The sequence below is a fragment of the Leifsonia sp. RCC_180 genome (assembly GCF_058138205.1).
This window is the reverse complement of record NZ_CP200340.1, coordinates 2303174-2356892: the sequence shown is the minus strand read 5'-3', so window position 1 is coordinate 2356892 and position 53719 is coordinate 2303174. Positions and strand designations below refer to the sequence as shown.

The window sequence follows — 53719 nt, the reverse complement described above, 5'->3', positions numbered from 1 at the left end:
TTTCGCCCCCGGCCAGAACGTCACGTGCACCGCGGCCTATGCCCTGACCCAGGCTGACGCAGATGCTGGGACCGTGACCAACACGGCTACCGCCACGGCGACCGCGGCGTTGGGCACGAACCCCGTGTCCGCTGCGTCCACGGCCACCGTGACGATCCCCGCCGAGGCGGCCCTCGATTTGGTCAAGACCGCTACCCAGGGCACGCTCTCCGCGGTCGGAGACACCGTCACCTACACCTTCCAGGTCACCAACACCGGCAACATCACCGTGGCGGACCCGGTCATCGACGAGACGGCCTTCTCCGGTACCGGCACCGCACCCGCAGCGACGTGCCCCCCTGGGCCGCTCGCCCCGGCCGCCACGATCCAGTGCTCCGCTACCTACCGGATCACCCAAGCCGACCTGGATGCCGGAACGGTCACGAACACTGCGACCGCCACGGCCACGCCGGTCAGAGGAACCGCTCCCGTCTCCAACGCGTCGAGTGCAACAGTGACCACGACGGCGACTCCTGCTCTGACCATCCAGAAGTCCTCCACCCTGTCGGGTGCGGCCGCGGCGGGCAGCACGGTGACCTACCACTTCCTGGTCACCAACACGGGCAACGTCACCCTGTCGGGTCTGGTGGTGAACGACACCGCCTTCTCCGGCACCGGCACGCTGGGCGCCATCCAGTGCCCGAGCACCACCCTCGCGCCGACCCAGGCCGTGACCTGCACGGCCTCTTACACGCTGACGCAGCCGGATGTTGACGCGGGAGAGCTGACCAACAGAGCCACGGCGACCGGAATCGGTCCCGGCGGTGTCCCGGTCACCTCAGCGCCGTCGGATGACATGCGACCGCTTCCCGCTGCGCCGGCCCTCACTCTGGTGAAGTCCGCCTCACCGGTGGCGCCGGCGAGCTTCCAGGCCGGCGAGGCGATCACCTACTCGTTCGTGGTCACCAACAGCGGCAACGTGACCATGGCGGATGTGGCGATCGATGAGGGAGCCTTCAGTGGGTCCGGCACCCTGCCGGCACCGACTTGCCCCGCTGGCGCCGCCTCCCTGGCACCGGGTGCGCAGGTGGTCTGCACCACGACCTACACGGTGACTCAGGCCGATATCGACGCCGGCACGATCACCAACTCCGCCACCGCCCTCGGCACGCCCCCGCGGTCGATCGTCACGGTCGCCTCCGACCCGTCCACGGCGACCGTACCCGAGCCCGCCGCCCCAGCGGCCGCGCTGGTGAAGACCTCGGACACGACCAAGATCACGCAGGCCGGTCAGGTCATCCACTACTCCTTTGCCGTCACCAACACGGGCAACACCAGCCTGAGCGACCCGAAGGTCGTGGAGGGCCCGTTCACCGGCCACGGAAAGGTCACGGTCCCGGTGTGCCCGGCCAGCCCGGCGACGCTGCTGCCCGGACAGAGCATCGTCTGCACGGCGAGCTACACGGTGATCGCTGCGGACCTCACCGGCCAAGCGCTGCGCAACACCGCCACCGTCAGTGCCATTGCACCGGGCGGTGACCCGATCACCTCCGACCCGTCCACCGCGCGGATCGCCGACGTGGCCGCAACCGCACCCGAGACGGGCCCGCTCGCGTCCACCGGATCGACGATCGGCTGGGGGATGGGCGCCACGGCCCTGGCACTGCTGGTCGCCGGTGGTGTGCTGCTCCTGATCCGTCGCCGCAGGGCGGCGGAGTAACGCCGGCAGTTGTGCAGGCGCCGCCGTTCTGTCGGGCGGCGCTGCGAGAATGGAACCACCATGACTGACACCGTCCGTGCATCCACGATCCGCATCCGCCCAGCCGCCCCGACCGAGTACGTCCGGATCGGCGAGCTGACGCACGCCGCCTACACGCACGACTACGACGACCTGCCCGCGCACTACCGCGAGGAGCTCAAGCACCCGGAGGCGCTGGTCGACGCCTTCGACGTGTTCGTGGCGGAGGACATCGACTCGGGCGAGCTCATCGGCACCATCATGTTGCTCAAGCCGGGTCAGGACTTCGACGGGCACATCCAGCCGGGTGAGCTCTACTTCCGGCTGCTGGCCACGCATCCGTCGGCTCGGGGGCGCGGCGTCGGGGCGGCGCTGACGCGTTTCGCGATGGAGGAGGCCGCGCGTCGGGGCGACCGGGCTGTGGTCCTGAACAGCGGTCCGGACATGCTCGGCGCCCACGCGCTCTACCGCAAGCTCGGGTTCAGCCGGCGGTCCGAGCGTGAAGGCGTCATCGTGCTGCCCGACGGACGGGAGCTCGAGCTGCAGACCTACGTCCTCGACCTCGCCGCGTAAGCGATCAGCCAGGGTCGATCCCGGTCACGCCACCCGTGGCATCGGTGCGGTACCGTCCGGCGGAGAGATCGACCAGCACCAGCCGGTTCCCGAACGGATCCAGCACGACGGCCAGCCGCCCGACGGGGATGTCGACGGAGCGGAAGAGGGGCTCATCCATGCGTCCGGTCTACACCGGTCTCCTCAGGTGGTATCGCCGCGGACCAGCTCCACCACGCGGTCGATGTCCAGATCGGCCATCGCCTGCCCTGTCGCTGGGCGCCGGGCGGTCAGAACGGCGAGGTCCTGGAGCATGGAATCGATGAGCATCGGCTGGTCGATGAAGACGGTGGTGAGTCGGGGAGAGATCAGCTGGCCGACCGCGGTCTTGTCGACCCCGATGATGGCGATGTCCTGGGGGACGCGGAGGTCGAGTGCCCGCGCAGCGGCAGTGACAGCGATCGCCACATCGTCGTTGTAGCAGCAGACGCCGAGCGCAGCGGGGCCGACGTGGGCGACCGCCGCTCGCAGGGCGGCCGTCGCCCCGTCGGCCTCGAGGGGGATGCGAACCGTCAGCGGGGAATCGAGGCCCTGCCGGTGTGCCTCCTGGCGGATGCCCGCGAGGCGGGGCGGCCCGAAGGGGTCGAGTCGCTTGTCCTCCAGCGCCGCATAGACCAGCCGCCGGGGCCCGTTGCGCACGAGTTCGCGCACCTGTATCCGCCCGATGTGGAGATCGATCGGATCAGGATGGGCATCGTCGGCGATGGGCGTGCGACGGGGGACGACGCGAGTCCCGGATGCTTCCATGCGTTCACGCTGTTCCGGGCTGAACACTCCGAAGTCAACGACCGCCGTCGGTCGCAGGTCGAGTACGGAGGTCAGTGTGGATTCGTCCCGCGTCGTTGCGAACCGGACCACCACGCTCATTCCCTCGGTGGCGGTTGCGGCGGTGATCCTGTCGACGGAGTCCTGGAGGTTGGGCCCGAACGTCGCGTTGGGCACAACAACGACGATGATGTCGCTCAGGCCGGTGACGAGCGCCCTTCCGGCTCGGGATGGGCGATAGTTCAGCGCTTCCGCTGCGGCCAGAACGCGTGCGCGCGTCTCTTCGGGGAATCGGTCGTCGCCGTTGAGGATCTGACTGACCGTCGATCGAGAGACGCCCGCTCTGACCGCGACGTCCTTGCTCGTAGGCCGTCGCGCTGGGCGGACATCAACCGTCATCACCCCAGTCTGCCATAGACGTGTTGACACGTGACACCTCGGGCGTTTACCGTAGTGTCGCGTGTCAGTGACACGTGACACTTGCCGGTCTAGCGCCGGCCCACGTGACAAGGGAGTCAACGCATGGCGAAGGATTCAACCCGGACGTCGGCAGAACAGCAGCGAGCAGCCGTCGCCGTGAGCGCCGAGGAGTCGATGACGGCCTCGCTCGCCGCGAGCGCAGTCGGCGAAGCGGTCGCCGACACGAGCGGCGAGAGGCTCACGATCCGCGAGCGGCTCGCGTACGGGGTCGGCGACATCGGCGGCAACCTGATCTTCGCGCCGATCTCAGCGTTCCTGTTGTTCTACTTCACCGACACGGTTGGCATCGGCGCCGCCATCGCGGGGACTCTGCTCCTCTTCGGCCGTGTGCTCGATGGCACGATGGACCTCATCCTCGGCACGCTCATCGACCGCACCTCGACCCGCTGGGGCAAAGCGCGCCCCTGGATCCTGTTCGCGACGCCGGTCGTGGTGATCTCGTTCATCCTGCTCTTCAACATCCCCGCGGGGCTCGGAACCGGTGCCAAAGAGCTCTACGCGTTCGTCATGTACTTCATCTGCCTCGGCATCGGATTCGTGGGGTCCAACCTCGCGTACCACACCCTCCTCTCGGTGATCACGAGCAATTCCAAAATGCGGGTCTCCCTTACCGTCATCCGCACCTTCTTCGCGCTCGTCACCACGCTCGTCGTGAACTTCGTGACCATCCCCGTGGTCACCGCCAACGGGGGCGGCCAGGCCGGCTGGACGCTGATCTCGATCATCTATGGGGTGATCTCGGCGGCGACGTTCCTCATCGTCTTCTTCGGCACGAAGGAGCGGGTGAAGGGCACGATCAAGCAGGACGACGGTCAGAAGCTTCCCCTGCGCAAGACCCTCGGCATCCTCTTCCGCAACCCGTACTTCTTCCTGGCGTTCGGCTTCTTCCTGCTCAACTACGTGCTCGTCGGCACGGCCGGCGTCGGCGTCTTCTACGCCAAGGACGTGCTGGGTGACCCGAACATCTACAGCTTCCTCGGCCTGGTGCAGCTGCTCCCGCTGATCATCGGTCTCTGGTTCATGCCGGCGATCATCGCCCGCTTCGGCAAGCGCAGGCTCATCCTCGCCGGGGTGGTCATCACCATCCTCGGCGTGGTGATCTCCCTCATCGACCCCACCAACCTCACCCTCCTCATCGTCGGCGGCCTCATCCGCTCGATCGGCGGCATCCCTGCCGCCGCCGGACTGTTCGCTCTCGTCGCCGACGTGGTCGACTACGGCGAGTGGAAGAGCGGTGTCCGCCTGGACGGCATGACGTATGCGGCCGCCACAGCCGGGCAGAACTTCGGCGCCGGTCTCGGCGTCGCCCTGGTGGGCTGGCTTCTCGCGGCCGGTGGCTACAACGGCCAGGCCGCCGAGCAGCCGGCCTCCGCGGTCACCATGGAGATCTTCCTGTTCCTGTGGCTCCCGCTGATCGTGGCCGTGCTCATGGGTGTCATCATGTGGTTCCTGAACATCGACAAGAACCTCTCGCAGATCCAGCGCGACCTTTCGGCTCGGCGGACCGCGCGGGCCGCCGAAGCCGGGACCGCCGCCTGAACGCCACGATGATGGAATCGCGCGCGGAGCTGAACTGGGCGGTGGTCGGCACGGGATACATCTCCCGGTCGATCTCCGGCGACCTGAGTCTCGTCCCGGGAGCGCGTCGCCACGCTGTGTCCTCCCGGGACCAGGGCCGAGCGCAGGCGTTCGCGGTCGAGCAGGGGTTCGCCGTCGCCTACGGAAGCCTGTCCTCACTGCTCGCCGATCCGGCCGTGGACGTCGTCTACATCGCGACGCCGCACGCCACCCACGTAAGCGTCGCGATCGAAGCCCTCGAAGCGGGCAAGCACGTTCTCATCGAGAAGCCGCTGGCGGTCGGCGCCCATGACGGTAGGCGCATCCTCGAGGCCGCCGCCGCCAGCGGTCGCTTCGCGATGGAGGCCATGTGGATGCGCTTCAACCCCACGTATCGCGCACTGATCACGTCAGCTCGAACCGGTGCCATCGGCGAGGTCAGCAGCGTCCGCGCCTCCTTCGGCCTTCCCTTCGGAATGCCCGACTCGACACGCTGGAGCGCTGAGCGGGCGAGCAGCACCCTTCTCGACCAGGGGATCTACCCCGTGACGCTCGCCCTGGACGCGCTCGGTCGGCCTTCGTGCATCCACGCCGCAGGTCGAATCCGGGAAGACGGCGTCGACCTCACGGAGCATGTCACCTTCGAGTACGAGAACGGCGCGTTCGCCCAGCTGAGCGCCTCGATGGTCGAGTTCATCGAGCCGACGGCATCCATCAGCGGCACTGACGGGTGGATGACCCTCCCGGCGCCTTTCTGGGCGGCGAACGAATTCGAGACCCGCTCCGGCGGAATCGCTCGGGCGCTGTCCGAGCCGCACGTCAGCCGACACGAGCGCCGCGGCAACGGCTACGTCCCCATGCTGGAGGCCGTCACCGAGGCGATCGCCGCGGGGCTGACCGAGCACCCCCTCCACCCTCTCGCGGACAGCATCAGCACCCTCGAACTGCTGGATGAGATCCGCGACATCCTGACCATGAACACCGCACCTCTTGAGGAGATCCGATGAAGCGCACGACATTCAACGACGGCTGGGAGTTCCGCCGCAAGGTGAATCCGTTCGCCGAACTCGGGGGCATCAGCGCACCGTACACGAACGTGGTGCTCCCGCACGACGCCCTGATCCACGAGCCACGCGACCCGAACGGCGAAGGCGCCGTCGCGTTCTTTCCTGCAGGCGCGTACCAGTACCGCAAGACGTTCACCGCCCCGGCGGATCTGGCGGGGGAGCGGGTGGTGCTCGAGTTCGAGGGCATCTACCGCGACGCGACCGTCCACATCAACGGCGCATACGCGGGCCAGCGGCCGTACGGCTACTCGGGCTTCACGGTGGACGCCGATCGGTTCCTCCTCCCGGGCGAAGAGAACGTCATCGAGGTGGAGAGCCGGCACGGAGAGGACTCGCGCTGGTACACCGGCGCGGGCATCTACCGGGACGTCTGGCTGCACGTCGGATCCGCCGTCCACATTCCGGTGAGCGGCGTCCGCGTCAGCGCAGACGACATCGAGGACGACGGCGCGATCGTCGAGGTGGATGTGACCGTGGCGAGCACCAGCATCCGCCGCGAGACCGTCGACGTGCTGGTCACCATCCGAGACGCCGACGGGGCGGCCGTGGCGACGGGATCGGTCCCCGTGACGATCGAAGCGAACGGGCGGTCGCGCAGCCGGCAGCGCCTGTACGTGCCCGCGCCCCAGCTGTGGAGCGCCGAAACGCCCACGCTCTATTCCGCGTCCGTCGAGCTGAGGAACGACGGGGAAGCGATCGACGATTCCGCTGTGAACTTCGGCATCCGGAAATTGCAGGTCGACCCCATCCACGGGCTGCGTGTCAACGGAAGGACCGTGAAACTGCGCGGGGCGTGTGTTCACCACGACAACGGAATTCTGGGTGCGGCGACCTACGCGGACGCCGAAGAGCGCCGCGTCCGCCTGCTCAAGGAGGCGGGATTCAACGCGATCCGCTCCGCCCACAACCCGATGAGCGTCGCCATGCTGGACGCGTGCGACCGGCTCGGCGTCTACGTCATGGACGAGACGTTCGACATGTGGACCTCGAACAAGATGCCCCACGACTACTCGCTGCATTTCGCCGAATGGTGGGAGCGGGACGTCGAGTCACTCGTCGCCAAGGACTTCAACCACCCGTCGGTGCTCATGTACTCCATCGGCAACGAGATCCCCGAGACCGGCTCCCCTGCTGGTGCGCTCACCGGGCGAGCCCTTGCCGAGAAGGTGCGGGAACTGGATGGGACGCGGTTCGTCACCAACGCCGTGAACGGGATGCTCGCAGTCATGGACGACATCAAGAAGCTGGCCGCCCAGGCTGGCAGCGGCACGGGCGACGGCGCGGGGATCAACACCCTCATGGCAGGTCCCGCCGAGTTCATGAACCAGATCGGTGCATCGGACATCGTGACCGAGAACACCGCCGAATCGTTCGGCCTGCTCGACATCGCCGGAATGAACTACCTCGACTCCCGCTACGTGATGGACAAGGAGCTCTTCCCGAACCGGGTCATCGTCGGAACCGAGACGTTCCCGACGCGCATCGACGGCAACTGGGCGCTGGTCACCGGGAACGACCATGTCATCGGCGACTTCACCTGGACCGGCTTCGACTACCTCGGCGAGGTCGGCATCGGCAGCGCCCAGTACCTCGCGGAGGGCCAGGCTCCCACGCTCAGCGGCCCGTATCCGTGGATCGCGGCCTGGTGCGGGGACCTCGACCTGGTCGGCACCCGCCGCCCCGCCTCGTACTACCGCGAGATCGTCTTCGGGCTCCGGAAGGACCCCTACATCGCCGTCTCCCGACCCAGAAGCGACGGCAAGACCTTCTATGCCGGACCGTGGACCTGGAGCGACAGCATCGGCAGCTGGACGTGGCCCGGGCACGAGGGCGCGCTGCTCGCGGTCGAGGTCTACAGCGACGCCGACGAGGTGGAGCTCGCCCTCGACGGAAAGGTGATCGGCAGAGCGCCGGCGGGGCCCGACAACCGCTACAAGGCTGAGTTCGCCGTGCCCTACCAGCCCGGAGAAGTGACGGCGACCGCCATTCGGGGCGGCGGGCGTGCCGAGACGTTCACGCTGACAAGCGCTGACGGGGTCGACCGCCTGGTCCTAAAGGCCGACGTCGGCAGCCGCCGGCAACTGGCGTTCGTCGAGGTCGCAGCAGTGGATGCGGACGGTCGCCTCAACATGAGTCTGGAGCAGAGCATCAGCGTCCGCATTGCGGGCGACGGAGTGCTGGCGGCAGTGGGCAGCGGCGAACCGGCTCCTTCCCTGACATATGAGGGCCCGGATCAGCGAACGTTCGACGGAATCGCCATGGTCGTCGTTCGCCGCACGGGTCCGGGCCCCGTGAGCGTGACCGTTTCCACCGCTGGGACGGTCGCCGGCGCGACCATAGAGCTGGGTGGCATCGACGGGCTTGGAGGGGCCTCCTCGCCGGAGCGTGAGATCCTGCGGGCATAACCGCTCGGGAGGCCACACGTGGGTCATTCCGCGAAGCGGTCCCAGCCGCTAGGTTTCAGCCATGACCACGCGATTCGCTCGAGTTGTGTTCGCCGTCACCGCCGCCACGGCGTTGACCTTCCTGGCCGGTTGCTCGTCGTCCGGCTCCTCCTTCACCGGTGACTGGGGTGAAGTCGCCACGGGCAAGCCTTCGCTGACCATCGAGTCGGACGGGACGTTTTCGGGCACCGACGGGTGCAACCCGCTCAAGGGCAAGGGCACCGTCTCGGGAGACACCTTCACGTTCGGGCCGTTCGCCTCAACGCTGAAGGCCTGCGAGGGTGTGACGCCCTGGCTCAACCTGGCCGACACGGCCAAGGTCGACGGGGACACCCTCGTCGTCTACCGGTCCGGGGGCACGAAGATCGGCACCCTCGACAAGCGCTGAGGGGCCGATTCTTCGTCCGATGCCCTATCCGGCGTGCCGTTGGATGAACTCCAGCGCCTCGTCGGCGACTTCCCGCCATCCCGAGTCGATGATCAGCGAATGGCCGCGGTTCGGGATGACCACAAGTTCGGTGACGCCCGGGTTCTTCAATTGGATGCGGTACTCGTTCTCGACGACAGCCTGCGGAACCGTGTGGTCGTCCGCCCCCGCGATCAGCAGCAGCGGCCCCCGGTCGTGATTGTCGGTGATCACCTTGGTCTCGGCGAACGGGTTGAAGTTGGCGGTGGCCGCCTGGAAGATCGGCACCCCGGAGGCCGGGACGTGGTACTTCTCGTAGAGGGCCCGGCCCTCCTCCTCCGGCAGCGCGTTGGTCCAGCCGTAGGCGAACTGCTCGTAGGTCAGGGTGACGCCGTGCTTGGCGTGGGTGAAGGTCAGCAGTGCGGGCGCCGCGGCCTTGAGAGCTGTCGCGGGCAACGCCGTCACGCCCTTGAACTGAGCGGGGTCGATGGCGACCGTCACCGCGTTCTTCGCCTCCCCGGCGAGCTTCTGGGCGATGAGGCCGCCGAAGCTGTGCCCGATCACCACGGGTGCCTGGTCGAGCGCGTCGATCGCCTCCGCGTAGTAGTCGGTCACCTGGCGCACCATCTTGCCGGCGAAGGCATCCGGATCCGCTTTGGCCTGCTCCACCGTCTCGGGATCGTCGGGCCAGCCGGGCGCCAGGGTCGCATAGCCCTGCTCTTCGAAGAGGGCACGCCACGGCTGCCAGCTGCTCGACAGCAGCCACAGTCCGTGGACGAACACCACGGGCGTGCGTCCGGAAGCGTTGGCGGCGTCGATCTCGTCACGTTCGGCGGTGGTCAGGGGCATGGTGCGACTCCTTCGGGTTGAGCGACCGGTCAGCTGACCGAATGCAGTGCTGGGCCGAAGTCTGCGGGTTCGGGTGTCTGAGGCACAAGGTCCGGCGCGGCGCAGACGTGAGCGCTCAGATGCCCCAGTCGTCGAAGTCGTCGAACGCAGGGAACGCGGGCGCTGCGCCGCTCGCCCCCGCCGCCGACGCATCGGCGAGTTCGTCGTCGGCCTGGGGTGCCGCATCGATGGTGACCGGCAGGCCTGGACTGATTAGCAGCTCCACATCGCCGTACGGCGAGGTGACGCTCACGAAGTCGCCCCCGGAGCGGACGGCCGCGACGATTCGCTCCTTCACCTCTCCGATCTCTTCTGCGATCGGGATGGGGCGCTGGCCGTTCACCCGCAACATGTATCGGGTCATGAAGGTTCCTGCCGTGATGTCGACGTGGGGATTCTCCTCAGTTCCGTCGATGGTACGCCTAGCTAGCGAACGCGTCCTCAGGATCGAAGCCGAGCCTACGCGACGAGGTGCGCGGTGATCCCGACCGAGACGAAGTCTGCGTACTTCTGCAGGTCCCAGCCGCTGCGGAGCACCAGCAGGTCGTAGAGCTGCGGGGAGCTGTAGGTCAGCAGGATGTCGGTGGCCGCTTCGATGTCGAGGCTCGTCGGCAGCTGGCCGGCGTCGGCGAGGCGGGCGGCGTTGGTGGCCATGCGCGATCGCCGATCGTGGTCCAGTTCGCGGGCCAGCGCCGCTAGTTCCGCGTCATGACCGGCCGCGGCTTCGAGCAGCAGCAGGATGGGCGCCACCCGGGGGGCGACCTCGGCGGTCAGCCGTCCCCATCCCCGGAGCAGCGCGGCCAGGTCGGCCGCGTCCAGCGCGTCGGAGCGCGTTTCCGCAGCGATGGGACCGATGCCCTCCAGGGCCCGTTGGACGACCGCGCGGACGAGGGCCGGCTTGCCGGGGAACCGCTTGTACACCGATTCGACCGAGACGCCGCAGGCCTTCGCGACGTTCGGAATGGTCAGGGATGCGTACCCGTCGGCGAGCAGCATCCCGCGAGCGGTCTCGACCAGCTCCTCCCGAATCTCCTCGGCACGGGCTCGGCGGCCGGATGCGTCGTAGTTCCTCTTGACGGCTGCCACTGCACGCTCCATACTCATTAATAGATACAGTGAAGTGTAATGAAATAGAGGACACCATGTCCACTTCGACACATCCCTTCCTCGACCGGCTTCGGCAAGCGACCGACGATCACGACCTCGATGCTCTCGTCGCGTGCTTCGCGCCCGGGTACCGCAATGAGACCCCCGCGCATCCCGGCCGATCGTTCGAGGGGACCGACCGTGTCCGTGCCAACTGGGAGCAGATCTTCGCCTTCGTCCCGGACGTCACCTCCCGAGTCACGGCTTACGCCGTCAGCGGGGCCGACGTGTGGTCGGAGTGGGAGCTGAGCGGCACCCGCGTCGACGGCACGCGGCACCTGATGCGCGGAGTGATCGTCTTCGGGCTGGACGGCGACCGCGCCGCCTGGGCGCGGTTCTACCTGGAACCGGTCGAGGACGACGGAACCGGTGTCGCTGACGCCGTCCGGGCCCAGGTGCATGCGGACGGTCCGCGATGATCGTCGTCGCCGGGGGAAGCGGTCTGCTCGGCCGGCTGCTCGTCGGCGATCTTGTGGCCGAGGGCCGTCAGGTGCGCGTCCTCGTCCGCGACCCCGCGCGGGCACGCGACCTCTTCGGAGACGCCGTGGAGGTCGTCGCCGCCGACGTGAGACAACCGGACGGCGTCCGCGAGGCGGTCGCCGGTGCCGAGTTGGTCGTCTCGGCGGTGCACGGCTTCCTCGGCGGACGCGGCGCCGGACCGGCAGACGTGGACGAGCGCGGAAACGGGAACCTGATCGACGCGGCGGCCGAGGTCGGCGCGGACGTCGTGCTGATGTCGGTGTCCGGCGCATCCCCGACCCACCCGGTGGATCTGTTCCGGGCGAAGTACGCCGCCGAGCAGCACCTGCGCGGCGCCGGCGTGCCGTGGACGATCGTGCGCGCGCCCGCGTACCGCGAGACCTGGCTCGGCATCCTGGCCGCGACCGCAGGCAGCGGGGAACGGCCCCTGATCTTCGGGGTCGGTGACCGCCCGATCCCCTTCGTCTCGGTCGCCGATGTCGCGGCCGTCGTCGTCGCCGCCATCGACGACCCGTCGGCCCGCGGCCGCCTGATCGAGGTGCCCGGCGCGCCGATCACCATGATCGAGTTGGCGCACGAGCTCCAGGCGGCCCGTGGCTGGCACGGTCGGCTGCGTCACGTGCCGCGGCCTGCCTTGCGCGTGCTCTCTGTCGTCGCGAGGCCGGTGAGTCCGGCGTTCGCCCGGCAGAACCGGGCCGCTCTCGCGATGGACACGGGCGTTCCGGCGGTCTCTCAGCCCCGTCCCGCCCAGTCCCGTCCGGCCCACGGGTCGTAGTCGGCGATCAGCGGTTCCTGCTCCGGCCGGTCGGGTTCCGGGATGTGCTGCAGGTTGATGCGGACGCGGTACCAGAGCGAGCTGGAGCCGCGCATCCCGTCGACCAGTTCGTCCGCGGGGTGCAGCTCGCGAGCCGCCGCCGGATGCGCCGCCTTCCACTGCTCGAGCGCTTCCACCGCTTCTGGCTTCGTCTTCGTGCGGGCGACCTCGATGAGCGGCATCTGCGAGACGCGGCGGCCGTCGCCGTCGCCGCCGCGCGGGGGCTTCTCGGCAGGCCCCAGCTCGCGGGCCAGCGCAAGCAGCCCGTCGAGGGAGCCGACGGCGTCGTCGATGCCCTCGTGCGGGTCGCCGCGTTCCGCGAAGCGGGTCAGCACGGTCGGAACCGTGAACTCCTCGGGGCGACGCGAACGCACCTCGTCCCAGTCGAGGGGCGTGGAGACACGGGCGTCGGGAAGGGGACGGATGGAGTAGGCGGAGGCGACCGTGCGATCCTTGGCGTTCTGGTTGAAGTCGACGAAGACGCTCTCGCCGCGCTCCTCCTTCCACCAGCGGGCGGTTGCCAGTCCCGGCGCACGGTTCTCGACCTCCCGCGCGAGAGTCTCGGCGGCGAGGCGCACGTCGGCGAAACTCCACTGGGGCGAGATGCGCACCAGGATGTGCAGGCCGCGCGATCCGCTCGTCTTCGGCCAGCCGACCAGGCCGTTGTCGTCGAGCACCTCGCGGGCGACGAAGGCGACATCCACGATCTGCGACCAGTCGACGCCCGGCATGGGGTCGAGGTCGACACGGAGCTCGTCGGGATGGTCCAGGTCCTCCGCCCGGACGGCGTGCGGGTTCAGGTCGAGGCAGCCGAGGTTGGAGACCCAAGCCAGGCCTGCAGCATCTCGGATCACCGCCTCCTCAGCCGAGGTGCCCCTGGCATAGTGCAGGGTCGCGGTGTCGATGTACGGCGGATGGCCCTCGGGCACTCGCTTCTGGAAGAACGGCTCCTGCGCCAGCCCCTTCACGAAGCGCTTCAGCACCATAGGTCGGCCTCCCGCGCCCCGGAGCGCGCCATCGGCCACGGCCAGGTAGTACCGCGCGAGGTCGAGCTTGGTCAGGCCGGGTTCGCGGAAGACCACCTTCTCGGGGCTGGAGATCCGCACCTCCTGGCCCGCAACCTCCAGGAACGTCTCGGACTTCGACGACGGGCTCATGCCCGCCACGCTAACCGCGGTCCGCCCGCTCGGCCAGGGCCGACCCTGCTAGCGTGCGGTCGGGGGGTGCGCGATGCGGCGGTGGATGTTCGCGAGTGCGATCGCGGTGGTGGCTGCTGTGGCGTTGTCCGGGTGCGTGAACCAGCCGTCACCGTTCGACGGGAAGCAGGCGACCGAAGACCGGCTGCCGGATGCGGTCGCGCAGTACGCGGAAGGCGCGGATCTGGCGACGTCGCGCTACCAGGGCCGTGCCGGAGCGTGGGACTTGTACCTGCTGCGCGGCGAGGAGCCCTACGGTGTCTGCATCGCCTACACGGACGGCACCCCGGAACACGCCGGGTCGGGATGTTCGGGCGGCACCTGGGTGCGCGTCTCCCTTTCCGACGGCTCCGAGTTCGAGGCGAACCTCAACGGTTTCCTGGACACACCCCGGAAGGGCGAGGTGCAGGTCTCTGCGTGGCTGCGAAAGATCCAGCGGGGCGAGGAGCGGTGACCCGCGGCGCACGGCAGGATGCGCGCATGCCACCAGAAACGTTCGACGCGCCGTCCGCCCCCGAGCCGGTCGGGCCGTATTCGCACGCGGCAGCGGGCGGGGGCCTGGTCTACCTGTCCGGCCAGACGCCGATCGACCCGGGCACCGGGCGGCTCGTCGAGGGCGGGGTCGACGTTCAGGCCCGCCGTTTCCGGCGCGCACAACGGTGGCGGTAGCGGGCCTGCCGCTGGGCGCGCGGGTAGAGATCGAGCTCCTGGCGTCGCGGGCCTGAGCGCAGCCGGCGATCGGGCGCCGATGATCAGGCGCGCGGCGCACCCGCCCGGCGTGAGTTGATGAGCGACAGCGCCGCCGCCAGGCAGTCGGTGTGTGCCGACTCGGTGAAGCCGGGGCGCAGCATGATCACGTCGAACCCCTCGGGGTCGCGCTCGATGTAGGCGAGCAGGCCGCCCGGGTCCGTCGGTCCGACGGTCGTGTCGCAGATGCGCCATGAGGTGTCTGTCAGAGCAATGATCTCGAGTGCGGGGTCGACCGGTATCCCTTCGAAGCTCGTCAGCATCGCCGTGCCTCCTGTTCGTGGTGCACAACGCACACAATCACCCGCCCGCGGTCGGCGTCAGGGCTTGACACTGCGGGTACATAGCGGGTCGCGGCCCAGCGGGGAAGCGCGGATGACGGCGTGTGACGCCGGCGAAACAGAAGGACACGCAGCCTCGACGGCACTTGCGGTCTCGGACATCCTGATGCGCAACCCAACGCCTCTAGGAGTCTGCATGCGTTCCCGTACTTCACGTTCACTCGGCACCGCAGCCGTCGTCCTGACCGGCGTGCTCGCCCTGTCGGCCTGCGCCGGCGGCTCCGACGCCGCGAGCGGTGGCGGCCAGAAGGTCACCGGCGGCACCATCGTCTACGCCCACCAGCAGGAGCCGGCGTGCGTGTTCGGCGGCTGGATCGAGCAGGCCTACCTCTCGTACCAGGTGCTCGACAATCTGACCTCGCTGGATGCGGACCACAAGGTGGTCCCGTGGCTGGCGACATCGTGGAAGCAGTCCAACGACGGCCTGACCTGGACCTTCGACCTGAAGAAGGGCGTGAAGTTCACCGACGGCACGCCGCTCACCGCTGAGGCCGTCGCCTACAACTTCGACTACTGGCTGAAGGGCGGCAACAGCACGGCCCTCGTCTGGCTAGACGGCTACTACAAGGACGCCAAGGCGATCGACGACACGACCGTGCAGATCGACCTCTCCCGGCCGTACCCGCGCCTCGCCGACAACCTGTCGCAGGGCTACTTCGGCATCCAGTCGCAGCACGCGCTTCAGACGCGCTCCAAGGAGCAGAACTGCGAGCAGCCGATCGGATCCGGAGCCTTCGTGGTCGACAAGTGGAACCGCGGCCAGGACATCATCCTGAAGAAGAACAAGAACTACACGTCGCCGCCCGCGAACGCGAAGCACTCGGGCCCCGCGTACGTCGACACCATCGACTGGAAGTTCGTGGCCGACCCGACCACCCGCGTCGCGGCGCTGCAGGGCGGCCAGGTGGATGCGATCTACGACGTCCCCGCAGTGCAGTGGAACACCCTGAAGAGCGGCGGCTACCAGCTCGAGAAGTACGTCACCCCTGGTCGCCCGCAGCAGATCGCATTCAACACCGAGCAGGGTCCGTTCACCGACGAGAAGGTGCGCCAGGCGTTCTCCTACAGCCTCGACCGCAAGCAGATCGTGGACACCATCGGGCGGGGCGTCATCCCGTTCGAGGGCAACGGCGGCGTGAGCCAGGCCACCCCCGGCTACAGCGAGAAGGCGGCCGGCTGGTACAGCCAGGACCTGAAGAAGGCGGATGCGCTGCTGGATGCGGCCGGATGGACCCGCAGCGGCAGCACAGGGGTGCGCGAGAAGGGCGGCACGAAGCTGACCGTCTCGCTGCCGTACGGCGCGGGCTCGATCATCAACGCGGACGGCGCCGCGATCCTGCAGGGCATCAAAGAGCAGGCGGACAAGGTGGGCTTCGACGTGAAGCTCGAGCCCGTTCCGCAGAGCGAGTTCTTCTCCGGCAAGTACTCCGGACCTGACACGCACGACCTGGCCGCCGGCTACTGGACGGCCGTCACCGCGGGCATCCTGTACATCAACTGGCGGCCCTCGACGCCCGACCACCCCAACTACGCGAACTCGGCGTTCTACAACGACCCGACGCTGGAGCAGTACATCCTCGACGGCAACTCGGCGTCGACCGTGGAGGCGCAGAACGCGGCCTACGAGAAGGCGCAGGACTACATCGCCGAGCACGCGCTCTCGATCGGCGTCTACGACCGGCTGAGCACGCTCGCCGTCTCGACGAAGCTCAAGGACGTCTGGCAGGAGCACGCGCAGGGAGGACCGACGTTCTATGACGCCTACTTCGTCAAGTGAGCTGACCGCCGCACCCGGTTCTCCGGCGGCTCCGGGGCCGATCGCGCAGAACGCGATCCGGCCCCGGCGGGCCCGCGCCGTCGGCTTCACCCTCCTCCGCAAGGTCGGCGCCGCGCTGGTCGTTCTGTGGGGAGCGGCGACGGTCGCGTTCTTCGCCCAGCTGGCACTGCCCGGCGACCGGGCGACGACCATCCTGAACATCCGGGCGGGCCAGGCGCAGGCGCGCACCCCGGAGGAGCTGGCGCAGATCAACCAGCAGTACGGGCTGACCAAGCCCGTCATCCTGCAGTACGTCGACTACCTGCGCGGACTCGTCTCCGGCGACTTCGGCACCTCGTACCAGCAGTACCGGCCGGTGACGGCGATCATCGGCGAGCAGCTGGGGAGCACGCTCACGCTGTCGCTCGTCGCGATCGCGTTCGCCTGGCTGATCATGGTCGTCTGGGTCACCCTGACGGCGGGACGCGGCCCGCGGCTGAACGGGGTCGGTTCGACGGTGGATGTGGTCACCGCCGGCCTCCCCGCCTACTGGCTGGGCATCATCCTGCTGCTCGTCTTCGGCCTCGGGCTGCACTGGTTCCCGATCATCAGCGGAACCTCTCCCGCCGGTATCGTGCTGCCCGCGCTGACGCTGGCCATCCCGCTGGCCGGGTTCATGGCACAGAGCGTCCGCACCGAGTTCGAGCGGTCGCTCGACCAGCCGTTCGTGCTGTCGGCGCGGATGCGCGGCATGGGCGAGTGGGGCGTCCGGCTGCGGCACGTGCTCCGGCACGCGGTCATCCCCGCGGTGACGCTGTCGGGATGGGCCCTCGGCGCGACCCTGTCCGGCGCCGTGATCGTCGAGTCGATCTTCTCCCGCCCCGGCATCGGTTCGGTGCTCGTCAGCGCGGTGAACTCGCAGGACCTCCCGGTGGTCACCGGGATCGTCACCCTGGTGGCGGTCGTGTATGTGGCCGCCAACCTCATCGTGGACGTCGTCTACACCGTCATCGACCCCCGCCTGGAGCTGACATGACCGCCCTCGGCACTCCTCCGGCCGCCACGGCATCCGCCCCCGCTCGCTCGGGTCTCGGGACGCGTCTCGCGCGAGCCCCGTGGGGCCTCTACCTCGCGGTGGCGTTCGCCGTGCTGCTCCTGGTGGCCGTCGTGGCGCCGCAGGTACTCACCACCCACCTCCCGACCGCGATCGACTACCAGGCGGCCCTGCAGCCGCCGAGCCTCGCGCATCCCTTCGGCACCGACGAGTCGGGCCGCGACCTGTACACGCGGGTCGTCTGGGGCGCCCGCGACTCGCTCACGATCGGGCTGGGCGCCGCGGCGGTGAGCATCGGTCTCGCGCTGATCCTGGGCACGCTGGCCGCGCTCGGCGTCAAGCCGATCGCCGTCGTGATCGACCGGTTCGTGGAGATCATGTTCGCCTTCCCGGCACTGCTGTTGGCGCTGCTCCTGATCGCCATCGCGGGCCCGAGCGCCGCGACGCAGGTCTTCGCGGTCGGGATCGGCACAGCGCCCGGCTACGCCCGTATGATCCGCGGGCAGATCCTCGGGGCGCGCGACTCCGGCTACGTCGAGGCGGCGACCGCCCTCGGGCACTCGCGCTGGCGCATCCTGCGCGCACACATCCTCCCCAACGCCCTGCGGCCGCTGGTCGCGGTGTTCGCGCTGTCGATCGGGCAGTCGATCGTGTGGGCGTCGAGCCTGTCGTTCCTCGGGCTCGGCGTCGCGCCGCCCGCCTCCGAGTGGGGCGCGCTGCTGGATGCGGGGCGTCAGTACCTGACGACGGCGTGGTGGCTCGTCGTCATCCCGGGCCTGGTGATCGTCTCGGTCGCGCTCGCCGCGACCACCATCGGGCGACACATCCAGGCCCGCCTGGAGAAGGGAGAGCGGTCATGAGCATCATCGAACGCGAGAACGAAGACGTCGTGGACGAGCTGGACTGGCCGGTGACGCGGCTGCGCGTCCGCAACCTGCGCACGGCGTTCCGGGTGGACGGCGTTCTCCGTCCCGTCGTCCGCGGCGTCAGCTTCGACCTGCGGCCGGGCGAGTGCGTCGCCATCGTCGGCGAGTCCGGTTCGGGGAAGTCGGTGACCGCCCGCTCGCTCGTCGGGCTCGCCGGACGCTCGGCGACCGTCGAAGCGGACGAGCTGAGCATCCACCACGAAGACGTCCGGAGCTTCACGCCGCGGCAGTGGCAGCGCATCCGGGGCCGCGACATCGGCTTCGTGCTGCAGGATGCGCTGGTCTCGCTCGACCCGCTCCGCCCGGTCGGGCGCGAGATCGACGAGGCGCTGCGACTGCACGGCTGGGGCGACCGGAAGGCCCGCCGCGAGCGGGTGCTCGACCTGCTGACCCGGGTGGGCGTCCCCGTCCCTGCGGTGCGGGCTAAGCAGCGTCCCGACCAGCTCTCCGGCGGCCTGCGCCAGCGTGCGCTGATCGCCTCCGCCATCGCCCTCGACCCGGACATCGTGATCGCCGACGAGCCGACGACCGCCCTCGACGTCACCGTGCAGGCCCAGGTGCTCGACCAGCTGGAGCGGATGAAGGAGCGCGGAGCGTCCGTCATCCTGATCAGCCACGACCTGTCGGTCGTCGCCCGGCTGGCCGACCACATCCTCGTCATGCGCGGCGGCGATGTGCTCGAACAGGGCGACGCCGCTCAGGTGCTCGGCGATCCGCAGCACGACTACACGCGTGCGCTGATCGCGGCCGTGCCAGGGGAGGCGACCCGGGGGCATGCGCTCACGCCGGGCGCCGACCCTGTGGCTGCCAAACCGCCGGTGGGGGAGGTCGTGCTGGAGGCGACGGATCTCGTGAAGCGGTTCCACACCTCCGACGGGACGGTGACCACGGCCGTCGACAGCGTCTCCTTCGCGCTGCGTGCGGGCGAGACCCTCGGCATCGTCGGCGAGTCCGGCTCCGGCAAGAGCACGACCGCGCGGCTCGCGCTCGGACTCGAGCCGGTGGACGGCGGCGAGGTGCGCCTTCTCGGTCAGCCGTGGGCGCCGCTCGCCGAGAGCCGCCGCCGCGGCCTGCGCAGCCGCATCGCGGTGGTGTACCAGGATCCGCTGAGCTCGTTCGATCCGCGCTGGAACGTCGAACGCATCCTGCTCGACGCCCTCCGCGGTGAATCGTTCGCCTCGGCCGACGACCGCCGAGCCCGCGTTCTGCAGCTGCTCGGCCAGGTCGGGCTCACGGAGGCCGTGCTCCCGCGGTTCCCGCTGAAGCTGTCCGGCGGCCAGCGGCAGCGCGTCGCGATCGCCCGTGCCCTCGCGCCGCGTCCCGACATCATCGTCCTCGACGAGGCGGTGTCAGCGCTCGATGTCACCATCCAGGCGCAGATCCTCGACCTCCTCGCCGCCCTGCAGCGGGAGTCGGGCGTCGCCTACCTCTTCATCTCGCACGACCTCGGCGTCATCAGCCACCTGAGCGATCGTGTCCTCGTGATGAAGGATGGGGTGGTGGTGGAGGAGGGGACGCCGGAGGATGTCTTCGAACGCCCCGCGCATCCCTATACTCGTGCCCTGATCGCTGCCATCCCCGAATTCGACCCGCAGGGCGCCAGAACCGTCACCACCCCCGAAAGCGAGACCGCCGCATGAGCGAGCCCAAGCAGCTCTTCGTCAACCTGTTCGAGATGGCCTGCGTGAGCCACATCACGCACGGCCTGTGGACGCTTCCGGGCAACAACCGCGAGCGGTTCGATGACCTGAGCTACTGGCTCGAGCTCGCCCAGCTGCTCGAGCACGGCGGGTTCGACGGGATCTTCCTCGCCGACGTGATCGGCGCGTACGACGTGTTCCGCGGCGGCCCCGAGACCGCGCTGCGCGAGGGCCTTCAGAGCCCGAACCTCGATCCGCTGCTGCTCGTCCCCGCGATGGCCGCGGTCACGGAGCGCCTCGGCTTCGGCGTCACCTTCTCCACGACCTACGAGCCGCCGTTCGCGTTCGCCCGGCGGATGTCGACGCTCGACCACCTCACCAAGGGGCGCATCGGCTGGAACATCGTCACGTCGTACCTCCCGAACGCCGCCCGCAACTTCGGGCTCGATGGCGAAATCCCGCACGACGAGCGCTACCGCTACGCGGACGAATACCTCGACGTGCTCTACAAGCTGTGGGAGGGCTCGTGGGACGACGACGCGGTGATCGCCGACCGTGAAGCCGGGGTGTTCACCGACCCGTCGAAGGTGCGGTACATCAATCACGTCGGCGAGCGGTTCCGCGTCGCAGGTCCGCACATCGTCCACCCGTCGCTGCAGCGCACGCCCACCCTGTTCCAGGCGACCGGGTCACCCGCGGGCATCGAGTTCGCCGGCCGGCACGCCGAGGTCGTCTTCACCGGGGGCCGCACGAGCGAGGAGTTCCGCAGCAACGCCGATGGGATGCGGGATGCGGCCGAGCGCCACGACCGGCAGCGCGACGACATCCGCTTCATCGCGATGGCCGGCGTGATCGTCGGCCGCACGCAGGAGGAGGCGGAGGACAAGTGGCGGCTCTACCGCGAGCGGTCGAGCCTCGACGGCATCCTGGCGCACAGCAGCCTGCCGATCGACCTGACCGCCTTCCCGCGCGACATCACCGTGCGCGAGGCGCTCGCCCGGGCCGACTTCCCCGCCTCGAAGGTGCCCTACCTGCCGCTCGACACGACGGTCGGTCAGGCGCTCGACTTCATCAAAGTCGGCCGCGACGAGCGGTTCCTGGTGGTCGGGGATCCGAAGACGGTCGCCGACGCGATCGAGCGCTGGCTCGACGAGGACGGGCTCGACGGCATCAACCTGCGCCAGTACCACTCCTTCGACACGGCCCGCGACTTCGCCGAGCTCGTCGTCCCGGAGCTGCGGCGCCGCGGCCGACTGCCCGAGGAGGGCGCCCGATTCGGCACCCTGCGGGAGCGGCTCTTCGGAGAGGGCCGCAGCCGCCTCCCCGAGCAGCACATCGGGACGCGCTACCGCGGCGGGGCGAACCTCGACGTGCCCGTCGAGCCCCTGCAGCTGCAGTTCGCCCACGCCGGGTCCTTCTGACCGATTTCGCGCGTCAGCGCCGGGCGGCGAGCTGCTCGCGCCAGTCGTCCGGCACCCGCTCGGCGGGCCCTGGTACGGTCTGGTCGACCGGGTGGGCCAGCGGCGGCGCGAGCTCGGGGCCGTTGGTGAAGGTCTGGGTGCGATAGTTCCAGAACCACGCCTCGCCCGGCTCGAAGCTGCGGATGATCGGGTGGCCGGTCGCCTCGGCGTGCTTGCTGGCGTGCGTGTTGAGGGAGTCGTCGCAGCAGCCGACGTGCCCGCATTCGGTGCACCGCCTCAGGTGTACCCACCAGCTGCCGGTCTCACCGCATTCGAGGCAGCCCGTGCCTGACGGCGGCACACTCGTGTCGATGCCGCTGTTGCCGTGGTCGCTCATTCCCGGTGTCCTTCCGATTCGTGCAGCTCGGCGGATTCGCCGGGCTGCAGCATCCTGAGCCGGTCGGTCAGCCCATGCGCCGCGAACGCCGCCCTGGCCTCGTCCTGCCCTTGCGTGAAGTGCGCCCAGCCCTCGCAGTGGACCGGGACGATGACCGCGCCGCCGAGGAGGGCGGCCGCCCGCGCCGCCTTGTCGGCGGTCAGCGTGAGGAACGCGTCGAGCCGTGCCGTCCGGGCAGCGCCGGCGAACAGCAGGGCGATGTCGATCGGCCCGAGGTTCTCCACGACCTCCTCGACGACGCGCAGGGACGCGTTGTCGCCGCTGACGTACACGGTCGGCAGGCCGTCGCCGGCGAGCACGAACCCGAGCACCGGACCCGAGGAGGCGTCCATGCCGTCCGGGCCGTGCTGCGCGGGGACGGCGTGGACCCGCAACTCCGAGCCGTCCGGCCGGGGCACGGTCAGGTGCGTCCAGGGCCCGAGGCCGCGCACTTCGCCCTCCACCCGCTCCGCTGCCGCCGTGGTGCTGACGGTGAGGGGCGCATCCCGAACGAACGCCCGCCCGCGGTCGTCGAGGTTGTCGGGATGCTGGTCGTGCGAAAGCAGCACCAGATCGACCGGCCCGACCTCCTCGGGCGAACGGCTCGGCCCGGCCGTCTTCACGAGCACCCGCTGACCGGACGCATGGTCGCCGGGCGGGTCGAAGGTTGGGTCGGTGAGGATGCGGAGGCCGCCGAGTTCGATCAGCGCGGTCGGGCCGCCGATCAGTTCGACGCGGACGCTCATGGGTTCTCCTTCGGCGAAGGGCACGACGCACCGGCCGCTCCCGAACGAAACGCTAGCCGATCCCGGCGGCCCAGGACCACGGCGCGTCCCCTCCGGATGCGGTTCGAGGGAGGGTGTCAATCCCTCCCTCGAACCCGCGCGCGGGCGGATGCTCGATTCACGTCATCCACGTAAGCCAGGAGCCCACCATGACCGCCGACCGCCACCTCCTCTTCTCCGGAGACGACACCGCCCGCGACAACCCGCTCGACGTCTGGGCACGCCGCTTCGCGACGGTGACCGCCATCCTCATCGGTGTTCCCCTGCTGGCGGCCGGGCTGCTGGCGCTGCTCTCCTAGCGGTTCGCGTCCTACCCGTTCCCGGCCGCAACCGCCGCGCGGCTCAGGTGCCGCGTGAAGAACCGCGCTGCATCCTCGCCGGCGAACGCCGGGACACCGGTGTGCCCGCCGAGGTTCGCCTGCAGGGTCTTCTCCTGCGAGCCGAACGCGTCGAACAGGTCGAGCGCTGCCTGACGGTCGTTGCCCTCGTCATCCCATTGCAGGAGGGCGTGGAGCGGGATGCTGACCCGGCGCGCCTCCTCGAACATCCGCCGGGGGACGTAGCTGCCGGCGAAGAGCCCGGCTGCCGCGATTCGCGGTTCGACCGTCGCGAGCCGGATCCCGATGGAGATGAAACCGCCGGAGAAGCCGACAGGGCCGTCGATGTCCGGAAGCGCCAGCAGCGCGTCGACAAGAGCCTGCCATTCGGGGACGGACGCCTCGACCAGTGGGAGGACCAGCCGGTCGACGAGCTCGTCGTCCACCGGCTCGCCTGCCGTGATCGTGCGGCGCAGGTCGGCGCGGGCCTCCTCGGCTTGCGCCGAGGGGGCCCGATCACCGCTGCCGGGCAGTTCGATCGTGGCCGTGGCGAAGCCGTCGGCGGCGGAGCGCAGCGCGCGGCCCGTCAGCCGGGATCGCATGTACTGCAGCCCGCCGGGATGACCCATCAGGATCAGCGGGGCCGGAGCGGAGGCGGAGGCGGATCCGGGCGTCCAGAGGATGCCGGGAATCTCGCCGAGGGTGAATTCGCGTTCGACGACACCGTCGTCGAGGAGTGTTTCTGAAGTGAAGTGCATGGTCGTGCCTTTCGGGAGTGCTCTGTCAGAGCGCCCCCGGACGACCTATCGCCCGACCGTGACCCCGAGAAGGGGCGCCCACGTGGATTCGTTCACGGGTACCACCTCCTCTGTCTTCCGTACGGTTCGTCGGACAGAGTAGCAGGCCGGGCGCTGCGTCGTCAGCGCAGTTCGAGTGCGCCGCGCGGAGACATGGACCTCGCGGGCGCGACGGCGTACCGTCGCCGGGACCGACCAGAACGGAAGCCATCAACGGAAGGATGACGCCATGAGCGACGAGAAGGACAGGCCTGACGCGGACGAGCTGCCCGACGGCTCCGGATCCGACGGCAGCGAGCCCGAACCCGGTGAGGACACCGTCTCGGGCGGCGGACCGGACGAGCACAAGTAGCCGCACCCGCGGCCAACCGCGACGTCGGGTCGCTCAGCGGCGGTGGAACGGCCGGACGCTGAGCGACTCGACGGTCCCCGCGGGCGGAAGATCGACGGCCGTCCGGACGGTGGCCGCCACCATCTCGGGAGTGATCGTGTACGTCGCGTCGTACGCGAGCCCTTCCCGGGCGACGAGTGCGCGCTGCATGTCGGTGTCGACCCGGCCCGGGTGGATACTGCTCACGCGCACCCCGTGCGGCCGCTCCTCCTCGCGGAGGGCGTCCGTGAGCGCGCGCAGGGCGAACTTCGACCCCGCGTAGACCCCTCCGCCGGCGCCGCTGGCGAACCCGGACCCGCTGTTGATCGCGACCACGAGCCCGCCCGCCGCCCGGAGTGCGGGCAGCGCGTGCCGGGTGAGCGCGGCGACGGCGAACACGTTCACCTCGAAGACGCGACGCCAGGTCTCCGCGTCCGTATCTTCTACGGTTCCGCCGTCCTCGACGCCCGCCGAGTGGACCACCACATCCAGTCGCCCGGGCAGGGCCGGCAGGGACGCGCCGCTGAGGTCGGCGACCAGGTCTGCCGTGTATGCCTCGGCCGACGGGAGGTCGGCGACGACCGCATCCACGGCATCCGCATCCCGTCCGCCGACCAGGATGTGGTGCGTGCGACCGAGTTCGACGGCGATCGCCCGTCCGATCCCGCGAGTGGCGCCGGTGACCAGGGCGACCGGCCGGTCCGTGTGCGCAACAGTGTTCTCGGGGGTCGGGGATGCATCCGTGTCAGCCATGCCTTCGACCCTACGGCGGTTCGCCCTGGCATCGCCGCTCCCCTAGGGTGTGGATGTGCCGGAGGTGTGGACGTGAGCGAGGGCGGGCGCCCGCCCGGCGTGCGGGAGGTCGCGGCCGCCGCCGGCGTCTCGCGACAGACCGTCTCGCGAGTGCTCAACGACCATCCGAGCATCCGCGCCGAGACGCGGGCGCGGGTGCTCGCGGCGATGGCGGACCTCGACTTCCGGCCGAACCGCGCCGCCCGGATGCTGACGACGGCGCGCTCGCGGACCATCGGGGTGCTGGCTGCCTCCGCATCCTCTCTGTTCGGCCCGGCCTCCAGCATCGACGCTGTCGAGAACGCCGGTCGCGACGCCGGGTACACGGTGACGGTCGCGCACGCCGCCTCCCTGGAGCCCGCCGACGTCAAAGCGGCTCTCGACCACTTGCGGGCGCAGGCGGTCGAGGGCGTGGTGGTGATCGCTCCCCAGCAGCGGGTGCAGGACGCCATGGCGCAGTTCTCGCTGTCCGTGCCGTCGGTGACGCTTCACGGCGCGGGCGCAGCCGGGGACGAGGGCGTCTTCGTGGATCAGGTGCTCGGCGCCCGGCTGGCCGCCCGCCACCTGCTCGACACCGGCCACCGGCGCATCGCCCACCTGAGCGGCCCCGGCGACTGGACGGAGGCGCGCGCCCGCCGCGACGGTTTCCTGGCCGAGCTGGATGCGGCGGGCGCCGACGCCGTCGTCTCGCGTGAGGGCGACTGGACGGCCGCATCCGGCGCGGCGATCGGCGCCGAGCTGCTGGTGGATCCGACGATCACTGCCGTGTTCGCCTCCAACGACCAGATGGCGCTCGGCGTGCTGCACGCGGCCAGGCGCGCCGGTCGCGCGGTTCCCGGCGACCTCGCGGTGGTCGGTTTCGACGACATCCCCGAGGCCGCCTTCTTTGCTCCGCCGCTGACCACCGTGCGGCAGGAGTTCGACGAGCTCGGGCGCCGCTGCGTCGCCCGCCTGATCGCGCTGCTGGAGGGCGGCGACCTGGCGTTCGAGGAGCCGGTCGCGCCGGTGCTGGTCGTGCGCGAGTCGGCCTGACGCCTACCACAACCGGCACGGGCTGAACCGCGGTCAGCGGATGCGCCGGTAGACGGTGACGAGGACCCCGTCGCCGTAGACCGTCGCCTCGTCGAGCGCCCAGCGCGTCTTGTCGGGGGTGTCGGCCCAGAGCCGGCGGCCGTAGCCCAGGACGAGGGGGAACGTCATGAGGTGGATCTCGTCCACGAGGTCCTCCGCGAGCAGAGTCTGTACGAGCTGGATGCTCCCGGCCACGGAGATTTCGCCGTCGATCCGCTCCTTCAGCCTCCGCACGCCCGCCACGAGGTCGCCCTCGAGCACCGTGGTGTTCTCCCACTCGGGGTCGGCGAGAGTGCGGGAGACGACGTACTTCGGCATCGTGTTGTACTTGTCGGCGAGCTCGCCCTCGTACTGCGGCCAGGCGGCGGCGAAGCCGTCGTAGGTCTTCCTTCCCAGCAGCAGCGCGGCCGCCAGGAGCGACTCCGTCTCCTTGAACCGCTCGCCCTCGGGGCCGCGGTCCACCTCGAAGCTCCAGTTCGGATACCGGAAGCCCTCTCCGCCGGGTGATTCCACCACACCGTCGAGGGATATGAATTCGGTGACGACGATGTTTCCCATCTCAGTTCTCCTTCGCGAAGGCGCGCAGCGCGGCGGCGAGCACGTCGGGGGTGGTGGTGTGGTTCTCGCCGGGGACCGCCTTCAGAGTGGAGGTCGGCAGCACGGAGGCGATCGCTTTCGCCCCGCCGGCGAGGGCGGGCCAGGTGTTCTCGCCGTACAGCACCAGCACCGGGACCTCGATCCGCGACCACCGGTCCGCGGCCAGCGGTGTGCCGGACATCGCGTCGCCCACCTGTCGTCCGTCGTAGGCGATGGTCGGCGCGATCGCCTCGAGCCCCGCCCAGACCTCCGGGTTCTGCCGCATCCCGGACACGAACTCCGCGGGCATCCCGACCGCGTCGGTGAGGAAGATCTCGGCGGCGTCGCCGGGACGGCCGGCGGCGATCGCTGCGTCGAGGCGGTCGACGTAGTCCGAAGGCAGTGGCGGGCGGGAGTCGTCCACCAGGGCGTTCGCTTCGAAGACGGCGACCCGGGCTGCCGGGATGGCGCCGGCATTCACGGCGTTCAGGGCGAGGTTGCCGCCGGAGGACCAGCCGAAGACCGTCGCCGGGCGGCCGCCGCCGGCCTGCTCGATGATCGCGGCCAGGTCCTCGAATTCGCGCTCCTTCGCGTAGGGGGCGCTGTCGCCGCTCTCGCCGCGGCCCCGTCGGTCGTAGTTGATGACGAGGAACTCGTCGGCGAGGAGTTCGGCCGTGGCCTCATTGTCCGGTGTGGTGGCGCGGTGGGCGGTAGCGCCGTCGATGATGACGATCGGGTCCCCGCTGCCCCAGGCCGTGTAGGCGATCGTGGTGCCGTCCGCGGAGACGACTGTTCCGTGCTGCATGTTCTGCCTTCCTCAAGGTCTCGCAGGGCTCGGGATCGAGCGCCTGGAAGCAGACTAGGAACCCGGGCAGCGGCGCGGCTTGTACAGGAACGACACTCCGTCTCGCACCTGCGAGCTACGCGAGCGCCTCCGGCTTGTACAGCAGGGACAACGGCTCGGCCGCACCATCCGGCCGCTGCAGCTGCGTGGCCGTGCGTCCGATGAACCGCTGCAGTGACCGGGCCAGATGCGGCTGGTCGAAATAGCCGCACTGATGCACGACGTCCAGGGCGGCGACCCCTTCTCGGAGCAGTGCGGCCGCGAGCCGGGCCCGTTCAATCTGGCGGATGGCGCCCTGGGTGAGCCCGGTGGTCGCTGCCACGCGCCGCTGGACTGATCTCTGGCCCACCCGGGCGATGCCGCCCCATACGACGTCCTCGACGATCGGGTCGCGGGCGAGCACACCGGCGCGGACGAGCCGGCCGACGAGCGCCTCAGCGTCGTCGATACCGGGGATCTCGAACTCCTCCCCGCCGAGGATGAATCCGCGGCCGGTGGAGCGAGGACTGTCCCACTGTGTGTCGGTGAGCGCAGAGGCGGGCAAGGGAGGAATCCAGGTGCCATGCGAGAGCGTGATTCCGAACGACTCCGAGTCGCCCACGATGTCCGCCGTCTGGGCTGCTGTCTCTGGTCCCCGCACGGACACGCGCGGGACGCCGCCCTCCGTCCAGAACACCAGCTCCGAGGTGGAGGAGGCGATGGACGTCATCTGCGCTGCACCCTCGACGCGCCCGGTCCACACACGGGACACGTACGGTGAATCCGACTCGCGGTGACTCGTCTCGATCGGCATTCGGCACATCCCCCTCTTCCCCACCCGCCCCGAGCCTAGGGATGCCGCTGGTCGCAGGCAACGGGGCCGCGCGCCTGGAGGGCACGCGGCCTCGCGTGGCTGCTTAGGCCGCCTTGCGGGCGCCCCGCTCGGCGAGCCGGCGTCCTTCGAGCTCGGCTGCGCGCACGGCCTCGACGCGCATGGCGTCGGCCATGTCGGTGAACCGGTCGAGGGCCGGGTTGACCCCGACCAGGGTGAACCGCCGCTCGACGGTGGTGAGGTCGAGCCCGAGCACGTCGACGAGGATGCGCTGCAGCCAGGGGCTGGAGTGGTCCCATCCCTCCTTCGGCGTTCCGGGCCCGTAGTTGCCGCCGGTGACGGTGACCAGCAGGGCGGGACGGTCGCGCAGTTCAGGGCCGCCCTCGCTGACGCGGGGGTCCGTGTACACGAGGTCGAACCAGGTCTTGATGTGCTGCGAGACGCCGTAGTTGTAGAGCGGCACCGCGAAGACCAGCGCGTCCGCCGCGATCAGCTCGTCAGCCAGCGTGGCCGCGAGTCCGACGGCGGCCTGCTGCGCCGGCGTGCGGGCATCCTCGGGGAGCTGCTGCCCCACGACGGCGTCGGCCCAGGCCGTCGACGAGATGGGGTTCGTGCCGAGGTGGCGGCGGATCGCGTGCTCGTCCGGGTGTTCGGCGGTCCATTCGGCTTCGACGATGTCGGCGAGCTCACGGCTCACGGATCGGTCGGGGAAGATGCTCGCGTCGAGGCGGAAGAGGGTCATGGGTTTTCCTTAAGTGTTCGGTTGTGCGTTTGGTCTGGGGGAAATCGGTCGCGGGCCGAAGCGTCAGATCACGGTCGCGCCGCCGTCCGCCACCAGTTCCAGGCCGTTCACATAGCTCGAGTCGTCGGAGGCCAGGAACAGCGCCACGGAGGCGATCTCCTCCGGGCGGCCCATCTCCCGGCGCGGGATCAGGGACTCGAAGGCCGTCTTCAACTCCGCATCCATCACGTCGAGCATCATGGGCGTGGCCACCTGGCCGGGGGTGAGGACGTTGACCCGGATCTTCCGGTCCCGCAGCTCGGACACCCACACCCGCGCGTAGGCGGGCAGCACGGCCTTGCTCGCCGCGTACACGCTCCAGTCGGGGAATCCCCGGAGCGACGCGTTCGACCCGGTGAGAAGGATCGAGCCGCCGTCGTTGAACAGAGGCAGCGCTTTCTGGACGGTGAACAGCGTGCCGCGCGCATTCAGCGAAAACGCGGCATCGAAGTGCTCCTCGGTGATCTCCCCGAGCGTGCCCTGTTCGCCACCGCCGGAACTCGCCCACAGCACGTCGATCGCGCCCTTCTCCCGGCGGACCGTCTCGAACAGCCGGTCCAGATCGTCCAGATCGGTCGAATCGGCCTGCACACCGGTGACGTTCCGGCCGATCAGCTTCACGGCCTCATCCAGCGCGTCCTGCCGTCTGCCGGTGATGAAGACGTGGGCGCCTTCCTCGACGAACAACCGGGCGCCGGCCAGCGCCATGCCGCTCGTCGCGCCGGTGATCACCGCGACCTTGCCCTCGAGCCTGCCTGCCATCACTTGGCCCCGAAGGCGATGCCGAAGCCGCCGCCGTTACGGGCGAGACCCATGAGCAGGATGCCCGCCCACTCGAGCGCGTGAGTCGTCTCGAGCCCTCCCGCGTCGAGGGGACGCATCCCCAGGCTGGTCAGGAATGCCGCGAAGCGTGCCCTTGCGTCCGCGTCGCCGCCGGCGAAGAAGACGTCCAACGGCCCCTCGGCAGCGAGCACGCCGCGGAAGACGGTGTTGAACGCCTTGAGAACCTGGGTCCCCGCGGGAGCCGCGGCCGCGAGCTGCTGGGTCACCGAGTTGCCCGGGGTGGTGACGACGCCGGTCGCGTCGGCGTTGAACGGGTTGGTGGTCTCGACCAGGATCTTGCCCGCCAGCGCGTCGCCGTACTGCTCGACGACGTCCACTGCGCCGGCGTACAGGACGGCGAGGAAGACGATGTCACCGTCGGGACGTGCGCCGAACGTGCCGACGGTCGTCCCGTGGCCGATCACGTCGGCGGCCGCCTGGGCTTTGGCCGTGTCGCGGCTCATGATCTCGACCGTGTGGCCGTGCTCGGCGGCCCGGGAACCGATGGCCGTGGCCATGTTCCCGGCGCCGATGATGGTGATGGTGCTCATGAAGTACTCCTTCGTGGTGTCGATGTCGGAGGAGAAGCGCCAAGGTGAGGCACCCCTCCGGTACCTGGTTCGAACCGGAGGGGTACCTCACCTATTCCGCGATCACGAAAAAATGAGCGGTAAGTTGGCTGGGTGAGTATCAGCGAAGTGGAACGGGCACCGAAGCCTCGTCGCCGCGACGCCGTGGAGCGCCACGACAGGCTGCTCGCCGCAGCGCGCAGCGAGTTCGCCGTCCGAGGCGTGGATGCGTCCCTCGAAAGGATCGCCCGCGACGCCGGAGTCGCCATCGGCACTCTCTACCGCCACTTCCCGACCCGTATGGACCTCCTCCTGGCCGCCCTGGAGCCGCGGCTCCAGGAGTTCGTCGACGGATCCGAGGAGGCCATGGCGATCGAAGACCCCTGGGACGGGTTCGTCGCCTACCTGGAGAACCTGTTCCGCGTGCAGGCCGGAGACCGGGGGTTCAACGACTTCCTCTCCCGCCGTTTCCCCGGCAGCCCCGCTACCGAGCGCATCCACGACCAGATGTGCCGGCAGATCGAGGATGTGCTCACCCGGGCCCAAAAGGCCGGCTCGGTACGGCCGGACGTCGCCCTGGCCGACATCGTCAACCTCATCTGGTCCAACGGCCGCATGATCGACGCCACGAGGACCACGGCCCCCAATTCGTGGCGACGGCAGCTCTCCCTCACGCTCGACGCCTACCGGGCCGCGGCGGCGCATCCCCTGCCCGAGCCGCCGATGACGGACGAGCAGCTCTACGACGCCATGGTCGAGCTCAACGCGGCCGACTGAACCCCGGAGGTCAGTCGCCTTCGCCGATGTACGCGGTCATGCGGATGGAGATCAGCACGTCCGGGATGACGGCGCCGAGTTTCGCGGCATAGCGGGCGGGCGGGTCGGTCGGGAACCACGCTCGGTACTCCTCGTTCATTCCGACGAAGTCGGACGGGTCACTGAGGAGGATTCCGACTTCGACGACGTCGTCCAGCGTGGCGCCCGCCGCCTCGAGCACGGCGCGACAGTTCGCGAGCGCCTGCCTCGTCTGCTCCTGGATGGTCGGGCCGGCCGGCTTTCCTGTGCGAACGTCGACGCCCACCAGGCCCGAGATGTGGATATGGTTCCCCGACTTGATGCCTTGGCTGTAGAAGGGCGAGCTGGGGGCGTCCGGGGTGCTGATGACTTCACGCATGCGCTCAATATGGCTCACTTCGCGGCCGGTGGCGACGGTCGATTCGGGGGGATCTCTGCGGCTCGGACTGGCGCGCACGCGGCACCGTGACGTATGCTCACAGCGTCAATGTGACCGGTCACAAAGGAGTGGATGCCCTCATGCTGCCAGCCCCCGCGGGCGACTCAGCCGCCGCCGAGCCAGCCGCCGCCGCACGCGATGCGATCGCCGGCGGCCGCACGGCGCTCGGCATCGAGTTCGGCTCGACCCGCATCAAAGCCTGCCTCGTCGACGCGGACGATCCATCGGTCGTGCTCGCCGTCGGCTCCCATGAGTGGGAGAACGCCTACGTCGACCGGCTCTGGACCTACGCCCTCGACGACGTCTGGAGCGGACTCCAGGCCGCCTACGCCGCCCTCGTCGCCGACGCCGAAGCCCGGCACGGCGTCACGCTCACGACCGTCGGGGCGCTCGGCGTCTCGGCGATGATGCACGGCTACCTCGCCTTCGACGAGACCGGCGAGCTCCTCGTCCCGTTCCGCACCTGGCGCAACACCAACACCGGTGCGGCCGCCCGCGAGCTGACCGAGCTGCTCGGGGTGAACATCCCGCTGCGGTGGTCGATCGCTCACCTGCACCAGGCCGTGATCGATGCAGAGCCGCACGTGCCGCGGGTCCGCTTCGTCACGACCCTCGCCGGCTACGTGCACTGGCGGCTGACCGGCCGGAAGGTCCTCGGCGTCGGGGATGCGTCGGGCATGTTCCCGATCGACCCGCAGACCGCCGACTACGACGCCGACCTCGTCGGCCGGTACGACGCGCTGGCCGCCGGCCGCATCCCGCCGCTCCGCGACCTACTGCCCCAGGTGCTTGTGGCCGGAGAACCGGCCGGCGAACTGACCGCCGAGGGAGCATCCCTGCTCGACCCATCCGGTGCGCTGCAGGCCGGCGCGCCGCTGTGCCCGCCAGAGGGCGACGCCGGCACCGGGATGGTCGCCACCGCCGCCGTGGCGCCCCGCACCGGAAACGTGAGCGCCGGAACCAGCATCTTCGCGATGGTCGTGCTGGAGCATCCCCTCGCCGAGGTGCACGACGAGCTCGACATCGTGACGACACCCGCAGGCGACCCGGTCGCGATGGTGCACTGCAACAACGGCGCCAGCGAGCTGGCCGAGTGGGCCGGGCTGTTCGGCCGGTTCGCCGCAGCCTCCGGAGCCGTGACCGATCCCGATGCGGTGTTCGACACCCTGCTCCGCGAAGCGCTGACGGGCGAGGACGACGCGGGCGGCCTGCTCGCCTACAACCACCTGGCCGGCGAGCCGATCGCCGGTCTCACCGAGGGGCGTCCGTTGCTGGTCCGCTCGCCGGGCAGCCGGTTCACCCTGGGCAACCTGATGCGCGCCGAGGTGTACGGGGTCTTCGCGACGCTGGCGCTCGGGATGCGCGTCCTCGACGACGAGGGCGTGGCCCTCGACCGGATGCTCGCCCACGGCGGCGTGTTCCGCACGGCCGGGGTCGCGCAGCGCTTCCTGGCCGGGGCGCTGGACGCGCCGGTGTCGGTCGCGGCGACGGCGTCCGAGGGCGGAGCCTGGGGGATCGCGGTGCTCGCCGCGTACCTCCGCTCGCGCGGTGCTGCAGAGCACGACCTCGACGCCTACCTGAGCGAGCGCGTCTTCCGTGACGTCGAGTTCGAGACCGCCGAGCCGGACCCCCGCGATGTGGCCGGCTTCGCCGCCTACCTCTCCCGCTACGACGCCGGGCTCGCTGTGGAGCGCGCGGCGGTCGAAGCCCTGCCCGAACCGGCCGCAGGCGCGGTCGACCCCTCCCCGGAAGGATCCGCCCAGTGACCACCGAATCCCCGGCCGTCCGCGCCGTCCGCGAGCGCGTCGCCGCCCTCCACGCCGAGCTCGTCCGCTACGGCCTCGTCGTCTGGACCGGCGGCAACGTCTCCGGCCGCGTCCCGGGCGAGGACCTCTTCGTCATCAAGCCCAGCGGCGTCGACTACGACGACCTGGCGCCCGACAACATGATCTTGTGCACCCTCGACGGCGACGTCGTTCCCGGCTCGCTCGGCTCCGAGCGGTCGCCCTCCTCCGACACGGCCGCACACGCTTTCGTGTACCGGAACATGCCGGAGGTCGGCGGCGTCGTGCACACGCACTCCACCTACGCCACGGCCTGGGCGGCGCGCGCCGAACCCATCCCGTGCGCCATCACGGCCATGGCGGACGAGTTCGGCGGCGACATCCCGGTCGGTCCGTTCGCGATCATCGGCGACGACTCCATCGGCCGAGGCATCGTTCAGACCCTGACCGGACACCGCAGCCGCGCCGTTCTCATGCAGAACCACGGCGTCTTCACCATCGGCAGTGACGCGCGCGACGCGGTGAAGGCCGCCGTCATGGCGGAGGACGTCGCCCGCACCATGCACATCGCACGCCAGGGCGGCGACGTCGTGCCTATTCCTCAGGAGGCCATCGACAGCCTCTTCGACCGCTACCAGAACGTCTACGGACAGAACCCGGAAGGAACCGACTCCTGATGCCGAAGCTCACCACCTCCCTCGACGGCTATGAGGTCTGGTTCCTCACCGGCAGCCAGCACCTGTACGGGCCGGAGACGCTCGCCCAGGTCGCCGACCAGTCGCGCGCCATCGCCGACGAGCTGGGCGCATCCCCCGATGTGCCGGTGCGGATCGTCTGGAAGCCGGTCCTGACCGACGCTGACGCCATCCGCCGCACCATGCTCGAGGCGAACGCCGACGACAACGTGATCGGCCTGATCGCGTGGATGCACACCTTCAGCCCGGCGAAGATGTGGATCGCGGGCCTCGACGCCCTGCAGAAGCCGCTGCTCCACCTCCACACGCAGGCGAACGTGGAACTGCCGTGGGCCGAGATCGACTTCGACTTCATGAACCTGAACCAGGCAGCGCACGGCGACCGCGAATTCGGGTACATCCTCACGCGCCTCGGCGTGCCGCGCACCACCGTTGCGGGCCACGTCTCCAACCCGGTCGTCGCCGCACGTGTGGGCACGTGGATGCGCGCCGCCGCCGGTCACGCCGCGACCCGCACCCTGAAGCTCGCCCGCTTCGGCGACAACATGCGCTTCGTCGCGGTGACGGAGGGCGATAAGACCGAGGCCGAGCACGTCTTCGGCGTCCAGGTGAACACGTGGGGCGTGAACGACCTGGCGGATGCGGTTGCCGCGGCCTCCGACGACGCAGTGGATGCGCTCGTCGCCGAGTACGAGGAACTGTACGACGTCGCGCCCGAGCTCCGCCGCGGCGGCGATCGCCACCAGTCCCTGCGCGACGGCGCCGCCATCGAGCTGGGCCTGCGTTCGTTCCTGGAGGAGGGCGGCTTCGGCGCCTTCACCACCAGCTTCGAAGACCTCGGCGCACTGAAGCAGCTGCCCGGGCTCGCCGTGCAGCGGCTCATGGCCGAGGGCTACGGATTCGGCGCGGAGGGTGACTGGAAGACCGCGATCCTGGTGCGCGCGGCCAACGTAATGGGCGCGGGGCTGCCGGGTGGCGCATCCCTCATGGAGGACTACACCTACGATCTGACGCCCGGCGACGAGCGCATCCTGGGTGCGCACATGCTGGAGGTGAGCCCATCCCTGTCGTCGGCCACGCCGACGCTCGAGGTGCACCCGCTCGGGATCGGCGGAAAGGATGACCCGGTCCGCCTGGTCTTCACCGCCGACCCCGGCCCTGCGGTCGTCGTCGCCCTCTCGGACGTGCGCGACCGGTTCCGCCTGGTCGCCAACGTGGTCGAGGTCGTGGAGCCGTCGGCGCCGCTGCCCCACCTCCCGGTCGGGCGCGCGGTGTGGAAGCCGGCTCCGGACTTCACCACCTCGGCGACGGCATGGCTGGAGGCCGGCGCCGCGCACCACACCGTCATGAGCACGGCTGTCGGGGTCGAGGTGTTCGAGGACTTCGCTCGCATGGCGCGCACCGAGCTCCTCATCATCGATGACGACACGACGCTGCGGCAGTTCCGTCGCGACCTCGAAGGCAACGCGGCGTACTACCGGCTCGCCCGCGGCCTCTGACGGAGTGAAGGAGAATCGGTCGCGATTCTCCTTCGGATGGCAGTAGTGAAGGAGATTCGACCGCGAGGCGGCCGGATCTCCTTCGCTGCGTAAGGCGGCGCGTCAGGCGCGCCGCAGCATCCCGAGCCCGGCCGGCACGGAGAGCACTGCGACGGCGGCGACGAAGACCACCAGCACCGGCACCAGCGGCCACAGGATGAGCGCGACCCCGACCAGCAGCACGGGGAGCGCGAGCCCGATGTATGCGATCAGGAAGATCGCCGCGAGCACCTCGCCGCGGCGCTCCGGGGCTGCGAGAGACGCGGTCACCGCGATGGCCGACCGGAACTGGAGGCCGACCCCGGCGCCCGCGATCACCCCGCTGACGATGAACGCGGGGAGCGACGCGACCAGCACGCTCGCGGCCAGCCCGCCGAGGCCGACGAGCATGAGCACGAGGGCCAGGATGAGCTGGGTCCGGGTTGCGAGCCGCGCGAACACGATCTGCGAGACGGCGGACGCGGCGAAGACCGCGAACGGGACGAAGCCGGCGAGCAGGTGCGAGCTCTGGTGCAGTGTCCCGGCGAGCACGCTCGGCGCGAGGGACGTGAACAGTCCGAACACCGCGAACCCGGCGAAGGCGGCGACGGCTGCGGCCGAGAAGGCGCCGCGCGACTCCGCGGGAAGCGAGATCCGCTGCGGCCGGTAGGCGGGTCGCTCCTCGGCGCGCTCGACCGTCTCCGGCACGAGTGCTACGGCCACGGCAGCGACCGCCAGGATCACGAGGAACACCACGTAGGGGAGCAGCAGCGGCTGCGGAAGGAACTGCGCGAATGCCCCGGCGATCAGCGGGCCGAGCGCGAGGCCGCCGGTGTTGACGACCGTGGACACGGTGCCGGCGAGGCGCGGTCCCTCGGCCGGCCGGGCGACGGCGCGCAGTTCGCTCAGGTGCGCCGTGGCGCTCGCCGTGAGCGCGCCCACGCCGATCCCGGACAGGGTGCGCGCGACGATGAGTCCGGCCACGTCGTTCCAGACCAGGAACAGGGCGGCCGCGACGATCTCGACCAGCACCGCGATGAGGACCATGCGGCGACGGCCGGCGACGTCGCTCAGATGACCGATGAGGAAGAGGCTCGCGATGACGCCGACGGCGTAGGCCGCGAAGATCACGGTAACCACCCAGGTCGGGAACCCGTCGCGCGCCTGGTAGAGCGCGTAGAGGGGTGTGGGGATGGTCGAGAAGGCCATCACGGCGAGGAACGCCGCCGCGATGACCCAGAAGCCGGCGCCGTGCCGGAAGCGGAACGGCCGGTCGGCGCGGGCATCGCGGATGCGACGGATCGAGCCGGTGGCGGAGTCGGAGTCGAGCGTGCTGGTCATGCTTCGATGATGCGCCGAGAAGCCCATCGAGTCCAACGGAAATAGACGATGCTGAGAATCGTTCCAATCGATAGTCGAGTACGCTGTCCCCGTGGACACCCGCCAACTCGAGTACTTCGTCGCCGTCGCCGACGAACGCAGCTTCACGCGGGCAGCCGAGCGCGTCTTCGCCGCACAATCCACCGTCTCTGCCGGCATCCAAAGCCTCGAACGAGAGCTCGGTGCCCCGCTGTTCGAGCGGGATGCGCACGGCGTGCGCCTGACCGACGTTGGCCAAGCGGCGCTCGCCGAAGCGCGGGCGGGCATCCAGGCGGTCGAGAGGATGCGCGAGCTGACCGACGAGCAGGGCCCGCTGCGCGGAACGGTGCGGGTCGGCATCTTCACGAACCTCCGGAGCGTCGACCTTCCCGGCATCATGGGCGAGTTCCACCGCCGCCACCCGCACGTCGACCTCCGCCTCGGCCCGTCGCCCGGCGGCTCGACCGGACTGGTGGAGGACGTGCGCCAGGGTCGGCTCGACATCGCGTTCCACGGCCTGCCCGACGCCGTTCCCGACCTGCTGACCCGGCACCTCGTCGACTCGCCGTTCCTGGCGGTGCTGCCGGAGGGGCATCCCCACGCTCGCGATCGGTCGGTGTCGCTGGCCGACCTTGCGGACGATCCGTGGGTGGACTCCCGGGCCGGCTTCGGCAACCGGGTGACTCTCGACCGCGCGTTCGCGGCGCTCGGGCTGACCCGCCGCATCCCGACCGAGCTGGCCGACCTGGGTGAGATCCCCCGATTCGTCGCGTCGGGGCTGGGCGTCGCCGCGCTGCCGGAACTCACCGTCATCCCTGCGGACGGCGCCGTCGTGCGTCCGCTCCGGGAGCCGGTGGACTGGCGGCTCAGCGCGATCGCCCGTCCGCGGCCGGGGCGCGCGGCCGAGGCGCTGCTGGCCCTGCTGGCCGACCGCATCCAAGACGTCTGACCGGTTGTCTGGGCCGCGCTGGATCAGTCGGTGCCGGGCCGCGCCTCGCCGACGGGGACGGCGCCCCCGGCTCGTGAATCGTGGCGGTCCTGGCCGCGCACCTTCAGCAGGCTGGCCGTCGCGGCGACCGCGATGGTCGCCCCGATGAAGACGAGCGAGAACCAGGTGGGGATCTCCGGAATCCACTCGACGTGCTTCCCGCCGTTGATGAAGGGCAGCTCATTGACGTGGAGCGCGTGGAAAACGAGCTTGACGCCGATGAAGCCGAGGATCACCGCCAGGCCCTGGGAGAGGTAGACGAGTCGCTCGAGCAGGCCGCCGATGAGGAAGAACAGCTGGCGGAGTCCCATCAGCGCGAACGCGTTCGCCGTGAACACGATGTACGCCTCGCTGGTCAGACCGTAGATCGCCGGGATGGAGTCCACCGCGAAGACCACGTCGATCAGGCTGATCGCGATGATCGTCAGGAGCATGGGAGTGACGAAGCGCCGGCCGTCCTTCTTCACCGTCAGGCGGTCGCGGTTGTACTCGTCGGTCACCGGCAGATGCCGGTGGATGAACCGCATGAAACGGTTGTCGGCCGGGTTCGAGTCGTGCGTGCCGAAGGCCTGGCGCCAGGCAAGGAACAGCAGGAGCGCGCCGAACAGGTAGAACACCCACGAGTAGTTCTCGATGAGCCCGGCGCCGATGGCGATGAACGCGCCGCGCAGCACGAGCGCGATGATGATGCCGATCATCAGAACCTTCTGCTGGTACGCCTTCGGCACCGCGAAGGCCGACATCAGCAGCAGGAAGACGAACAGGTTGTCGACGGACAGCACCTTCTCGGTGAGGTAGCCGGCGAAGTACTCGCCGCCGTAGGTCCAGCCCGAGACCATGCCGATCCCGACGCCGAACAGCAGCGCGAGGCCGATGTAGAACGCCGACCAGCGCGCCGACTCGCCGATGGTCGGCTCGTGGGGTTTGCGGACGTGCGCGAAGAACTCGTAGACGAAGAACGCGATCGTGACGGCGATCGTGATGATCCAGCTGAGCGGGGTGACCTGCACCGGAGACTCCAAGGGGTAGGCGGAACGACGCCCAAGGTCTCCTCCGCTCCGACCGCGATCGGAACCAGTGGCCCGGGATGCGATGGCGCACCCGTAATGACGAAACCACTGCGGACGGGAGTACTCCCCTTGTCTGGATCCGATTCTATCGGGGACCGGTCTGGTGAAGCGCTGGGAATCCCGGGACGCGGGAGGCGTCAGAGCGCGAGGCCGGTGTGCTCGCGGAGCGCCGCGACCAGTGCATCCTGAAACGCCTCATCGGCAGCCGCGGGATGCGGCCGCTGCTGCCGCTGGTGGTGCCAGTACCCGGAGGTGCGGGTCGCCGGGTCCTCGCCCTCGGCCAGCCACACCTGGGTGCGGTGGCCGAGTTCGAGGTCGTCCGGCGCGCCGCGGCCGCCCATGCGCGTGGGCACCCACCCGGGGTCGACCGCGTTGCTGGAGACGCCCGGCCGCAGCCGCGCAACCGCCGCCGCGAGCGCCGTGACCATCAGCTTGCTGTCCGAGTACGACGCGGTCGCCGTGCGCCCGGACCAGTCGAGGCCATCGACCCGGGGATGCCCGCCCCGGTGCATCCCGCTGCTCAGGTACACGTGGCGCGTGGCGGGCACCAGCGCCGTCAGCACGTAGGGCGCGACGACGTTGACGGGCAGGATGCTGGCCCCGTCGATCACGCCGGCGTTGTGGATGACCGCATCCACACCGCCGGCCTCGCCCACCCGCGCAGCAAGCTCCCGCACCTCCGACTCGTCGGACAACTCCGCCGGGATGAGCACCGCGGCATCGCCCAGCACGTCACGGAGTTCGCCGGCCCGGTCGAGGCTGCGGACGTGGCCGATGACCGTGTGGCCGTCCTCAGCCAGTTCGCGGGCCGCGCCGAAGCCGAGGCCGCTTCCCGCGCCGGTCACCAGAATCCTCGCCATGCCCGCTCCTCCCGTTTCACTTCACCGTACGACCACGCCGGCCACTGCCTCCACCGCTTCGAGGATCGTCTCGGCGACCGCCTCAGGCTGGGACACGCTCAGCGCGTGCGACCCGCCCGAGACCTCCCGCACTCCCCGTGCCCCCGCACGCTCGGCGGCGGCACGGTGTTCCGCGACCGGGATGTTGAGGTCGGCGTCGCTGAAGACGCACCATGTCGGCGTCGTCTTCCACGCCGGCGTCTCGGCGGCCAGCGGCTCGGTGAGGGCCGCCTGCGTCACCGGTCGCTGCGTCGCCGCCATGAGCGCGGCGGTCCGCTCGTCCACGTCGGCGGCGAACTGGTGGTGGAAGGCGTCCGGCCGGATGACGAGGTCCGCGCCGCCGCTCGAGAGGGGATGCGCGTCCAGGGCATCCGCGAGGGTGCTGCCGGGGAACTCGGTCGACAGGTCGAACGCCGTCTGCCCGTGCTCCGGCACGAAGGCGTTCGCGTACACGAGCCCAACGACCGCTTCGTTGCCCGCTGCGGCCTCGGAGATGACGAGCCCGCCGTACGAGTGGCCGACGAGGACGACGGGTCCGCCGACGGCGGCGATCACGTCGCGCACGTACGCGGCGTCGCCGCTTAGGCTGCGCAGCGGGTTCGCGGCGGCGACGACGGGGACGGACTGCTCGCGCAGCCGCTCGATGACGCCGTTCCAGCTGGAGGAGTCGCCGAAGGCGCCGTGGACGAGCACGACGGTGGGTTTCGGATCGGTCATGATGGTGTCCTTTCAGGATGGGTGAGCCGTTCGCGGCGCACACAGCTATGACCGGATGGGCCGCTCAGCCGTGACAGAGAGCCGGCGGTTCTCAGCTCCAGCCGTCGAGCTTGTCCGGGTTGGAGACCACCCAGACCTGCTCGACCGCGCCGGCGCGGCCGGCGAGGACGATGACCGCGACCGTCACGCCCGAGCGCGACGCCACGAGGCCCGGACCGCCGTTGACGGCGCGGACCTCGAACCGGAGGGAGGAGGGATCGCCGAGGGCGCGACGGAGCGACGTCAGCGCGGCTGCGATTCCCCCGCCAGACGCATGCGGCGGCCCGCACTCCGCCTCTCCGCTGTCGACGACGACGCACACGCCCGGCCCGAGCAGCCGAGCGAGCAGCACTGCGTCGTCCGCCAGGTAGGCGTCGCCGAACCCCGCCGCCAGCGCCGCGCGGCCGCGGTCACGCCGCACCCGCCGCCCGCGTCGTCCCGGAGTGCGCCATCGCCTCATCCGCTCGTCCTCCAGCGTCGTCGCTGTCCTCGTCGCCAGCGCTGTCGCCATCACCGTCGCCGGCGGTCAGCGCGGCGCCCGCCGGCTCCACAGGTTCCAGCCGGTCCTCGAAGTACACCCGCGACAGCGCAGAGCGGAGCCGCTCGGACAACCGCAGCCGCCCGTTCTCGTCGGGTCGCGCCTGATAGCTGTGCGCGGCGGCGGGACCGGCGAGACGCGGCAGCTCGTCCGCATCCACAGTGCCGTGCACCTCCACGTATTCGCCGCCGGGCAACCGCACGATACGTCCGGACTCGTACCCGTGGAGCACGATGTCGCGGTCGCGCTTCTGCAGCGCCAGGCACACCCGGCGGGTGACGACGAACGCCACGATCGGGCCGAGCACGACGAGCACCTGGTAGGCGGCGACGACGGATTCGACGGTGAGGTGGAAGTGGGTGGCCACGAGGTCCGCGCTGCCCGCGCCCCACAGGGAGGCGTAGAAAAGGACGCCGGCCACGCCGATCCCGGTGCGGGTCGGCTCGTTGCGCGGCCGGTCGAGCAGATGATGGTCGCGGTGGTCGCCGGTGACCCATTCCTCCACGAACGGGTACACGGCGATAGCCAGCAGGAACAGCCCGACGACGGCGAGCGGGATGAGGATGGCGAGCGTCCAGGTGCGGCCCAGCCACTCGAACTCCCACCCGGGCGGGACGAGCCGTAGCGCGCCGTCGAGGAACCCGGTGTACCAGTCGGGCTGGCTTCCGGCCGACGCGTCGCCGGGCGACGACGGGCCGTACAACCAGATCGGGCTGATGGTGACGGTTGCCGCGAGGAGGACGATCGCGCCCGTCGCGATGGCGAGCAGGCCCCCAGCGCGGGCGGCGAGGTCCGGCAGAACGGGCACGCCGACGATGCGGTCCTCCGTGCGGCCGGGTCCGGCGAATTGCGCGGGCTTGGTGACATACGCGCTGCGCCACCGCGCCGCCAGCAGCAGCACGAGAAGCACGGGGACCACGGCGATGTGGATGGGGTAGAGGTTCTCGATGATCCGCCCAGGGAACTCACCGCCGAACAGCAGCGCCGACAGCCAGGTGCCGACGACCGGGATCCCGAGGACGATGCCCTCCACGATCCGCAGCCCGGTGCCCGACAGCATGTCGTCGGGCAGTGCGTAGCCGCTCCACCCGCCGAGGAGTGCGGTGATGAGGAGCCCGAACAGCAGCAGCCAGGAGAGCCGGCGCGGACGCCGGAAGGCACCCGTGAAGAACGTCACGGCCAGCTGCAGCATGATCGCGGCCGGCAGCAGCAGCCCGGCCCAGTGGTGGGCCTGACGGAGCAGCAGCCCGCCCGGGAACTCGAACGAGATCCGGAGCGTCGAGCGCATGGCCTTCGACATCTCGGCGCCGGCGAGCGGCAGGTACGGTCCGTCGTAGGTGACGCGCGTGCTGGCGGGCGTGTACACGAACATGAGCACGAATCCGGTGACGAACAGCACGAGGATGCACGCCAGTGCGACGACGCCGAACATGTTCGTCCAGTGCAGGGGAACCCGCCGGCTGCGCAGTTCCGCGGCGAGCGCAGAAGCTCGGCGCCCGGCCGACGTACCCGTCAGCACCCTCGAGGCGCGCGCGGTGAAGGAGGTGCGGGGCCTCCGGTCGACGCTCATCGTGTGCTCCCCACGCCGATCGCATCCCGATGGCCGTCACCGAGGAAGGCGCGGCGTGGATGCTGCACCGACAGCAGCGAGATGATGTCCCGCCCGAAGACGACGGCGCTCGCCCACACCAGCAGGACGCGCACCTTACGCTCCCACGTGGGGATGGCGAGCACGTGGTAACCGCGGTGCATCACCCACGCGAGGAAGCCGGTGATCACGATGCCGCGCCACTGGAAGATGCCCTTCCCGAGACCCAGCGTCGCGACGACGCCGAGGCTGTGGTGGACGTAGTCCTTCGGCTGCTCGCCGCGCAGGGTCGCCACGATGTTCTTCGCGAGGCGCTTCGCCTGGCGCACCGCGTGCTGGGCGTTCGGCACGGTGACGGCTCCCTCAATCGGGGATGCCAGGTCCGGAACGGCGGCATCGTCGCCCGCGGCCCACGCATCGGGGACGATCCCGTCCGGGCCCGCCACCCGCAGGTCGGCGCGGACCATCACCGAGCCGCGCGCGGTCACCGGCAGGTCGGTGTTGTTGGCGACCACCGGGGTGGCGCCGTTGCCGGCCGTCCACACGACGGTGTGCGCGTCGAACTCCTCGCCCGAGGAGAGCACCAGGTGGCCGTCGTCGGCCGAGACCAGCTGTGTGCCGAGGTGGATGCGCGCCCCGCGCTGCTCCAGCGACCGCACGACCCAGCGCCCCGGCCCGTCCGTGACTTCCGGCAGGATGCGGTCTCGCGCCTCAACCAGGTGGAACGACAGGTCTGAGAAGTGCAGCTCGGGGTACGACTTCAGCAGCGCTGTCGCGAGAGACAGCAGCTCGCCGAATCCTTCGACGCCCGAGAACCCGCCGCCGACGAACGCGACGGTCAACAGCCGCGACCGCTCGGGTCCAGGCGGGAGGACGGACGCCCGGTCGAAGGCGTCGAGCAGCCGGTCGCGGATCGCGACCGCCTCCTCCACATGCTTCATGCCGATCGCCTGCTCGAGCACGCCCGGGATGGGGAAGGTGCGGGTCACCGCGCCCGCCGTCACGACGATGATGTCGTAGCCGAGCGCGAACGCCTCACCGTCCTCCGGCTGCACGGTCACCGTCTTCGACGCGTGGTCGATGCGGGTGACCGACGCGTGGATGAGCCGGGCGCGACGCAGATGGCTGCGCAGCGAGATCGCCGCGTGGCGCGCCTCGATCGACCCTGCCGCGACCTCCGGGAGGAACGGCTGGTACGTCATGTACGGCCGCGGGTCGACGACGACGATCTCGGCTTCATCCTGCCGGAGCTTCTTCTCCAGCTTCCATGCGGTGTAGAAACCGGCGTAACCGCCGCCCACCACGAGGATCCGGCGCATCATCTTCTCCTGTCTCGCCTGGCTGGTGCCTTCACCAGCTATGACAAGACAGGCCGCCGTTTTGTGACAGCGTCGCTCAGGCGGGGACGGGCATCCGCTCCAACTTCTCCGGGTTGAGCACCCACTGGAGCCGGCGGATGCCGTCGGTGGTCACATCCAGCGCGACGAACGCGACCACGGCACCGTCGCGGACGAGCACCGCGGCCGGGCCGCCGTTCGCCTTCACGAGGTGCACGGTGCCCTCCCAGAACCGGGTGTGGAACGCGTGCACGTACTTCGCCACCGTCTCCCGGGTGAAGACGGGGATGCGCGACGCGCGCGCCAGGCCGCCGCCGTCGGAGTAGCTCACGATGTCGGCGGTGAAGATCCGCTCGAGGGCGCCGATGTCGCCCGACTGCGCCGCCTCGAGGAAGGCCTCCAGCACCCGTTTCTGCTGCGCTCGGTCGACCTCGCGCACGTCGCGCTCCTCGGCGAGGTGCTTGCGTGCGCGGCTGACGAGCTGCCGGGCGGAGGCCTCCGACCCCTGGATGATCTCTGCGATCTGTCCGTACGGGTAGTCGAAGGCCTCCCGCAGCACGTAGGCGGCGCGCTCGGTCGGCGTCAGTTTCTCGAGCAGCACGAGCACCGCGAACTCGAGCGCCTCTCCGCGTTCCGCTCCCAGCAGCGGGTCGGCGCTCGTGTCCACCGGCTCCGGCAGCCACGGACCGACGTAGGTCTCACGCCGGACGCGCGCCGACTGGGCCTGGTTGATCGCCAGACGGGTCGCGGTGGTCGCCAGGAAGGCGGCCGGCTCGCGGACCACCGTGCGGTCGGTCTGCTGCCAGCGCTCCCACGTGTCCTGCACGATGTCTTCCGCGTCCGCGACCGTGCCGAGCATCCGGTAGGCGATGCCGAACAGGCGCGGTCGTACGGCCGCGAACGTTTTCGCGGCCGCATCCAGATCGTCGTGCTGTGCTGTCGTCCCGGGCATGGTCAGATGCTAGCGAGCGTCCTCCAGCCAGCGGGAGTAGGTCGTCCCGCCAAAACGCTGGTCGGTGATCGCAGGGTCGTTGCCGGGGGTGAGCGAACGGTCGTCGACCTTCCCGCCGAAGTACCCGGCGGTCGGCTCGGTGACGACGGTGCGCGAGTCGCCACGAGCCGCAAGCAGCCGCCGGGCGAGGTCGTCCAGCCGGAGCGGTTCCGGTCCGGCGATCTCGATGACCCCGTTGGCCGGTTCGGCGGCGGCGACCTCCGCCAGCGCTGCCGAGACGTCCGCCGCGGCGATCGGCTGCATGAGCACGTCCGACAGGACCGTCGTCTCGCCCTGGCTCGCCGCGTCCGCCAGCGCCTGGATGAACTCGAAGAACTGCGTGGCGCGCACGATGGTGAAGGGGATGCCGCCCTCGCGAACGATGCGCTCCTGCGCGTCCTTCGCGCGCATGTAGCCGATGTCGGGCAGGCGGTCGGTGCCGACGATGGAGAGCACGACGTGGTGGCGGACCCCCGCCTGCTTCTCAGCGGCGACCAGGTTCGTGGTCGAGCGCTCGAAGAACTCGAGCACGGGGCCGTCCTCGAAGGACGGCGCGTTCGGTGTGTCCACGACGACGTCAGCACCCGCGAGCGCCGCCTCCAGTCCCGCGCCGGTCACCGCATCCACCCCGGTCGACGGGGATGCGGCGACCGCGTCGTGCCCGCGCTCCTGCAGCAGCTCGACGACCTTCCGGCCGACCAGGCCGGTTCCGCCGATGACGACGATCCTCATGAGGTTCTCCTGTCTGAACGCGCGGTCCCTCCGCGGGCTCAGCAACTCTGACCGGGCAGGAGGCGCCGTTGTGACAACCCTCGGTCAGCGGAGCAGAGCGTGATGGCCGGAGACCGCATCCGCATCCGCCGTGGTCGTCGCCGCGGCCCGAGGATTGCGGATCCCGATCGCCGAGACGACCGCGCCGATGGCCACCGCGATGGCTGCCGCAGCCGCAAGCTCGTGGAACCCGGCCACCGCCGACATCGCGCCGCCTGCGGAGCCGGCCAGCGCAACCGCGACGAGCCCGGCGACCCGGGAGACCGCGTTGTTCACGGCCGACGCGATGCCTGAGCGGGCCGCGTCGACGGCGCCGAGGATCGTCGCGGTGAGCGGTGCGACCGTGATGGACATGCCGAGACCGAAGACCGACACCGCGGGCAGGACCTCGGTCAGGTAATCGGCCTGCTCGCCGATGCGGAGCATGAGCGCGAACCCGCCGGCCGCGACCAGCGGCCCGACTGTCATCATGACGCGGGGGCCGATCCGTCCGCTGAGCCGGCCGAAGAACGCCGAGAGCGCGATGAGCAGGATGCTCGAGGGCACCATCGCGAAGCCCGCCAGCGTCGCGCTGTAACCGGCGCCCTGCTGCAGGAAGAGAGCGAGAGCGAACGCGCCGACGCCCACTCCGCCGTAGATGAAGGCCGTCGCGACATTGCCGACCGAGAAGTCGCGCGCCCGGAAGATGCGGAGGGGCAGCATCGGCTGCGGACTCCGCCGCTCCCACAGCACGAACGCGACCAGCGCGACGAGGCCGAGCGCCAAGGATCCGGCGATCAACGGCGAACCCCAGCCGTACCGCGGGTGCTCGATCAGGGCGAACACCGGCAACCCGAGCCCGACGACCGCGAGCCCCGCGCCGACCCCGTCCACCCGGGCGCCGGCGGCGCGCGGCGGATCGGCGGGCAGCCCGCGGAGGAGCAGTAGCGTGACGGCGATCGGAAGCAGGTTGATGCCGAACACCCACCGCCACGACAGGGTGTCCACGAGGACCCCGCCCAGCACGGGCCCGGCGATGCTCGCCAACGACGTGATCGCGGTCCATGTCCCGATGGCCCTGCCCTGCTGCGCACCGCTGAACGTGCTCAGGATGAGCGCGAGCGAACTGGGGACGAGGAGCGCACCGGCGACCCCCTGCAATCCCCGGGCGACGATGAGCACCCCGGCGGTCGGCGCCAGCGCGCACAGCGCCGAGGCCACCGCGAAGCCGATCAGCCCCGAGAACAGCACCCGGCGGCGGCCGAACAGGTCGGAGAGCGACCCTGCGAGCAGGATGACCGCCCCGAGCGTCAGCAGGTACGCATCCACGACCCACTGCTGGGCCGCGAGTCCGCCGCCGAGCTCCCGCCCGATCGCCGGGAGCGCGACGGTGACGACGCTGCCGTCGAGGAAGGCGATGAAGGTCGCGAGCACCGCCACTGTCAAGACCGTGCGTTGCTGGGGTGTCGACCATCTGCTCATGGGGTGTCCGTCCGTTCTCCGGGTTGGTCCGGGGAGTTCCCGGCGTCGGCTCTGACCGGACGGCACACGCGTTTGTGACGAAGTCGCCCGCGGGGAGCCGGATGTCACATCCAGCCCGCCCGTGTGGTCATAGCTGGTGAGGCACCGCAGCGGGCGGTCGTCCACGAGCTGAAGGAGTCAGCACATGAAGATCGTCGTCATCGGGGGAACGGGCCTCATCGGCTCCAAAGTGGTCGCGAAGCTGGCCGCACACGGCCATGAGGCCGTCGCCGCATCGCCGAACTCGGGCGTGAACACCCTGACCGGGGAAGGCGTGGATGCGGCGCTCGCCGGAGCGGACGTGGTGGTCGACGTCTCCAACTCGCCGTCGTTCGAGGACAAGGCCGTCATGGACTTCTTCGTCACCTCGACCGGCACGCTGATCGAGGCGGAGCGGAAGGCGGGCGTGAGCCACCATGTGGCTCTCTCGGTCGTCGGCAGCGAGCGGATGACGGATAGCGGGTACATGCGCGCCAAGCTCGCGCAGGAGCACCTGATCCGCGAGTCCGGCATCCCGTTCACGATCGTCCACGCCACCCAGTTCTATGAGTTCGTGAAGGCGATCGCCGACGCCGCCACCGATGGCGAGACCGTCCGGCTCGCCCCGGTCTTCATCAAGCCCATGGCCGCCGAGGATGTCTCGACGGCGGTCGCCCGGGCAGCCGCCGGAACGCCGCTCGGCGCTGTGCACGAGGTGAGCGGGCCCGAGGAGTTCCGCCTCACCGAGCTGATCGCCCGTGGGCTGCAGGCCAGGGGCGACACCCGCACGGTGGTCGAGGACCCGGACGCGCGCTACTTCGGTGCGCACCTGACCGACCGCGAGCTCGTTCCGGGGCCCGACGCGGAGGTCTTCCCGACGACCTTCGACCAGTGGTCGGATGCGCAGGTCGGCGCGAGCCGCTGATCGTTCGGCCCGACCGGGCCGCGACGGGAGAAGGAGAGGACGTCCATGTCGATGACGGACTGGCTGCCGGCCGTTCGCACGAACCGCCGCCGGACGGTCGCCGCGTTGCGCCGGTCGGCCGCCGCACGTGACCTCGCGGGGTTGCGAAGCCTGCTCGATCCGGAGATCGCCGTCGTGGTCGACGCGGGCGAACCCGACCGCGCGAAGGTGCGGGTGGTGCGTGGCGTCGACGACGCCTCCGCCCTACTGACGCACGCGCTCTCGGCCCGTGGCGGCCAGGACGTCGCCGAGCGTCCGGTCAACGACCGCCCTGGGCTGGTCGTCAGCCGCGACGGCCGGCCGACCGCGGCGATCGCCGTCGACCTGACCGGGCACCTCATCAGCGTCGTGTGGGTGCGCCTCCACCCGGTTCCGCTCCGGCACGGCGTCGCGGTGTAGTCGGGGCGAACCGGCGGCCGCGGCAGCTCCGCACTGGGCAATACCCCTCAACCGCGACGATCGGATGCGCGTTGTTGGCGGGAACCCCCGGCGTCACGGCTCGCCGCGGACCGTAGTGTCGGCCCTGCACGGTCGGCACCCGGCGATCGGCACGGATGAGGAGATGCACCATGAGCATCATCGACGACGCCCTCAGCGCCAACGTCACACTGGCCGACGGCTACGACTCCGACCGCGGAAAGCCACCGGCGCCGCGCATCGCGGTCGTGACCTGTGCCGATCCCCGGCTCACCGCCGTCGTGCAGTTGATGGGGCTGCCAGATGCCGACGTCGACCTGATCCGCAACGTCGGAACCGTCATCGACGAGGACGCGATCCGGTCGCTGATCGTGTCCACCAAGATGCTGGGGACGCAGGAGATCATGATCATCAACCACAACGACTGCGGGCTCTCCCGGTTCTCCGGCGACGAACTGGCGGAGCGACTCCGCACGGAGACCGGCTCGGCTCCGATCGCGCCCGTCACCTTCTTCACCTTCACCGACGCTGAGCAGAACACGCGTGAGCAGATGCTGAAGGTGCGCTCGCACCCGTGGATCGCGTCCGACATCCCGGTTCGAGGGTTCCTGTTCGACGTGGGCACCGGCCGCCTCAGCGAGGTGCAGCCGATCGAGTCCGCCGCCGCGACGCGCTGACGAGGCGCTCATGCCCAGCACCCAGATGGAAGCGGTGCTCGCCGAACTGTGGAGACGGCGGGCGGCGAACGCCGACGCCCCGGAGCAGTCGCTCGCCGAGGTGCGCGCCGGGTTCACCCCGGCCGACGCCCGCCACCCGATCCCGGACGACGTGCGCGTGACCGAGGTCAGCGCCGGGGGAGTGACGGCGTACTGGCTGGAGGCGCCGGGGGTGGACGCTGGGCGCATCCTGCTCTTCCTCCACGGCGGCGGTTTCCAACTGGGCTCGCTGGCGAGCGACGGCGAGCTGGCGGCACGGGTCGGGCGGGCCGGCGGGATGCGCGTGCTCTTCCTCGAGTACCGTCTCGCCCCCGAGCACCCGTTTCCCGCGGCGCTCGACGATGTGCGTGCCGCCTACAGCTGGCTGGTCTCGGAGGAGCACGTCGCGCCGTCCTCTCTCGCCGTGGCGGGCGACTCCGCGGGCGGAGGTCTGGCGGTGTCGCTGCTGGTCGCCTCCCGCGACGCATCCGTGCCGCTGCCCGCCGCCGCGCTGCTGATGTCGCCCACCGTCGACCTGACGAGCTCCGGCGACTCGATGACCGAGCGGATCGAGGAGGACCCGATCTCCACACCGGAACTGCTTCGCAGCCTCGCCGCCGACTACCTCGACGGTGCGGACCCGCGGTCGCCCTTGGCCTCCCCGCTGTTCGCTCCGCTCGCCGGCCTGCCCCCGCTCCTGATTCAGGTGGGGACGGCCGATTTGCTCCTGAGCGACGCCCAGCGCCTGGCGGCGGCCGCATCCGCCGCCGGTGTCGACGTGCAGCTGGAGGTGGGCGAAGGCCTGCCGCACGTCTACCAGCTGAACACGGACACGCCGGAGGCCGCCGAAGCGGTGGACCGGGCGGGCCGGTTCCTGCGACAGTGGGTGGGATGACCTTCACCCGCGCCCAGCTCCAGGCGTTCACCGGGCAGACGCTGCCCGACCTGATCCCCCGCCCGACGCGGCTGCTGTTCGTCGGCATCAACCCGGGCCTTCTCACCGTGGCGGTCCAGGCGCACTTCGCCCGCCGCGGCAACCGCTTCTACAAAGCGCTCTTCCTGGCGGGGATCACCGACCACGTCATCGACGCCTCGGACGGCTTCGACCCGGCCGACGTCCGGCAGTTGGAGGATCGCGGGATCGGGATCACCGGAATCGTCCGTCAGGCGACGGCCCGGGCCGACGAACTCACGCCGCAGCAGTTGAGGGAGGGCGGGGTCGCGCTCCGCGAGCGGGTGCGGGATGTGCGGCCCGCCGTCGTCGCGTTCCTCGGCATCACTGCGTATCGCGTCGCATTCGACCAGCCGCAGGCGCGGGTCGGGCGCCAGCCCGTCGACTGGGACGACGCCCAGGTCTGGGTGGCGCCCAACCCGAGCGGCCTCAACGCGCACAGCTCGCTCGACGACCTGGCCGCGGCGTACCGCGAGGTCGCTGTCGCGGCGGGAATCGTCCCGTTCCCGCGCTCGTCGTGATCCGTCGCGAGACGTAGGCGGTCGCGACCTGCGGACGATTCGGCCGCGCCACCCCGCGACCTAGCGTCGTAAGCGTGACCGCATCCGTCTCCCTCCGCCGCCCCACCACTGTCCCCGCCGCATCGCGGTCGGTGCCGGCCGTGCTGTTCGTCGTGTATCTCGTGCTGCTGGTGTGGGCCGTGCTGTGGAAGTTCCACGTCCCCGACGTGAGCGGGGAGGGCGTTCGCGCGGTCAAGCTGGTGCCCTTCGTCGCGAGCGAGGGGTTCGGCGGGAGCCGCCCCTCCGAGATGCTGGCGAACCTCCTGCTGTTCGTGCCGTTCGGCATTCACCTCGCCGTGCTGGCGCCCCGCTGGCGGGTCTGGACCGTCGCCGCCGTCGCAGCGCTCGCCAGTTGCGCGCTCGAGGCAACCCAGTATGTGCTCGCCGTGGGGAGCAGCGACGTGACCGACGTGATCGTCAACACGGCCGGAGCCGTCTGCGGCGTCGTCGCACTCTCGTGGGTTCGCGCGGCCTCGCGCGGCCGGGCGGTGCCCGTCCTGCTGTGGGTCTCGTTCGTCGTGACCGTGGCCGTCGCGCTGTGGGGCGCATCCCTGCTGGGGTCGCCGCTGCACGGTCTGCAGGTGCTGCCCCCGCTGGGCCGCTAGGCCTCATCGCTCGGGTGCCATGACGACCGTTGCCGCGGTCCCGGGCCCGCCCTAGACTGGCGCGCGCTCGGCATCCGACGAAGGGGGCAGAGATGTACATGAAACTCGAGGTGGTGGTCCTCCCCGTCTCCGACGTGGACCGCGCCAAGGTGTTCTACCAATCGCTCGGCTGGCGCGAGGATGCGGACTTCGCCGTCGACGACGGGTACCGCATCGTCCAGTTCACGCCGCCGGAGTCGGAGGCGTCCATCATCTTCGGCACCGGCCTCACGGACGCCGCACCCGGATCCACGCAGGGCCTCCAGCTGACCGTCTACGACATCGACGAGGCGCGCGCCGCTCTCGTCGACGCGGGAGTGACGGTGTCCGAACTGTTCCACGACGCGACGGGCGTCTTCCGTCATGCGGGAACGAGGCAACGCGTCGCGGGCCCGCATCCGGAGCGCGCCGACTACTCCACTTTCGCCTCCTTCGAGGACCCGGACGGCAACGGCTGGATCCTGCAGGAGATCAAGAAGCGGCTGCCGGGCCGATGAGCGACACGACAGGAGCGCCCGACGAGTTCACGGCAGTGATCCTCGACCACCTGAAGCAGGCGGCCGAGGCGCACGGCATCCACGAAACGGTGGACCTGGGCGGGGTCCGCGACGAGCAATGGCCGGAGTGGTACGCGCAACACATGGCGACGACTCTTCGCGAGGCGGGCTACCGGCTGGAACGCGCGGACTGACCCGTCACCGCGCGCTCGCGCGGTAGAAGATCGTCTGGAGCGGGATGTTCGCAGGCGTCGGCCCGTACTCGGCCTCCAGGCGCGCGGCGACCTCCCGCGCGAGCGCATCCACGTCTCCGCCGCGTGCGCGCACCTGCTCCGAGACCGGGTTGCCGGCGATCAGGCCGTCGCCGAACGCGGCCCACGAGTCGACGGGCGAGTCGTACGGTGCGACGTCGATGCTCAGAGCGCCGAAGCCGGTCGACTGCGCGAGGTCGCGGAGCGGATCGACGGCGCTCTTCCCGAACGGGACGCGATAGAACGGGGGCGGGTCGTCGGGGAAAGTCTCGGCGAGCAGACCGTCGGTGATCGCCGCGAACCTGTTCTTCGCGTGGCTGTCCCACACGCTGAACACGTAGACGCCGTTAGGCTCCAGCACGCGGCGCGCCTCCCGGAAGCCGGCCTCGAGGTCGGGGAGGAACATGATCCCGAACTGGCAGGCGACGGCGTCGAAGCTCCCGTCGCCGAAGGGCAGCGCCTGAGCGTCGGCGATCTGGATGCGCGTCCCGGCCGGCAGTTTGGTGCGTGAGCGCTGTAGCATCGCCTCGTTGAGGTCGGTGACCGTCAGGTCGGCGTCCGGGTTGCGCTCCACGATCGCGGCCGACGAGATACCGGTACCGGCAGCCACTTCGAGGATGCGGCGCGGCTCGCCGACCGCCACCAACCGCCCGAGCACGTCGGCATAGTGACGGAAGAGCACCGGCCCGAGGCCGGAGTCGTAGTGTTCGGGGATCGAGCCCGAGAACCGCGTGGCGTCGTCATCCACGGTCAGAGGCTACCGCGGCGGCACGCGCCGGAGAACGCTCGTCTTCCCCGGCTAGGGTGTCGCCATGGCTGGGAAAGCGATCGTGATCGGTGCGGGCGTGGTGGGCGCTGCCGCCGCGTGGTCGCTGGCCCGCGAGGGTGCGGACGTGGTCCTCCTCGAAGCGTTCGAGCGCGGACACGACCGCGGGTCGTCGCACGGCGCGACGCGGATCTTCCGCCACGGCTACGCGGAGGCCGACTACGTGGAGCTGTCCGTCCGGGCGATACAGGGCTGGAAGCACCTGGAACGGGTGAGCGGCCGGAAGCTCTTCGACGCCACGGGCGCCGTGGACCACGGCGACGTCGCGATGCTCAAGGCCATCGCGCAGGCACAGGATGCGGCCGACCTGCCGTACGAGTGGCTGACCGGGTCCGAGGCGGCGGGTCGGTGGCCGGGCCTTCGGTTCGAGGAGCACGTACTGTTCAGCCCTGGCGGCGGGCGGCTGCTTGCCGACGCTGCCGTGGACGCGCTGCTGGATGCGGCGGAGGCTGCCGGAGCCGAGCTCCGCTTCGGAGTGCGGGTGACCGCGATCGAGGAGA

The 53719-nt window shown here is 70.2% G+C and carries 61 protein-coding genes (2 of these 61 cut by a window edge); 32 read left to right on the top strand and 29 right to left on the bottom strand.

What is annotated here, in order from left to right; translation table 11 throughout:
- Positions 1 to 1699, top strand: partial view of a DUF7507 domain-containing protein gene (locus tag AB7E03_RS11680; protein ID WP_489942905.1) — the 3' end only. It extends 1718 nt beyond the left edge of the window; only the last 1699 of its 3417 coding nucleotides appear in the window; its start codon lies beyond the left edge, outside the window; its stop codon occupies positions 1697 to 1699.
- A 60-nt stretch (positions 1700 to 1759) separates the two neighbouring features.
- Positions 1760 to 2290: a GNAT family N-acetyltransferase gene (locus AB7E03_RS11675; protein ID WP_489941571.1), complete on the top strand. Its 531-nt coding sequence runs from the start codon at positions 1760 to 1762 to the stop codon at positions 2288 to 2290.
- 4 nt (positions 2291 to 2294) lie between these two features.
- Here AB7E03_RS11675 and AB7E03_RS11670 read toward each other — a convergent pair whose 3' ends face one another.
- The gene (locus AB7E03_RS11670) at positions 2295 to 2450 is read right to left on the bottom strand and encodes a hypothetical protein (RefSeq protein WP_489941570.1); all 156 of its coding nucleotides are present in this window, start codon (positions 2448 to 2450) and stop codon (positions 2295 to 2297) included.
- Between the two features lie 23 nt (positions 2451 to 2473).
- Positions 2474 to 3493 (bottom strand): LacI family DNA-binding transcriptional regulator, encoded by a 1020-nt coding sequence (locus tag AB7E03_RS11665; protein WP_489941569.1) that lies wholly within the window; start codon positions 3491 to 3493, stop codon positions 2474 to 2476.
- 123 nt (positions 3494 to 3616) lie between these two features.
- Here AB7E03_RS11665 and AB7E03_RS11660 point away from each other — a divergent pair, with 123 nt between their 5' ends.
- The 4 genes from AB7E03_RS11660 to AB7E03_RS11645 all read left to right on the top strand — a co-directional run bounded on the left by AB7E03_RS11660 (position 3617) and on the right by AB7E03_RS11645 (position 9030).
- A complete protein-coding gene (locus AB7E03_RS11660) occupies positions 3617 to 5113 on the top strand; it encodes an MFS transporter (RefSeq protein WP_489941568.1) in 1497 nt (498 codons plus the stop codon).
- 8 nt (positions 5114 to 5121) lie between these two features.
- On the top strand, positions 5122 to 6138 hold the full coding sequence (locus AB7E03_RS11655) for a Gfo/Idh/MocA family protein (RefSeq protein WP_489941567.1): 1017 nt from the start codon (positions 5122 to 5124) through the stop codon (positions 6136 to 6138).
- Positions 6135 to 8603, top strand: a complete 2469-nt coding sequence (locus AB7E03_RS11650) for a glycoside hydrolase family 2 TIM barrel-domain containing protein (RefSeq protein WP_489941566.1) — start codon at positions 6135 to 6137, stop codon at positions 8601 to 8603. The genes AB7E03_RS11655 and AB7E03_RS11650 overlap by 4 nt, the downstream gene beginning before the upstream one ends.
- Positions 8604 to 8664: 61 nt before the next feature.
- Positions 8665 to 9030 (top strand): META domain-containing protein, encoded by a 366-nt coding sequence (locus AB7E03_RS11645; RefSeq protein ID WP_489941565.1) that lies wholly within the window; start codon positions 8665 to 8667, stop codon positions 9028 to 9030.
- A gap of 24 nt (positions 9031 to 9054) precedes the next feature.
- On the opposite strand, the gene AB7E03_RS11640 is transcribed toward AB7E03_RS11645, so the two are convergent.
- The 3 genes from AB7E03_RS11640 to AB7E03_RS11630 form a co-directional block, all read right to left on the bottom strand.
- A complete protein-coding gene (locus AB7E03_RS11640; RefSeq protein ID WP_489941564.1) occupies positions 9055 to 9897 on the bottom strand; it encodes an alpha/beta hydrolase in 843 nt (280 codons plus the stop codon).
- Between the two features lie 115 nt (positions 9898 to 10012).
- Positions 10013 to 10300: a hypothetical protein gene (locus tag AB7E03_RS11635; protein WP_489941563.1), complete on the bottom strand. Its 288-nt coding sequence runs from the start codon at positions 10298 to 10300 to the stop codon at positions 10013 to 10015.
- Positions 10301 to 10395: 95 nt separating this feature from the next.
- Positions 10396 to 11022, bottom strand: coding sequence for a TetR/AcrR family transcriptional regulator (locus tag AB7E03_RS11630; protein ID WP_489941562.1), 627 nt, complete (start codon positions 11020 to 11022; stop codon positions 10396 to 10398).
- A gap of 56 nt (positions 11023 to 11078) precedes the next feature.
- Here AB7E03_RS11630 and AB7E03_RS11625 point away from each other — a divergent pair, with 56 nt between their 5' ends.
- Positions 11079 to 11501 carry a nuclear transport factor 2 family protein gene (locus AB7E03_RS11625; RefSeq protein ID WP_489941561.1) on the top strand — a complete coding sequence of 141 codons (423 nt, stop codon included), beginning with the start codon at positions 11079 to 11081 and terminating at the stop codon, positions 11499 to 11501.
- Entirely contained in the window at positions 11498 to 12337 is an 840-nt protein-coding gene (locus AB7E03_RS11620) for an SDR family oxidoreductase (RefSeq protein WP_489941560.1), read from the top strand. Before AB7E03_RS11625 ends, AB7E03_RS11620 begins: the two co-directional genes overlap by 4 nt.
- Here AB7E03_RS11620 and AB7E03_RS11615 read toward each other — a convergent pair.
- The gene (locus AB7E03_RS11615; RefSeq protein WP_489941559.1) at positions 12295 to 13533 is read right to left on the bottom strand and encodes a DNA polymerase domain-containing protein; all 1239 of its coding nucleotides are present in this window, start codon (positions 13531 to 13533) and stop codon (positions 12295 to 12297) included. The genes AB7E03_RS11620 and AB7E03_RS11615 overlap by 43 nt on opposite strands.
- Positions 13534 to 13618: 85 nt before the next feature.
- Here AB7E03_RS11615 and AB7E03_RS11610 point away from each other — a divergent pair, with 85 nt between their 5' ends.
- Together AB7E03_RS11610 and AB7E03_RS11605 are read left to right on the top strand one after the other, a co-directional pair.
- Positions 13619 to 14026, top strand: a complete 408-nt coding sequence (locus AB7E03_RS11610) for a hypothetical protein (protein ID WP_489941558.1) — start codon at positions 13619 to 13621, stop codon at positions 14024 to 14026.
- Between the two features lie 26 nt (positions 14027 to 14052).
- The gene (locus tag AB7E03_RS11605) at positions 14053 to 14241 is read left to right on the top strand and encodes a Rid family hydrolase (RefSeq protein ID WP_489941557.1); all 189 of its coding nucleotides are present in this window, start codon (positions 14053 to 14055) and stop codon (positions 14239 to 14241) included.
- A gap of 83 nt (positions 14242 to 14324) precedes the next feature.
- Here AB7E03_RS11605 and AB7E03_RS11600 read toward each other — a convergent pair whose 3' ends face one another.
- Entirely contained in the window at positions 14325 to 14582 is a 258-nt protein-coding gene (locus AB7E03_RS11600; protein WP_489941556.1) for a hypothetical protein, read from the bottom strand.
- 214 nt (positions 14583 to 14796) lie between these two features.
- On the opposite strand from AB7E03_RS11600, the gene AB7E03_RS11595 reads away from it, so the two are divergent.
- Genes AB7E03_RS11595 through AB7E03_RS11575 form a run of 5 tightly spaced genes read left to right on the top strand, consistent with a single transcriptional unit; the run spans position 14797 to position 21457 of the window.
- On the top strand, positions 14797 to 16437 hold the full coding sequence (locus tag AB7E03_RS11595) for an ABC transporter substrate-binding protein (protein WP_489941555.1): 1641 nt from the start codon (positions 14797 to 14799) through the stop codon (positions 16435 to 16437).
- Positions 16415 to 17452, top strand: coding sequence for an ABC transporter permease (locus tag AB7E03_RS11590; protein ID WP_489941554.1), 1038 nt, complete (start codon positions 16415 to 16417; stop codon positions 17450 to 17452). The genes AB7E03_RS11595 and AB7E03_RS11590 overlap by 23 nt, the downstream gene beginning before the upstream one ends.
- The gene (locus AB7E03_RS11585) at positions 17449 to 18330 is read left to right on the top strand and encodes an ABC transporter permease (protein WP_489941553.1); all 882 of its coding nucleotides are present in this window, start codon (positions 17449 to 17451) and stop codon (positions 18328 to 18330) included. The genes AB7E03_RS11590 and AB7E03_RS11585 overlap by 4 nt, the downstream gene beginning before the upstream one ends.
- On the top strand, positions 18327 to 20036 hold the full coding sequence (locus AB7E03_RS11580; protein ID WP_489941552.1) for a dipeptide ABC transporter ATP-binding protein: 1710 nt from the start codon (positions 18327 to 18329) through the stop codon (positions 20034 to 20036). The genes AB7E03_RS11585 and AB7E03_RS11580 overlap by 4 nt, the downstream gene beginning before the upstream one ends.
- Positions 20033 to 21457: an NtaA/DmoA family FMN-dependent monooxygenase gene (locus AB7E03_RS11575; RefSeq protein ID WP_489941551.1), complete on the top strand. Its 1425-nt coding sequence runs from the start codon at positions 20033 to 20035 to the stop codon at positions 21455 to 21457. The genes AB7E03_RS11580 and AB7E03_RS11575 overlap by 4 nt, the downstream gene beginning before the upstream one ends.
- Positions 21458 to 21470: 13 nt before the next feature.
- Here AB7E03_RS11575 and AB7E03_RS11570 read toward each other — a convergent pair whose 3' ends face one another.
- Positions 21471 to 21833, bottom strand: coding sequence for a UBP-type zinc finger domain-containing protein (locus AB7E03_RS11570; RefSeq protein ID WP_489941550.1), 363 nt, complete (start codon positions 21831 to 21833; stop codon positions 21471 to 21473).
- The gene (locus tag AB7E03_RS11565) at positions 21830 to 22618 is read right to left on the bottom strand and encodes an MBL fold metallo-hydrolase (protein WP_489941549.1); all 789 of its coding nucleotides are present in this window, start codon (positions 22616 to 22618) and stop codon (positions 21830 to 21832) included. The genes AB7E03_RS11570 and AB7E03_RS11565 overlap by 4 nt, the downstream gene beginning before the upstream one ends.
- 188 nt (positions 22619 to 22806) lie before the next feature.
- Here AB7E03_RS11565 and AB7E03_RS11560 point away from each other — a divergent pair, with 188 nt between their 5' ends.
- Positions 22807 to 22956 carry a hypothetical protein gene (locus tag AB7E03_RS11560; protein WP_489941548.1) on the top strand — a complete coding sequence of 50 codons (150 nt, stop codon included), beginning with the start codon at positions 22807 to 22809 and terminating at the stop codon, positions 22954 to 22956.
- An 11-nt stretch (positions 22957 to 22967) separates the two neighbouring features.
- On the opposite strand, the gene AB7E03_RS11555 is transcribed toward AB7E03_RS11560, so the two are convergent.
- Positions 22968 to 23732 (bottom strand): dienelactone hydrolase family protein, encoded by a 765-nt coding sequence (locus AB7E03_RS11555; protein WP_489941547.1) that lies wholly within the window; start codon positions 23730 to 23732, stop codon positions 22968 to 22970.
- A 268-nt stretch (positions 23733 to 24000) separates the two neighbouring features.
- Between AB7E03_RS11555 and AB7E03_RS11550 the strand changes: the two genes are divergently transcribed.
- Complete coding sequence (locus AB7E03_RS11550; protein ID WP_441780699.1) at positions 24001 to 24123, top strand: hypothetical protein; 123 nt, start codon at positions 24001 to 24003, stop codon at positions 24121 to 24123.
- Between the two features lie 33 nt (positions 24124 to 24156).
- On the opposite strand, the gene AB7E03_RS11545 is transcribed toward AB7E03_RS11550, so the two are convergent.
- Entirely contained in the window at positions 24157 to 24894 is a 738-nt protein-coding gene (locus AB7E03_RS11545; RefSeq protein WP_489941546.1) for an SDR family oxidoreductase, read from the bottom strand.
- 72 nt (positions 24895 to 24966) lie between these two features.
- Between AB7E03_RS11545 and AB7E03_RS11540 the strand changes: the two genes are divergently transcribed.
- Entirely contained in the window at positions 24967 to 25965 is a 999-nt protein-coding gene (locus tag AB7E03_RS11540) for a LacI family DNA-binding transcriptional regulator (RefSeq protein WP_489941545.1), read from the top strand.
- A gap of 33 nt (positions 25966 to 25998) precedes the next feature.
- On the opposite strand, the gene AB7E03_RS11535 is transcribed toward AB7E03_RS11540, so the two are convergent.
- The 6 genes from AB7E03_RS11535 to AB7E03_RS11510 all read right to left on the bottom strand — a co-directional run bounded on the left by AB7E03_RS11535 (position 25999) and on the right by AB7E03_RS11510 (position 30389).
- Positions 25999 to 26562 (bottom strand): dihydrofolate reductase family protein, encoded by a 564-nt coding sequence (locus tag AB7E03_RS11535; protein WP_489941544.1) that lies wholly within the window; start codon positions 26560 to 26562, stop codon positions 25999 to 26001.
- A gap of 1 nt (position 26563) precedes the next feature.
- Entirely contained in the window at positions 26564 to 27385 is an 822-nt protein-coding gene (locus tag AB7E03_RS11530) for an alpha/beta fold hydrolase (RefSeq protein ID WP_489941543.1), read from the bottom strand.
- Positions 27386 to 27500: 115 nt separating this feature from the next.
- Positions 27501 to 28217 (bottom strand): helix-turn-helix domain-containing protein, encoded by a 717-nt coding sequence (locus AB7E03_RS11525; RefSeq protein ID WP_489941542.1) that lies wholly within the window; start codon positions 28215 to 28217, stop codon positions 27501 to 27503.
- A gap of 103 nt (positions 28218 to 28320) precedes the next feature.
- A complete protein-coding gene (locus AB7E03_RS11520; protein WP_489941541.1) occupies positions 28321 to 28977 on the bottom strand; it encodes an FMN-dependent NADH-azoreductase in 657 nt (218 codons plus the stop codon).
- Positions 28978 to 29040: 63 nt separating this feature from the next.
- Entirely contained in the window at positions 29041 to 29778 is a 738-nt protein-coding gene (locus AB7E03_RS11515; RefSeq protein WP_489941540.1) for an SDR family NAD(P)-dependent oxidoreductase, read from the bottom strand.
- Positions 29778 to 30389 (bottom strand): NADPH-dependent F420 reductase, encoded by a 612-nt coding sequence (locus tag AB7E03_RS11510; protein WP_489941539.1) that lies wholly within the window; start codon positions 30387 to 30389, stop codon positions 29778 to 29780. Before AB7E03_RS11510 ends, AB7E03_RS11515 begins: the two co-directional genes overlap by 1 nt.
- A gap of 132 nt (positions 30390 to 30521) precedes the next feature.
- On the opposite strand from AB7E03_RS11510, the gene AB7E03_RS11505 reads away from it, so the two are divergent.
- The gene (locus tag AB7E03_RS11505; RefSeq protein WP_489941538.1) at positions 30522 to 31184 is read left to right on the top strand and encodes a TetR/AcrR family transcriptional regulator; all 663 of its coding nucleotides are present in this window, start codon (positions 30522 to 30524) and stop codon (positions 31182 to 31184) included.
- A 10-nt stretch (positions 31185 to 31194) separates the two neighbouring features.
- On the opposite strand, the gene AB7E03_RS11500 is transcribed toward AB7E03_RS11505, so the two are convergent.
- Positions 31195 to 31581 (bottom strand): RidA family protein, encoded by a 387-nt coding sequence (locus AB7E03_RS11500; RefSeq protein WP_489941537.1) that lies wholly within the window; start codon positions 31579 to 31581, stop codon positions 31195 to 31197.
- Positions 31582 to 31721: 140 nt separating this feature from the next.
- Here AB7E03_RS11500 and AB7E03_RS11495 point away from each other — a divergent pair, with 140 nt between their 5' ends.
- The 3 genes from AB7E03_RS11495 to araA are packed head-to-tail and all read left to right on the top strand — an operon-like array spanning position 31722 to position 35619.
- Complete coding sequence (locus AB7E03_RS11495; protein ID WP_489941536.1) at positions 31722 to 33407, top strand: xylulokinase; 1686 nt, start codon at positions 31722 to 31724, stop codon at positions 33405 to 33407.
- Positions 33395 to 34102, top strand: coding sequence for an L-ribulose-5-phosphate 4-epimerase (locus AB7E03_RS11490; protein ID WP_489942904.1), 708 nt, complete (start codon positions 33395 to 33397; stop codon positions 34100 to 34102). The genes AB7E03_RS11495 and AB7E03_RS11490 overlap by 13 nt, the downstream gene beginning before the upstream one ends.
- On the top strand, positions 34102 to 35619 hold the full coding sequence (araA, locus tag AB7E03_RS11485) for an L-arabinose isomerase (protein WP_489941535.1): 1518 nt from the start codon (positions 34102 to 34104) through the stop codon (positions 35617 to 35619). The genes AB7E03_RS11490 and araA overlap by 1 nt, the downstream gene beginning before the upstream one ends.
- Before the next feature lie 102 nt (positions 35620 to 35721).
- Here araA and AB7E03_RS11480 read toward each other — a convergent pair whose 3' ends face one another.
- The gene (locus AB7E03_RS11480; RefSeq protein ID WP_489941534.1) at positions 35722 to 36978 is read right to left on the bottom strand and encodes an MFS transporter; all 1257 of its coding nucleotides are present in this window, start codon (positions 36976 to 36978) and stop codon (positions 35722 to 35724) included.
- A gap of 91 nt (positions 36979 to 37069) precedes the next feature.
- On the opposite strand from AB7E03_RS11480, the gene AB7E03_RS11475 reads away from it, so the two are divergent.
- Positions 37070 to 37945, top strand: a complete 876-nt coding sequence (locus tag AB7E03_RS11475; protein WP_489941533.1) for a LysR family transcriptional regulator — start codon at positions 37070 to 37072, stop codon at positions 37943 to 37945.
- Between the two features lie 23 nt (positions 37946 to 37968).
- Here the strand turns inward: AB7E03_RS11475 and AB7E03_RS11470 are convergent, their stop codons facing one another.
- From AB7E03_RS11470 to AB7E03_RS11430, 9 genes are all read right to left on the bottom strand, one after another.
- Positions 37969 to 38994, bottom strand: a complete 1026-nt coding sequence (locus AB7E03_RS11470) for a TerC family protein (RefSeq protein WP_489941532.1) — start codon at positions 38992 to 38994, stop codon at positions 37969 to 37971.
- A gap of 197 nt (positions 38995 to 39191) precedes the next feature.
- Positions 39192 to 39914, bottom strand: coding sequence for an SDR family NAD(P)-dependent oxidoreductase (locus tag AB7E03_RS11465; RefSeq protein ID WP_489941531.1), 723 nt, complete (start codon positions 39912 to 39914; stop codon positions 39192 to 39194).
- A 21-nt stretch (positions 39915 to 39935) separates the two neighbouring features.
- On the bottom strand, positions 39936 to 40670 hold the full coding sequence (locus tag AB7E03_RS11460; protein ID WP_489941530.1) for an alpha/beta fold hydrolase: 735 nt from the start codon (positions 40668 to 40670) through the stop codon (positions 39936 to 39938).
- A 91-nt stretch (positions 40671 to 40761) separates the two neighbouring features.
- Complete coding sequence (locus AB7E03_RS11455; protein WP_489941529.1) at positions 40762 to 41130, bottom strand: sigma-70 family RNA polymerase sigma factor family protein; 369 nt, start codon at positions 41128 to 41130, stop codon at positions 40762 to 40764.
- Entirely contained in the window at positions 41120 to 42817 is a 1698-nt protein-coding gene (qcrB, locus tag AB7E03_RS11450) for a cytochrome bc1 complex cytochrome b subunit (RefSeq protein ID WP_489941528.1), read from the bottom strand. Before qcrB ends, AB7E03_RS11455 begins: the two co-directional genes overlap by 11 nt.
- Positions 42814 to 44154, bottom strand: a complete 1341-nt coding sequence (locus AB7E03_RS11445; RefSeq protein WP_489941527.1) for an NAD(P)/FAD-dependent oxidoreductase — start codon at positions 44152 to 44154, stop codon at positions 42814 to 42816. The genes qcrB and AB7E03_RS11445 overlap by 4 nt, the downstream gene beginning before the upstream one ends.
- A gap of 76 nt (positions 44155 to 44230) precedes the next feature.
- A complete protein-coding gene (locus AB7E03_RS11440; protein WP_489941526.1) occupies positions 44231 to 45124 on the bottom strand; it encodes an RNA polymerase sigma-70 factor in 894 nt (297 codons plus the stop codon).
- Between the two features lie 9 nt (positions 45125 to 45133).
- Complete coding sequence (locus tag AB7E03_RS11435; protein WP_489941525.1) at positions 45134 to 45895, bottom strand: SDR family oxidoreductase; 762 nt, start codon at positions 45893 to 45895, stop codon at positions 45134 to 45136.
- Positions 45896 to 45979: 84 nt separating this feature from the next.
- On the bottom strand, positions 45980 to 47353 hold the full coding sequence (locus tag AB7E03_RS11430) for a DHA2 family efflux MFS transporter permease subunit (RefSeq protein ID WP_489941524.1): 1374 nt from the start codon (positions 47351 to 47353) through the stop codon (positions 45980 to 45982).
- Positions 47354 to 47579: 226 nt separating this feature from the next.
- Here AB7E03_RS11430 and AB7E03_RS11425 point away from each other — a divergent pair, with 226 nt between their 5' ends.
- The 8 genes from AB7E03_RS11425 to AB7E03_RS11390 all read left to right on the top strand — a co-directional run bounded on the left by AB7E03_RS11425 (position 47580) and on the right by AB7E03_RS11390 (position 52336).
- Positions 47580 to 48338 carry an SDR family oxidoreductase gene (locus AB7E03_RS11425; protein WP_489941523.1) on the top strand — a complete coding sequence of 253 codons (759 nt, stop codon included), beginning with the start codon at positions 47580 to 47582 and terminating at the stop codon, positions 48336 to 48338.
- A 45-nt stretch (positions 48339 to 48383) separates the two neighbouring features.
- The gene (locus AB7E03_RS11420) at positions 48384 to 48776 is read left to right on the top strand and encodes a hypothetical protein (RefSeq protein ID WP_489941522.1); all 393 of its coding nucleotides are present in this window, start codon (positions 48384 to 48386) and stop codon (positions 48774 to 48776) included.
- Between the two features lie 170 nt (positions 48777 to 48946).
- Positions 48947 to 49471 carry a beta-class carbonic anhydrase gene (locus AB7E03_RS11415; protein ID WP_489941521.1) on the top strand — a complete coding sequence of 175 codons (525 nt, stop codon included), beginning with the start codon at positions 48947 to 48949 and terminating at the stop codon, positions 49469 to 49471.
- A gap of 10 nt (positions 49472 to 49481) precedes the next feature.
- Complete coding sequence (locus AB7E03_RS11410; protein ID WP_489941520.1) at positions 49482 to 50384, top strand: alpha/beta hydrolase; 903 nt, start codon at positions 49482 to 49484, stop codon at positions 50382 to 50384.
- Positions 50381 to 50962 (top strand): mismatch-specific DNA-glycosylase, encoded by a 582-nt coding sequence (locus AB7E03_RS11405; protein ID WP_489941519.1) that lies wholly within the window; start codon positions 50381 to 50383, stop codon positions 50960 to 50962. Before AB7E03_RS11410 ends, AB7E03_RS11405 begins: the two co-directional genes overlap by 4 nt.
- A 74-nt stretch (positions 50963 to 51036) precedes the next feature.
- Positions 51037 to 51606, top strand: a complete 570-nt coding sequence (locus AB7E03_RS11400; protein ID WP_489941518.1) for a VanZ family protein — start codon at positions 51037 to 51039, stop codon at positions 51604 to 51606.
- Positions 51607 to 51698: 92 nt separating this feature from the next.
- On the top strand, positions 51699 to 52142 hold the full coding sequence (locus AB7E03_RS11395; protein ID WP_489941517.1) for a VOC family protein: 444 nt from the start codon (positions 51699 to 51701) through the stop codon (positions 52140 to 52142).
- On the top strand, positions 52139 to 52336 hold the full coding sequence (locus AB7E03_RS11390) for a hypothetical protein (protein WP_489941516.1): 198 nt from the start codon (positions 52139 to 52141) through the stop codon (positions 52334 to 52336). The genes AB7E03_RS11395 and AB7E03_RS11390 overlap by 4 nt, the downstream gene beginning before the upstream one ends.
- A gap of 4 nt (positions 52337 to 52340) precedes the next feature.
- Here AB7E03_RS11390 and AB7E03_RS11385 read toward each other — a convergent pair whose 3' ends face one another.
- A complete protein-coding gene (locus AB7E03_RS11385; protein WP_489941515.1) occupies positions 52341 to 53141 on the bottom strand; it encodes a class I SAM-dependent methyltransferase in 801 nt (266 codons plus the stop codon).
- A gap of 64 nt (positions 53142 to 53205) precedes the next feature.
- Between AB7E03_RS11385 and AB7E03_RS11380 the strand changes: the two genes are divergently transcribed.
- Positions 53206 to 53719: the 5' portion of an FAD-dependent oxidoreductase gene (locus AB7E03_RS11380; RefSeq protein ID WP_489941514.1), read on the top strand. The gene runs 638 nt beyond the window's last position; only the first 514 of its 1152 coding nucleotides appear in the window; it begins with the start codon at positions 53206 to 53208; its stop codon lies off the right edge, out of view.

Excerpts from the sequence above, each read along its gene's own strand:
- AB7E03_RS11615 (WP_489941559.1), bottom strand. The coding sequence starts at position 13,533 with ATGAGCCCGTCGTCGAAGTCCGAGACGTTCCTGGAGGTTGCGGGCCAG.
- AB7E03_RS11645 (WP_489941565.1), top strand. The coding sequence starts at position 8,665 with ATGACCACGCGATTCGCTCGAGTTGTGTTCGCCGTCACCGCCGCCACG.
- AB7E03_RS11580 (WP_489941552.1), top strand. The coding sequence starts at position 18,327 with ATGAGCATCATCGAACGCGAGAACGAAGACGTCGTGGACGAGCTGGAC.
- AB7E03_RS11510 (WP_489941539.1), bottom strand. The coding sequence starts at position 30,389 with ATGAGCACCATCACCATCATCGGCGCCGGGAACATGGCCACGGCCATC.
- AB7E03_RS11480 (WP_489941534.1), bottom strand. The coding sequence starts at position 36,978 with ATGACCAGCACGCTCGACTCCGACTCCGCCACCGGCTCGATCCGTCGC.
- AB7E03_RS11625 (WP_489941561.1), top strand. The coding sequence starts at position 11,079 with ATGTCCACTTCGACACATCCCTTCCTCGACCGGCTTCGGCAAGCGACC.
- AB7E03_RS11640 (WP_489941564.1), bottom strand. The coding sequence starts at position 9,897 with ATGCCCCTGACCACCGCCGAACGTGACGAGATCGACGCCGCCAACGCT.
- AB7E03_RS11530 (WP_489941543.1), bottom strand. The coding sequence starts at position 27,385 with ATGCAGCACGGAACAGTCGTCTCCGCGGACGGCACCACGATCGCCTAC.
- AB7E03_RS11460 (WP_489941530.1), bottom strand. The coding sequence starts at position 40,670 with ATGACCGATCCGAAACCCACCGTCGTGCTCGTCCACGGCGCCTTCGGC.
- AB7E03_RS11610 (WP_489941558.1), top strand. The coding sequence starts at position 13,619 with ATGTTCGCGAGTGCGATCGCGGTGGTGGCTGCTGTGGCGTTGTCCGGG.
- AB7E03_RS11605 (WP_489941557.1), top strand. The coding sequence starts at position 14,053 with ATGCCACCAGAAACGTTCGACGCGCCGTCCGCCCCCGAGCCGGTCGGG.
- AB7E03_RS11545 (WP_489941546.1), bottom strand. The coding sequence starts at position 24,894 with ATGGCTGACACGGATGCATCCCCGACCCCCGAGAACACTGTTGCGCAC.
- AB7E03_RS11660 (WP_489941568.1), top strand. The coding sequence starts at position 3,617 with ATGGCGAAGGATTCAACCCGGACGTCGGCAGAACAGCAGCGAGCAGCC.
- AB7E03_RS11595 (WP_489941555.1), top strand. The coding sequence starts at position 14,797 with ATGCGTTCCCGTACTTCACGTTCACTCGGCACCGCAGCCGTCGTCCTG.
- AB7E03_RS11535 (WP_489941544.1), bottom strand. The coding sequence starts at position 26,562 with ATGGGAAACATCGTCGTCACCGAATTCATATCCCTCGACGGTGTGGTG.
- AB7E03_RS11445 (WP_489941527.1), bottom strand. The coding sequence starts at position 44,154 with ATGCGCCGGATCCTCGTGGTGGGCGGCGGTTACGCCGGTTTCTACACC.
- AB7E03_RS11395 (WP_489941517.1), top strand. The coding sequence starts at position 51,699 with ATGTACATGAAACTCGAGGTGGTGGTCCTCCCCGTCTCCGACGTGGAC.
- AB7E03_RS11590 (WP_489941554.1), top strand. The coding sequence starts at position 16,415 with ATGACGCCTACTTCGTCAAGTGAGCTGACCGCCGCACCCGGTTCTCCG.
- AB7E03_RS11410 (WP_489941520.1), top strand. The coding sequence starts at position 49,482 with ATGCCCAGCACCCAGATGGAAGCGGTGCTCGCCGAACTGTGGAGACGG.
- AB7E03_RS11465 (WP_489941531.1), bottom strand. The coding sequence starts at position 39,914 with ATGGCGAGGATTCTGGTGACCGGCGCGGGAAGCGGCCTCGGCTTCGGC.
- AB7E03_RS11655 (WP_489941567.1), top strand. The coding sequence starts at position 5,122 with ATGATGGAATCGCGCGCGGAGCTGAACTGGGCGGTGGTCGGCACGGGA.
- AB7E03_RS11665 (WP_489941569.1), bottom strand. The coding sequence starts at position 3,493 with ATGACGGTTGATGTCCGCCCAGCGCGACGGCCTACGAGCAAGGACGTC.
- AB7E03_RS11415 (WP_489941521.1), top strand. The coding sequence starts at position 48,947 with ATGAGCATCATCGACGACGCCCTCAGCGCCAACGTCACACTGGCCGAC.
- AB7E03_RS11600 (WP_489941556.1), bottom strand. The coding sequence starts at position 14,582 with ATGCTGACGAGCTTCGAAGGGATACCGGTCGACCCCGCACTCGAGATC.
- AB7E03_RS11585 (WP_489941553.1), top strand. The coding sequence starts at position 17,449 with ATGACCGCCCTCGGCACTCCTCCGGCCGCCACGGCATCCGCCCCCGCT.
- AB7E03_RS11425 (WP_489941523.1), top strand. The coding sequence starts at position 47,580 with ATGAAGATCGTCGTCATCGGGGGAACGGGCCTCATCGGCTCCAAAGTG.
- AB7E03_RS11390 (WP_489941516.1), top strand. The coding sequence starts at position 52,139 with ATGAGCGACACGACAGGAGCGCCCGACGAGTTCACGGCAGTGATCCTC.
- AB7E03_RS11675 (WP_489941571.1), top strand. The coding sequence starts at position 1,760 with ATGACTGACACCGTCCGTGCATCCACGATCCGCATCCGCCCAGCCGCC.
- AB7E03_RS11650 (WP_489941566.1), top strand. The coding sequence starts at position 6,135 with ATGAAGCGCACGACATTCAACGACGGCTGGGAGTTCCGCCGCAAGGTG.
- AB7E03_RS11500 (WP_489941537.1), bottom strand. The coding sequence starts at position 31,581 with ATGCGTGAAGTCATCAGCACCCCGGACGCCCCCAGCTCGCCCTTCTAC.
- AB7E03_RS11550 (WP_441780699.1), top strand. The coding sequence starts at position 24,001 with ATGAGCGACGAGAAGGACAGGCCTGACGCGGACGAGCTGCCCGACGGC.
- AB7E03_RS11405 (WP_489941519.1), top strand. The coding sequence starts at position 50,381 with ATGACCTTCACCCGCGCCCAGCTCCAGGCGTTCACCGGGCAGACGCTG.
- AB7E03_RS11570 (WP_489941550.1), bottom strand. The coding sequence starts at position 21,833 with ATGAGCGACCACGGCAACAGCGGCATCGACACGAGTGTGCCGCCGTCA.
- AB7E03_RS11525 (WP_489941542.1), bottom strand. The coding sequence starts at position 28,217 with ATGCCGATCGAGACGAGTCACCGCGAGTCGGATTCACCGTACGTGTCC.
- AB7E03_RS11555 (WP_489941547.1), bottom strand. The coding sequence starts at position 23,732 with ATGCACTTCACTTCAGAAACACTCCTCGACGACGGTGTCGTCGAACGC.
- AB7E03_RS11515 (WP_489941540.1), bottom strand. The coding sequence starts at position 29,778 with ATGGCAGGCAGGCTCGAGGGCAAGGTCGCGGTGATCACCGGCGCGACG.
- AB7E03_RS11575 (WP_489941551.1), top strand. The coding sequence starts at position 20,033 with ATGAGCGAGCCCAAGCAGCTCTTCGTCAACCTGTTCGAGATGGCCTGC.
- AB7E03_RS11635 (WP_489941563.1), bottom strand. The coding sequence starts at position 10,300 with ATGACCCGATACATGTTGCGGGTGAACGGCCAGCGCCCCATCCCGATC.
- AB7E03_RS11620 (WP_489941560.1), top strand. The coding sequence starts at position 11,498 with ATGATCGTCGTCGCCGGGGGAAGCGGTCTGCTCGGCCGGCTGCTCGTC.
- AB7E03_RS11435 (WP_489941525.1), bottom strand. The coding sequence starts at position 45,895 with ATGAGGATCGTCGTCATCGGCGGAACCGGCCTGGTCGGCCGGAAGGTC.
- qcrB (WP_489941528.1), bottom strand. The coding sequence starts at position 42,817 with ATGAGCGTCGACCGGAGGCCCCGCACCTCCTTCACCGCGCGCGCCTCG.
- araA (WP_489941535.1), top strand. The coding sequence starts at position 34,102 with ATGCCGAAGCTCACCACCTCCCTCGACGGCTATGAGGTCTGGTTCCTC.
- AB7E03_RS11440 (WP_489941526.1), bottom strand. The coding sequence starts at position 45,124 with ATGCCCGGGACGACAGCACAGCACGACGATCTGGATGCGGCCGCGAAA.
- AB7E03_RS11565 (WP_489941549.1), bottom strand. The coding sequence starts at position 22,618 with ATGAGCGTCCGCGTCGAACTGATCGGCGGCCCGACCGCGCTGATCGAA.
- AB7E03_RS11670 (WP_489941570.1), bottom strand. The coding sequence starts at position 2,450 with ATGGATGAGCCCCTCTTCCGCTCCGTCGACATCCCCGTCGGGCGGCTG.
- AB7E03_RS11495 (WP_489941536.1), top strand. The coding sequence starts at position 31,722 with ATGCTGCCAGCCCCCGCGGGCGACTCAGCCGCCGCCGAGCCAGCCGCC.
- AB7E03_RS11520 (WP_489941541.1), bottom strand. The coding sequence starts at position 28,977 with ATGACCCTCTTCCGCCTCGACGCGAGCATCTTCCCCGACCGATCCGTG.
- AB7E03_RS11420 (WP_489941522.1), top strand. The coding sequence starts at position 48,384 with ATGTCGATGACGGACTGGCTGCCGGCCGTTCGCACGAACCGCCGCCGG.
- AB7E03_RS11560 (WP_489941548.1), top strand. The coding sequence starts at position 22,807 with ATGACCGCCGACCGCCACCTCCTCTTCTCCGGAGACGACACCGCCCGC.